This window comes from Pseudomonas sp. B40(2017) (assembly GCF_002112855.1).
In the GTDB taxonomy this organism is placed as follows: domain Bacteria; phylum Pseudomonadota; class Gammaproteobacteria; order Pseudomonadales; family Pseudomonadaceae; genus Aquipseudomonas; species Aquipseudomonas pharyngis.
Window position 1 is genome coordinate 1 of the sequence record NZ_NEIT01000004.1, and the last position, 57,671, is coordinate 57,671.

At 60.8% G+C, this 57,671-nt stretch carries 42 protein-coding genes (1 of these 42 running past the window's edge); 19 read left to right on the forward strand and 23 right to left on the reverse strand.

The window, feature by feature from the left end; all coding sequences use genetic code 11:
* Positions 1-219: 219 nt before the first annotated feature.
* The 3 genes from CAF76_RS10745 to CAF76_RS10755 form a co-directional block, all read right to left on the reverse strand.
* Positions 220-588: a DUF6124 family protein gene (locus CAF76_RS10745; RefSeq protein ID WP_085647222.1), complete on the reverse strand. Its 369-nt coding sequence runs from the start codon at positions 586-588 to the stop codon at positions 220-222.
* 409 nt (positions 589-997) lie between these two features.
* Positions 998-3,409 (reverse strand): glucose/quinate/shikimate family membrane-bound PQQ-dependent dehydrogenase, encoded by a 2,412-nt coding sequence (locus tag CAF76_RS10750; RefSeq protein ID WP_085647223.1) that lies wholly within the window; start codon positions 3,407-3,409, stop codon positions 998-1,000.
* A gap of 135 nt (positions 3,410-3,544) precedes the next feature.
* The gene (locus CAF76_RS10755; protein WP_085647224.1) at positions 3,545-4,906 is read right to left on the reverse strand and encodes a carbohydrate porin; all 1,362 of its coding nucleotides are present in this window, start codon (positions 4,904-4,906) and stop codon (positions 3,545-3,547) included.
* Positions 4,907-5,207: 301 nt separating this feature from the next.
* Here CAF76_RS10755 and CAF76_RS10760 point away from each other — a divergent pair, with 301 nt between their 5' ends.
* Positions 5,208-5,438 carry a VF530 family DNA-binding protein gene (locus tag CAF76_RS10760; protein WP_007956650.1) on the forward strand — a complete coding sequence of 77 codons (231 nt, stop codon included), beginning with the start codon at positions 5,208-5,210 and terminating at the stop codon, positions 5,436-5,438.
* 1 nt (position 5,439) lies between these two features.
* Positions 5,440-6,078, forward strand: coding sequence for a Pr6Pr family membrane protein (locus CAF76_RS10765; protein ID WP_085647225.1), 639 nt, complete (start codon positions 5,440-5,442; stop codon positions 6,076-6,078).
* Between the two features lie 118 nt (positions 6,079-6,196).
* Here CAF76_RS10765 and CAF76_RS10770 read toward each other — a convergent pair whose 3' ends face one another.
* Together CAF76_RS10770 and CAF76_RS10775 are read right to left on the reverse strand one after the other, a co-directional pair.
* Positions 6,197-6,982, reverse strand: a complete 786-nt coding sequence (locus tag CAF76_RS10770) for a siderophore-interacting protein (protein ID WP_064599209.1) — start codon at positions 6,980-6,982, stop codon at positions 6,197-6,199.
* Positions 6,979-7,554, reverse strand: a complete 576-nt coding sequence (locus CAF76_RS10775; RefSeq protein WP_085647226.1) for a PadR family transcriptional regulator — start codon at positions 7,552-7,554, stop codon at positions 6,979-6,981. The genes CAF76_RS10770 and CAF76_RS10775 overlap by 4 nt, the downstream gene beginning before the upstream one ends.
* Before the next feature lie 478 nt (positions 7,555-8,032).
* Here CAF76_RS10775 and CAF76_RS10780 point away from each other — a divergent pair, with 478 nt between their 5' ends.
* From CAF76_RS10780 to CAF76_RS10800, 5 genes are all read left to right on the forward strand, one after another.
* Positions 8,033-8,527, forward strand: coding sequence for a CS1 type fimbrial major subunit (locus tag CAF76_RS10780; protein WP_064599207.1), 495 nt, complete (start codon positions 8,033-8,035; stop codon positions 8,525-8,527).
* An 81-nt stretch (positions 8,528-8,608) separates the two neighbouring features.
* The gene (locus CAF76_RS10785) at positions 8,609-11,131 is read left to right on the forward strand and encodes a CS1-pili formation C-terminal domain-containing protein (protein WP_085647227.1); all 2,523 of its coding nucleotides are present in this window, start codon (positions 8,609-8,611) and stop codon (positions 11,129-11,131) included.
* 4 nt (positions 11,132-11,135) lie between these two features.
* Positions 11,136-12,350 (forward strand): hypothetical protein, encoded by a 1,215-nt coding sequence (locus CAF76_RS10790; RefSeq protein WP_085647228.1) that lies wholly within the window; start codon positions 11,136-11,138, stop codon positions 12,348-12,350.
* Positions 12,351-12,393: 43 nt separating this feature from the next.
* On the forward strand, positions 12,394-13,137 hold the full coding sequence (locus CAF76_RS10795) for a hypothetical protein (protein ID WP_064599201.1): 744 nt from the start codon (positions 12,394-12,396) through the stop codon (positions 13,135-13,137).
* A gap of 33 nt (positions 13,138-13,170) precedes the next feature.
* Entirely contained in the window at positions 13,171-13,671 is a 501-nt protein-coding gene (locus CAF76_RS10800) for a CS1 type fimbrial major subunit (protein ID WP_172829505.1), read from the forward strand.
* A 64-nt stretch (positions 13,672-13,735) separates the two neighbouring features.
* Here the strand turns inward: CAF76_RS10800 and CAF76_RS10805 are convergent, their stop codons facing one another.
* Positions 13,736-18,655 (reverse strand): NEL-type E3 ubiquitin ligase domain-containing protein, encoded by a 4,920-nt coding sequence (locus tag CAF76_RS10805; RefSeq protein ID WP_256579604.1) that lies wholly within the window; start codon positions 18,653-18,655, stop codon positions 13,736-13,738.
* A gap of 290 nt (positions 18,656-18,945) precedes the next feature.
* Entirely contained in the window at positions 18,946-22,077 is a 3,132-nt protein-coding gene (locus CAF76_RS10810; RefSeq protein WP_085610897.1) for a transglycosylase domain-containing protein, read from the reverse strand.
* A gap of 498 nt (positions 22,078-22,575) precedes the next feature.
* Between CAF76_RS10810 and CAF76_RS10815 the strand changes: the two genes are divergently transcribed.
* From CAF76_RS10815 to CAF76_RS10830, 4 genes are all read left to right on the forward strand, one after another.
* Entirely contained in the window at positions 22,576-23,997 is a 1,422-nt protein-coding gene (locus CAF76_RS10815; RefSeq protein WP_011335773.1) for an amino acid permease, read from the forward strand.
* A gap of 170 nt (positions 23,998-24,167) precedes the next feature.
* Positions 24,168-25,673: a glucosyltransferase domain-containing protein gene (locus CAF76_RS10820; RefSeq protein ID WP_085647230.1), complete on the forward strand. Its 1,506-nt coding sequence runs from the start codon at positions 24,168-24,170 to the stop codon at positions 25,671-25,673.
* A gap of 108 nt (positions 25,674-25,781) precedes the next feature.
* Entirely contained in the window at positions 25,782-26,156 is a 375-nt protein-coding gene (locus CAF76_RS10825) for a GtrA family protein (RefSeq protein WP_085647231.1), read from the forward strand.
* Entirely contained in the window at positions 26,153-27,721 is a 1,569-nt protein-coding gene (locus tag CAF76_RS10830; protein ID WP_143491848.1) for a glycosyltransferase family 39 protein, read from the forward strand. The genes CAF76_RS10825 and CAF76_RS10830 overlap by 4 nt, the downstream gene beginning before the upstream one ends.
* A gap of 4 nt (positions 27,722-27,725) precedes the next feature.
* Here CAF76_RS10830 and CAF76_RS10835 read toward each other — a convergent pair whose 3' ends face one another.
* Positions 27,726-29,345, reverse strand: coding sequence for an FMN-binding glutamate synthase family protein (locus CAF76_RS10835; protein ID WP_085647233.1), 1,620 nt, complete (start codon positions 29,343-29,345; stop codon positions 27,726-27,728).
* Positions 29,346-29,383: 38 nt separating this feature from the next.
* On the reverse strand, positions 29,384-30,184 hold the full coding sequence (locus CAF76_RS10840) for a LuxR C-terminal-related transcriptional regulator (protein ID WP_085647234.1): 801 nt from the start codon (positions 30,182-30,184) through the stop codon (positions 29,384-29,386).
* Between the two features lie 125 nt (positions 30,185-30,309).
* On the opposite strand from CAF76_RS10840, the gene CAF76_RS10845 reads away from it, so the two are divergent.
* Positions 30,310-31,131, forward strand: coding sequence for a carbon-nitrogen hydrolase family protein (locus CAF76_RS10845; RefSeq protein WP_085647235.1), 822 nt, complete (start codon positions 30,310-30,312; stop codon positions 31,129-31,131).
* 275 nt (positions 31,132-31,406) lie between these two features.
* Entirely contained in the window at positions 31,407-32,732 is a 1,326-nt protein-coding gene (locus CAF76_RS10850; protein WP_085647236.1) for an APC family permease, read from the forward strand.
* 7 nt (positions 32,733-32,739) lie between these two features.
* Here CAF76_RS10850 and CAF76_RS10855 read toward each other — a convergent pair whose 3' ends face one another.
* From CAF76_RS10855 to CAF76_RS10875, 5 genes are read right to left on the reverse strand one after another with little or no spacing between them, the layout of a single operon-like run.
* Positions 32,740-34,143, reverse strand: a complete 1,404-nt coding sequence (locus CAF76_RS10855; RefSeq protein WP_085647237.1) for an ATP-binding protein — start codon at positions 34,141-34,143, stop codon at positions 32,740-32,742.
* Positions 34,140-35,954 (reverse strand): DAHL domain-containing protein, encoded by a 1,815-nt coding sequence (locus tag CAF76_RS10860; protein ID WP_085610889.1) that lies wholly within the window; start codon positions 35,952-35,954, stop codon positions 34,140-34,142. Before CAF76_RS10860 ends, CAF76_RS10855 begins: the two co-directional genes overlap by 4 nt.
* A complete protein-coding gene (locus CAF76_RS10865; protein WP_085647238.1) occupies positions 35,951-36,898 on the reverse strand; it encodes a cytochrome-c peroxidase in 948 nt (315 codons plus the stop codon). Before CAF76_RS10865 ends, CAF76_RS10860 begins: the two co-directional genes overlap by 4 nt.
* Positions 36,895-38,769, reverse strand: a complete 1,875-nt coding sequence (locus CAF76_RS10870) for a bifunctional diguanylate cyclase/phosphodiesterase (RefSeq protein ID WP_085647239.1) — start codon at positions 38,767-38,769, stop codon at positions 36,895-36,897. The genes CAF76_RS10865 and CAF76_RS10870 overlap by 4 nt, the downstream gene beginning before the upstream one ends.
* Positions 38,766-41,039, reverse strand: a complete 2,274-nt coding sequence (locus CAF76_RS10875) for an EAL domain-containing protein (RefSeq protein ID WP_085647240.1) — start codon at positions 41,037-41,039, stop codon at positions 38,766-38,768. Before CAF76_RS10875 ends, CAF76_RS10870 begins: the two co-directional genes overlap by 4 nt.
* A gap of 256 nt (positions 41,040-41,295) precedes the next feature.
* Between CAF76_RS10875 and CAF76_RS10880 the strand changes: the two genes are divergently transcribed.
* Genes CAF76_RS10880 through CAF76_RS10895 form a run of 4 tightly spaced genes read left to right on the forward strand, consistent with a single transcriptional unit; the run spans position 41,296 to position 44,341 of the window.
* Positions 41,296-42,654 (forward strand): HD domain-containing phosphohydrolase, encoded by a 1,359-nt coding sequence (locus CAF76_RS10880; RefSeq protein WP_064599172.1) that lies wholly within the window; start codon positions 41,296-41,298, stop codon positions 42,652-42,654.
* Between the two features lie 57 nt (positions 42,655-42,711).
* Positions 42,712-43,146: an NUDIX domain-containing protein gene (locus CAF76_RS10885; protein WP_085647241.1), complete on the forward strand. Its 435-nt coding sequence runs from the start codon at positions 42,712-42,714 to the stop codon at positions 43,144-43,146.
* Positions 43,147-43,169: 23 nt separating this feature from the next.
* Positions 43,170-43,808, forward strand: a complete 639-nt coding sequence (locus CAF76_RS10890) for a LysE family translocator (RefSeq protein WP_085647242.1) — start codon at positions 43,170-43,172, stop codon at positions 43,806-43,808.
* A gap of 2 nt (positions 43,809-43,810) precedes the next feature.
* The gene (locus CAF76_RS10895) at positions 43,811-44,341 is read left to right on the forward strand and encodes a GNAT family N-acetyltransferase (RefSeq protein WP_085647243.1); all 531 of its coding nucleotides are present in this window, start codon (positions 43,811-43,813) and stop codon (positions 44,339-44,341) included.
* Here CAF76_RS10895 and metR read toward each other — a convergent pair.
* A complete protein-coding gene (gene metR, locus CAF76_RS10900) occupies positions 44,325-45,242 on the reverse strand; it encodes a transcriptional regulator MetR (protein ID WP_007953158.1) in 918 nt (305 codons plus the stop codon). The genes CAF76_RS10895 and metR overlap by 17 nt on opposite strands.
* A 111-nt stretch (positions 45,243-45,353) precedes the next feature.
* On the opposite strand from metR, the gene metE reads away from it, so the two are divergent.
* Together metE and CAF76_RS10910 are read left to right on the forward strand one after the other, a co-directional pair.
* The gene (gene metE / locus CAF76_RS10905; protein WP_085647244.1) at positions 45,354-47,666 is read left to right on the forward strand and encodes a 5-methyltetrahydropteroyltriglutamate--homocysteine S-methyltransferase; all 2,313 of its coding nucleotides are present in this window, start codon (positions 45,354-45,356) and stop codon (positions 47,664-47,666) included.
* A 130-nt stretch (positions 47,667-47,796) separates the two neighbouring features.
* Positions 47,797-48,831, forward strand: a complete 1,035-nt coding sequence (locus CAF76_RS10910) for an alpha/beta fold hydrolase (protein WP_085647245.1) — start codon at positions 47,797-47,799, stop codon at positions 48,829-48,831.
* Between the two features lies 1 nt (position 48,832).
* On the opposite strand, the gene CAF76_RS10915 is transcribed toward CAF76_RS10910, so the two are convergent.
* From CAF76_RS10915 to glpD, 8 genes are all read right to left on the reverse strand, one after another.
* Positions 48,833-49,162 (reverse strand): GlpM family protein, encoded by a 330-nt coding sequence (locus tag CAF76_RS10915; RefSeq protein WP_162831789.1) that lies wholly within the window; start codon positions 49,160-49,162, stop codon positions 48,833-48,835.
* Positions 49,163-49,182: 20 nt separating this feature from the next.
* Positions 49,183-50,511, reverse strand: coding sequence for a sigma-54 dependent transcriptional regulator (locus tag CAF76_RS10920; protein WP_085647246.1), 1,329 nt, complete (start codon positions 50,509-50,511; stop codon positions 49,183-49,185).
* Positions 50,508-52,421, reverse strand: a complete 1,914-nt coding sequence (locus tag CAF76_RS10925) for a sensor histidine kinase (RefSeq protein ID WP_085647247.1) — start codon at positions 52,419-52,421, stop codon at positions 50,508-50,510. Before CAF76_RS10925 ends, CAF76_RS10920 begins: the two co-directional genes overlap by 4 nt.
* A 176-nt stretch (positions 52,422-52,597) precedes the next feature.
* Complete coding sequence (locus CAF76_RS10930; protein ID WP_007953170.1) at positions 52,598-53,332, reverse strand: amino acid ABC transporter ATP-binding protein; 735 nt, start codon at positions 53,330-53,332, stop codon at positions 52,598-52,600.
* Entirely contained in the window at positions 53,329-54,000 is a 672-nt protein-coding gene (locus tag CAF76_RS10935) for an amino acid ABC transporter permease (RefSeq protein WP_007953172.1), read from the reverse strand. Before CAF76_RS10935 ends, CAF76_RS10930 begins: the two co-directional genes overlap by 4 nt.
* On the reverse strand, positions 54,000-54,746 hold the full coding sequence (locus CAF76_RS10940) for an amino acid ABC transporter permease (protein WP_007953174.1): 747 nt from the start codon (positions 54,744-54,746) through the stop codon (positions 54,000-54,002). Before CAF76_RS10940 ends, CAF76_RS10935 begins: the two co-directional genes overlap by 1 nt.
* Positions 54,747-54,940: 194 nt before the next feature.
* Positions 54,941-55,855, reverse strand: coding sequence for a glutamate/aspartate ABC transporter substrate-binding protein (locus tag CAF76_RS10945; protein WP_011335750.1), 915 nt, complete (start codon positions 55,853-55,855; stop codon positions 54,941-54,943).
* Between the two features lie 340 nt (positions 55,856-56,195).
* On the reverse strand, positions 56,196-57,671 hold the 3' portion of the coding sequence (gene glpD / locus CAF76_RS10950; protein WP_064599158.1) for a glycerol-3-phosphate dehydrogenase. Its footprint extends 63 nt past the window's final position; the window shows 1,476 of its 1,539 coding nt (coding positions 64-1,539); the start codon falls outside the window, past its right edge; its stop codon occupies positions 56,196-56,198.

A 57,671-nucleotide genomic window follows, 5' to 3' on the forward strand; every position in this document is an offset into this window, starting at 1 on the left:
GTGGTGAAGAGCAGGGGGGAGAAAAGAGAAGGTGGTGGTGCGAAGAGGAGGGAGTCGATTGGGGGCTTTAAAACCTGAGTGCGACTCGGTATCTCACGTCGGCGTACCTCTCCCAAACAACGCGGTCAGTCCCCTCTCCCTCCGGGAGAGGGCTAGGGTGAGGGCAGCGTCATGACTGACTCACCACAAGCCTGACTCCCGCAGAGACCTCATCAGCATTTATGCCGGATATCGACTGATCTCGACGTTATCCAGCACCCGATTCACCGCCAGTTCCGCCAGCATGATCACCTGCTGAATCCCGAGGATCCGATGTCGCTGCGGCGTATCGACAAAAGCCGCTACATCACTGGCCATGACGCTTGCTGTAGCCAGGGACTCACAGGCATGGGCCAACAGGCTTTCATCGTCCATGTCTGGCGATATCTGGAACATCTGGCTCGGTCGGCGACCGGGGCATTTTTTTGGAATGGGATTGAAATGGTGGTCGAGCGCGCGCTCGGCGGCTTCGTGTAGTTTCTTCGAATCGGCGGATTCGTAGGGTGAGGTGTCGTTGGTTTCGGGTGGATTTGGTGTTGGTTTTTTCATGATGGAACTCCAAGTGGCAATTTGAGCTACCACGAATCGCTGCGACGCGACGGAGGGTGGTAGCTGTGCGCGGGGTCGCAGACCGGTCCACCTGAAAACCCGGCATACCCGAAGGTATCTCGCGCACAGCCACCATAAGCAAACGAGAAATACCGAAGCACTCCAGTTTGGGGTGGCGATTATGCACCAAGTGAACTGCACGGACTGCGACGCCCGTTCGCTGAATGTTTCAGCGACCCCCAAAGCCTATCCACCCCATTTCCGAGCCACAACCGACGCGACATGTCAGAAACATCCCCTGCAAACACCCCGTCTGTAGGACATAAACACCCCGTTTAAAAAAACGCAGCCCACAAAAAAAGGCGACACCCCTCTCAGGGCATCGCCTTTCCTTTACCGCCGCTAAAGCTTATTCCGGCAGTTTGTACGCAATCACATAGTCACCCATCTTGGTGCCCAGCGAGCCGTGACCACCCACCACGAGCAGGACGTATTGCTTGCCGTCCTTGCCGGTGTAGGTCATCGGGGTCGCTTGGCCGCCGGCAGGCAGACGCGATTTCCACAGTTCTTTACCGGTGTTCACGTCGTAGGCGCGCAGGTACTGGTCGAGGGTGCCGCTGAGGAAGCCGACGCCGCCGGCGGTGACGATCGAGCCGCCCATGCTTGGCACGCCCAGGGTGAAGCCGATCGGGATTGGCGAGCTGTCGCGGCTGGTGCCGTTTTTGCGTTTCCAGACGACTTTGCCGGTGGTCAGGTCGATACCGGCGACGTAGCCCCAGGCCGGAGCCTGGCACGGTACGCCCAGTGGCGACATGAACGGGTGCATGATCACCGCGTATGGCGCGCCGGTGTTGGGTTGCACGCCAGCGGTTTCGCTCTCGCGTTTGCTGCCGGCGGCGACTTTCTCGCGTGGCACCATTTTCGAGACGAAGGCCATGTAGTTCGGGCTGGTGAACAGCATCTGGCGAACCGGGTCGACCGAGACGCCGCCCCAGTTGAACACGCCGACGTTACCCGGGTAGATCAGGCTGCCCTGTTCCGACGGAGGCGTGTATTGGCCTTCGTAGCGCAGTTCCTTGAACTGGATGCGGCACAGCATCTGATCGAACGGGCTGGCGCCCCACATGGCTTTTTCGGTCAGTTCCGGGGCCAGCAGGTTCAGGTCCGAACGGGCCTGGGTCGGGGCGGTGTGGTCGCCTTTCACGGCGCCTTGGGGAACCGGGATTTCCTTGATCGGGATGATCGGCGTGCCGTCGCGACGGTCGAGGACGTACAGGCTGCCCTGTTTGGTCGGAGCGATCAGCGCAGGTTTGATGCCGTCGGCGGTTTTCATGTCCAGCAGGGTTGGCTGGCTGCCGACGTCCATGTCCCACAGGTCATGGTGGGTGAACTGGTAGTTCCAGCGCACTTTACCGGTGGCCAGGTCCAGAGCCACGACGCCGGCGCTGAATTTCTCGGCGCCCGGGGTGCGGTCGGCGCCCCATTGGTCCGGGGTCTGGTTGCCCAATGGCAGGTAGACCATGCCGAGTTTTTCATCGACGCTGGCCAGCGACCACATGTTGGCCGAGTTGCGGCTGTAGGTTTCGCCTGGCGCCAAAGGCTCGGTGGCGTCTGGCTTGTCGCTGTCCCAGTTCCAGACGAGGCGACCGTCACGCACGTCGAACGCGCGGATCACGCCCGATGGCTCGTTGGTCGATTCGTTGTCGGTCACGTGGCCGCCCATGATCACCAGATCACGGGTGATCGCGGCAGGCGAGGTGGAGTAGTAGCCACCGGCGGTGAACGGGCCGATACCCTGGGTCAGGTCAACCACACCGTTGGTGCCGAAGCCTTCGCAGATCTTGCCGGTGTCGGCATTCAGTGCGATCAGGCGGGCATCGGCAGTCGGCAGGTACAGGCGACGCGGGCAGGCCTGGGCGACGGCTTTGCCGGCCTCGGAGATGACAGCGGAGGCTGCGTTTTCAGACTTGGCGTAAGCGGCTTCGTCGTAGTACGACACGCCACGGCAGGTCATGTGGGCGAAGCCCTTGAAGCCGACCGGGCTTTTGATCTGCGGGTCGAAGCGCCACAGTTCCTTGCCGGTGTCCGGGTCCAGCGCCAGCACTTTGCTGTGGGCGGTGCAGGCGTAGAGCATGCCGTTGGCTTTGAGCGGGGTGTTTTCGTTGGTCAACTCGACCGGGTCATCGGCGGTCGGCAGGTCGCCGGTCTGGATGCGCCAGGCTTCCTGCAGCTTGCCGACGTTGGCCGGGGTGATCTGCTTGAGTGGCGAGTAGCGGTCACCGAACTCGGTGCGGCCATAGGCCTGCCAGTCGCCATCAGGCATGGCTGGCGCGGTGCTGGTGGTGTCGGCGGTGTCGCGACCCAGTTCGCCAAAGATTTCGCCCGGGTGGGTGAAGAGGCTGACCAGGGCGGTGACGCCGGCCAGAATCACGGCCACGGTCAAACCGCCGGTGCCCATCGGCGCCGGGCCTGCGAGCAGCAGCGGGCGACGGAACCACGGCAGCAGCATCACGAAACCGAGGACAAACCACAGCGCCAGGCGCGGCACCAGTTGCCACCAGTCCAGACCGACTTCCCACAGCGCCCAGACGGTGCTGGCGAACAGCACGATGGCGTACAGGCCCAATGCTGCGCGACGGCGCATCAGCATCAGAATGCCGGTCAGCGTGATGCCGATACCGGCCAGCAGGTAATACAGCGAGCCGCCGAGCGTACTCAGCTTGATTCCCCCGGCCAGCATGGCCAGGCCCATCAGCAGAAGCAGAAGGCCGAGCAGGTTCGGCAGAAGACGGCTTCGACTCGAAGCACCTTCAGTGCTCATAGTGTGATTCTCCGTGACGTTTATGTAGTCCCGCGCTGTAGTCACTTTAGATGACGATTGGGCGCAGGCATGGTTCAGATAAAAACTTGTCTTGCTATCGAATTTCTTTCGCAGGACTGAGCCGCGTGCGCTGGATCAGAACGACGACTGGATCTTGATCCCGCCGATCAGCGCGTCGTCGACCTTGTCCACACCGCCCGGATGGCGGATGTATTGCAGGTTCGGGCGCACGGTCAGCCAGTTGGTGACGTGCACGCCGTAATAGAGTTCAGCGCTGTATTCGGTGTCCTGTGGTGGCAGGAAGGACGGATCGTCGTAGTCGTAGACAGCGCGGGCCTGGTTGGTCGCCTCGGCGTTCTTGCGGTAGGCCGGGTTGACGTGAACGCGGGCCAGGGCGAAACCGATGTCATCTTTTGCACGGGCGTCGAACAGGCCTTTGTAGACCACGCCGGCCTGGACGTAGTTGTCGATGGCGTTGGTCTTCTTGTCGTGCATCGTGCCGTTGGCGAACACGCTCAGACCACGGGAGTTGTCGCTGGCCACGCTGGTGATCTGTTGCTGCACGCCGAGCCACACGCCGTGTTTGCTCGAAGCGCTGCGATAGGCTTCGCCGCTCAGGGCAGCGGGCTGGCCGTTGCTGTCTTTATAGGCGTCGGTGGCCTTGGCGTTGCTGTAGTAGTAACCGGCGCGGTATTCGCCCGGCAGGCCGTTGAGCTTCGGCTTCCACACCAGTTCGATCGGCAGGATTGCGCCCTGGGTGCCGCTGCCACTGAGCTTGAAGCCGTTGCCGCGATCAAGGTTCGACGGGTTCTGCTCGTAGGCGCCGACTTGCGCGTACAGCTCTGGCGTCAGGTGATATTTGACGCGCAGCGCCCATTGACTGACCGGCCAGTTGTACCAGATGCCGCCGACCCAGTTGCCGACCTGCGAACCGCAGAACGCCAGGTTCTGGAAGTCGCACGGGAAGCTGTTGAAGTCTTCGCCTTCGCCGAAGCGGCCAACCTTGATGTCGAGCTTCTGGTCGAAGAATTTCTGCTGGTACCACATCTGCGTCAGGCGGGTGGTCTGGCCACGGCCCCAGACTTCCTGGGCCGAGGTGAAGCCGCCGACGCGCGGGTCGTTGATGCGGTCGTTGCTGATGTTGTTGCCGCTGCGTTTGGTCACGGTCAGCTGGAATTCAGCGTCGTTCCAGCCCAGCAGCTTTTGCAGGTCCAGGTGGGTGCCGAGGCCCCATTGGTCGCTGTAGCGCGCGGTGCGGTCGTGGTCGTAGCCGCCGTGCAGGTTGCTGCCCATTTCGCCGGTGTAGTCGAGCTTGAAGTCGATGCCTTTCGCCGAGAGTTCGCTGCGGGTGCCGTTCCAGTCACCAAGCATCCACGGTGATTCACTGTCGAAGGCCGGAGTGGCCTGGGTGCAGGTGGCGAGGCCAAGGGCGGTGCAGCCGCCGATCAGGCGCAGGGTGGAGATAGCGCTGTCTCGGGAGAACGGAAAATCGGGCATGAATAGGGTCTTTCTTGATCTTTTTGGGGGATAAGCTGGCCGCTACGATTTGACGCAGGCAGTGAAGCGGTTCAGCAGAAGGGCGGCAGGATAATGTCCTGTTACAAAAACACAAAGGGCTTTTGCAGACATGAACCCTTTCGGATTCGGTAACAGTGCGGCAATACAGCGCATTGCGGGCGTTGGCGCAGACCTGCGATCTTCTTCGGTTGGCCTACATTTAACCCAAGGCCTTCCACCCGCCCATGCCCTCGGCTAAGGTGCGCGGCTTCTGTATTTTCACTTCGCCCAAAGGCCCGGCATGAACGACCACAATCCCGATCCGCTGCACGGCGTGACCCTCGAACAGATTCTCAATGCACTGGTGACCCACTACGAATGGTCGGGCCTGGCCGAGCGCATCGACATCCGTTGCTTCAAGAGCGATCCGACCATCAAGTCGAGCCTGACCTTTTTGCGCAAGACACCTTGGGCGCGGGAGAAAGTCGAGCGGCTGTACGTGAAACTGATGCGCACCAAGCGTCCGCTCTGAGATGAACGCCGTATGGCGGCGACGCCTGATCACTTCGGCTGCGGTGCTGGGCTGGGCCGGGCTGGGGATTCAGCTGTACCTGATTTTCTTCGCGCGCCTGAGCGTCGGCGCCAGTCTGCTGGGCGGGCTGGTCAGTTTCTTCAGCTACTTCACCGTGATCACCAACACCCTGGTGGCGGTGGTGCTGACCTGTGCGGTGACGGATCGCGAATCCACCGCGCGGCGCTGGTTTCTGCAACCCTGGGTCAGCAGCGGGATTACCGTCAGCATTGCAGTGGTGGGCCTGGCCTACAGCATTCTGCTGCGACATCTGTGGCACCCGCAGGGCTGGCAGTTTATCGCTGACGAATTGCTCCACGACGTGATGCCGCTGCTGTTCCTGGCTTATTGGTGGTTGTGCGTGCCGAAGGGCAGCTTGCGTCTGAAGCACCTGCCGCTGTGGCTGATTTATCCGCTGGTGTACTTCGCCTATGCGCTGTTGCGCGGGCATTTGCTGGGGGCTTACGCGTATCCGTTCATCGACGTGGCGCTGTTGGGTTATCCACAGGTGTTCATCAATGCCGGGGGGATTCTGCTGGGGTTTGTGCTGATTGCGTTGCTGGTGATTGGCATCGACCGCTGGCAATCCGCACGAAGTTAAGACCAATGTGGGAGCGAGCCTGCTCGCGAATGCGGAGTGTCAGCCAACATCAATGTGACTGACGAATTGCTTTCGTCGGAACGCCGCCCGGAGCAGGCTCGCTCCCACAGTGGGGATATCACTCTTCTTCGGAGCCTTCTGCGCGCCAGTAACCGACCGCTTTGACGAACTTCTCGTCGAGTCCGTGCTCATCAAGCAGCACCCGGCGGATCTGCCGCGAAACCTTGGTCTCGGTCGCCACCCACGCATACAGATTGCCCTTGGGCACCTGCAATTGTTTGACGGTGGTCAGCAGATTGTCTTTGCCGCCCTCGCGCAAAACCCAGATCACGTTGACCTGCGCCGCGCTTTCCAGCGTTTGCTGCTCCTTGCCGTTTTCCACTTCGATGACCACCAGCGCCTTGCGATTGGCCGCCAGCCCTTCGAGGCGGCGGGCGATGGCGGGCAGGGCGGTTTCGTCGCCGATCAGCAGGTAGCTGTCGAAGATGTCCGGCACGATCATCGAGCCACGCGGGCCGCCGATGTGCAGGAATTGCCCGGGCTTGGCCTGTTCCGCCCAGGTCGAGGCAGGGCCGTCGCCATGCAGGACAAAATCGATGTCCAGCTCTAGCTTGTCGAGGTCGTAGCGGCGCGGGGTGTAGTCGCGCATTTCCGGCATCGGCACGTCGCTCTTGCCGGCGCCGAGCACCAGGGTTTCCAGCGCGGCGGCCTGTTCGGCGTTCTGCGGGAACAGCAGTTTGACGTGATCGTCGGTACCGAGGCTGATGAAGCCGGCCAGTTCCGGCCCGCCGAGGGTGATGCGGCGCATGCGCGGAGTCAGGTCGACGACGCGCAACACTTCCAGGCGGCGACGTTTGATTTCGTGCATCACACGATGGATGCCTTGGGTCTGTACTTCAGTCATTCGACTTTCTCCGGGGCAGATTGAACGGCGGGGCCGTCGACGATGGCTTTGGCGGTGTCATTGAGCAGGTCGCGCACCCGCAGGATTTCTTCCGGGCTCCAGCGTCCGTGGTGCATCTGCAGGGCATGGCGCAGGTTATGCACCGCTTCGTGGATTTCCGGCGGGCGATCATGGCCGCGCAGCGAGCGCTTGCTGACGTCGATGCGCATGCGCACGCCGTCCAGGGCCACCGCCTGTTCGCTCAGGGACTGGCGACCGGCATCGGTCACGGCGTAGCGTTTTTTCCCGCCCTCGGCATCGCCGCTGATCATTTCGCTTTCTTCAAGAAAGGTCAGGGTCGGGTAGATCACGCCGGGGCTGGGGCTGTAGGCGCCGTCGAACATGGTTTCGATCTGGCGGATCAGGTCGTAGCCATGGCAGGGCTGTTCGGCGATCAGCGCCAGCAACAGCAGTTTCAGATCGCCGGGGGCAAACACCCGTGGGCCGCGACCGCCGCGCTCGCGGCCGTGGCGTTTTTCGAAGCCGTCACGGCTGTCGCCATGCTCGCGGTGGGGGGAATGATGGTCTCTCATTTCAGTCTTCTCTCGTCGTATTTAGATACAACTTAAGATATATCTTTTCGTGCGAGCAAGGATTTTCTGACCCGAAGACGACGCCAGCGACGAACGGTGCGTGGCAGTGAGTCTGGAAACCTCATCGATACGACCATAACTAAAAAGTTAAAGTCATCACTCTATTAATCGTTGAGCTTATGTTCTAATTTGCACTCGGCCCCCCATTCTTCTTGCTGAAATTGCTGTATGGTTTTTCAGAGAAAAGTGTCGGTAGTCTATAACTTACAGTCATTGTTTTATATTTGAAGATTTTGTTCTTTTTTCTTTCCAGTTGCAGGGGTGATTAACTACGCGTTCGTGGGAAGTTGCCTGCTTACATTCAATGGCGAACAGTCGATCATGCCCCGGCGTTGAAACTTCAAAGCCACACCGTCGATATCGGCCGGCGTTGTTTGAACTTTCAATGCTCAATCTTATAAAGACAGGGTAATGAACGATGTTCAAGAAAATCGCACTCGCTGCTCCACTGGCTGTTCTGGCACTGGGTTCTTCCATGGCGTTTGCTGCCGGCGAAGCCCGTCACTCCATCAGCCTGATCGCTCACGTTCCAACCAATGGTTTCTATGTGGTTCCGGTCGATCCGGATCTGGTCAACAAGGACCAGGACATGAGCTTCAGCCCGATCACCGGCAGCATGAAACCGGTCAACGGCTTCTTCGACACTCGTAACAACAACGGCTCGGTGCATGGTTACCTGGAAGGCGTGCCGAAGCTGGTGGGCGGCTCGAGCATCATCGATCTGGAGGTCAAGTTCAACAACGTCGTGCTCACCCAGACACCGCAACTGGTGGTCGGTGAAACCGAATCCAATGTGAACTATCGCGCACCGATCAGCATCACCGCCAAAGGCTCCACTTTCACCCCGGGTGATTATACCGGCGCGGTCACCATGATGTTCGATGCCGTGGATCCGGTACTCGGCTCGCTCTAACGTCTGGAAGTAACAAAATCCGGCTGACGGAAGTTTCTGTCAGTCGGACTTCTTGTCTGTTTGCAATCAGAGTAACTGTTCATGTTCCCGATGACGCCCATCGCGGCTGCACTTGCGTTGCTGTTTTGTGCCGCAGCCATGGCGGCTCCTGCCGCCTCTGGTACGACACCGCGAAGTTTATTGGCGCAGGCCAAAGGTTTGCCGGCGGATTTTGAAGAGCACTTTTTTGATGTTCCGCTGGCGGTACGGGTCGAACTCGACCAACAGCCTCTGGGCGAGGCCATGGTGGTGCTGTCCCGTGACGATCGCCTGACGCTGCTGGAATTCACCGACACCAGCGACAGCCGTTTCAGCGCCTTCGAGCGGGACGTCTGGGCCGACTATCTCAAGCCCGGCGTCGCGCTGGGTGCCTGTAGCGGACGATGCCCCGAGCAGATGCTTGCGCTGCACTACAACCTGGAAAGCTCGCTGGTGTCGATCGTGACGGCCAATGCCGAACGTGACACCGAGGCCAAGCGTTTCCATGAGCAACCCGAGGGGGGCAGCAGCGGCCTGATCGTGCGTAACCAGCTCAACCTCAATGGTGGCCAGGATCAGGATCTGGGCGGGCGCTTCGGCCTGGCGGCCAGCGGCAGCCTGGGCAACTGGACCCAGACATTCAACATGCAGCTGGCCCGCCTCGGCGGCCCGGACGACAAGCTTTATCACGCCGTCCATGAGCTGCACACCCAGCGCGAACTGCAGGGCAGTTTCCTGCGTCTGGGGTATTTCACGCCGGCCTCCGAAGGCCTGATGCGCCAGCCTCGTTCCTTCGGTGCCAGCCCCGACACCACGGTCGGGGTGATGTATGGCAGCTCCGACAGTCTGGCGATCAATTCGCCTCAGCCCAGCGTGTACCCGATTTACGTCACGGCCAACCGTCAGGCGTCGGTAGAGATCCTGCGTGACGGTTTGTTGATCAACACCCAGTCGGTGCCCGCGGGCCTGCAGACCCTCGACACGCGTCCCTTGCCGGGCGGTATCTATGACGTGGAGGTGCGGTTGATCGAGGACGGCCAGATCACCTCGACCACCCAGGAGTTGGTCTACAAGCCGAACAACTGGCGCAATCTCGATGACCGCTGGCGCTACAACCTGTTTGCCGGTGAGGAAAGCAAACTGCTGAGCAACTGGGACAACCAGGTCACCGGCGATCCCACGGCCGGGGCTTCGATCAACTATCTGCTGCATCCGCGCATGATTCTCGGCCTGTCGGCACGCCAGATACGCGACACCTTGCAGTACGGCACGTCCATCGACTGGACGCTGGCCAACAGCGTCAGCCTGTTCGCCAACATCTATGAAACCCAGGACCATGGCACCGGCCTCGACCTGCAAGGGCTGTACAACTACGGCGCCGGCAGTCTGGTGGTCAGCCATAACCGCAGCTGGCTCGACACCACCGATCTCTACGAAACCCTGCCGGATGGCACACGGATTCGCCAGCGCAATGTGTTCGTCGGGCAGACCAGCAACTCATCGCTGGCACTCAACCATCGACTCGACAGCCGCAATTCGCTCAACGCCCGGGTTTCCCACAGCGATGGCAACACCGAAGGCATCGGCGTGGATCTTGGCTGGACCCAGCGCACGACGCTGTTGGGCAGCGACGCCAACTGGCGTCTGTCGCTGTTTGACCGACCGGGCACTTTCAGCAGCGGCGACGAGCGTAATCGCGGGGTCGATCTGAGTATCAATCTGGCTCTGGGGCCGCCCGGGCAACAGATCACCGGCAGCATCGGCTCGCGTACCGCCCGTGAAGGCGGGCGTGACAACAATGCGTCCCTGGGCTGGCGCAAGGACTTCAAGGATCACGTACTGCAGAACGTGTCGGTCACCGCGCTGAGCGACACCTATGGCGTGGGCCTGTCGAGCCTGGCGAGTTTCCACACGGATGTCGTTTATGGCGACGGATTCGTGCAGCGTTCCTCCTACAACGGCAACTTTACCGGTGGCCTGAACCTCGACAGCACGCTGGTCATGGGCGCCGACCAGATGATCCTGACCAGTCAGAGCGAAACCCGCGGCGCGGGGATGATCGTCGACGTCGAGTCGGATATCGATGGCATCGCCCTGCGCGCCGACGATTACAGCGGCGGCAGTGCGGCGTTGAAACCGGGGCGCAATTTCATCCCGATCACCGCGTACCAGAACAGTTCGGTGAGCTTTGACTTCCAGGGCAATCACGCCCCGGCCGCGACCATTGAGCCGGCACGAACCCGTTACCACATGAACAAGGGCGGGGTGGAGTACCGCAAGGTCCGGGTGATGAGAACCCTGACTGTGCTGGGTCGGTTGGTCGATGCCCAGGGCCGGCCGCTCAAGGGCCATCACGTGATCAACCACGCGAGCCGGGGGGTGACGGAAGTCGATGGCTTCTTCTCGATGGAAATGAACGCCGGGGCGCCAACCCTGGAAGTGCGTCAGGGCAACCAGTTGCTGTGTCAGTTCCGCCTCGATGCGAACAGCCATCGCAGTGAAAACAACGTGTTGATGATCGGTGATCTGCGGTGCACCCCGGACACCCTGGCCGATGTCACTTCTACCGAGCAGAAGGCGGGTTGAAACCATGAAAAAAACGACGTGTTGGCTGGGGTTGCTGGCGGCGCTGAGCGCCTCGCCGGCAGGGGCGGTGAATCAGGAAATCCGTGCCTTGTTCCAGCCTGATCCTGCGCATCCGAACAAAAATGTATTCATCAACCAGACGCCCAACAGCGGTTATTGCGCGGTATGGCCGGATCAATGCGTCGACAACCAGATGTTCAGTATCGAGTTGCCGATTCGTTTCACTTCCAGTCGCTTCATGACAGCCGGTTTTCCGCTTTCACTGAAGGTGCCAGCCAACTGGAGGCAATTGACAGTCACCAACCGGGACACCCAGGAAACCGAAACCGTTGAAGTGCGGGTCATCGGCATCGGCTCCGATTTTGTGCTGAGCGATACGGCCGCCAATCTGGTCGGAGTATCGGACATCCTCGAAGGTCATCAAAAACTCTGGACCACCAGCAGTTGGGTTTACGCGCCGGCGCCCTGTCAGTACAGCGGCGTGGGTTCCTACACGCCTTCGACGTATCGGTTTTTCTGGAAAACGCCGGTGGAAGCAAGCTGTACCAAGGTAACGGCTTTCCTGATTCCGGGGATGGCTTTCAGAACGATGGATTTCGCTTACGAACTGCGCACGCCCAATCCGCTGGGCATGTCGTCGGGGCTCTATACCGGCTCGTTGTCCTACACCCTTGGTCCCGGTGGTGATTTCGATCTCGGCATGCAGATGTACCCGGACGACAGCAACCTGACTCTGGATTTCGTACTGGATGTACAACACACCCTGAAGGTCGATCTGCCACCGGGAGGCAACAAGGTCACCCTTGAACCGGCCGGGGGCTGGCAGAGCTGGCTCGACAGCGGCCGCAAGCCGACCAAAATCTTCCGCGATCAGCCTTATTTCCTCTCGGCGTCGTCACGCTTCAAGGTCCGGATGACGTGCGACTCGCTGGGTGGTGAGGAGTGCAATTTGCGCAGTCCGACAGGCCGATCCACCAAAGCGACCGTCAAGCTCAGTGTGCCGGGGGGAATCGTCGGCCCGGGTGGTGGCGATGGCTGGTCGGGCACGCTGCCCCACAACTTGTGGATAGGCCCTTTCCAGCCCACCCACTATGTGGATCGCAAGCCCGGCAACCTGCATTTTTCGATTTCTCAGCGGGACATCGAGTTTCTATTGCAACCCGGCGTCAACGACACACTCACGGGGCGCATCACCATTATCTGGGACTCGGAAGTCTGACCCTCCGGATCAACCCCTTACATCTTTCAAAAGGTTGAAGACGATGACACGCCTGTTTCTGCTTTCACTGCTCGGCCTGCTTGGCGGACCCGCACTGGCCGGGCCGCAGATCAATGTCGGCACGGTGTACGACTATCTGGATGGCGACAAGAGCACCTACCTCAAACGTGTATTCAACAGCGGCGACAGCACGGCCTTCGTCAAGGTCAACGTGCTGGAAATCGTCTATGACGATCAGGGCAAGCCGCAGGAAGTCCCGATCGAGACGGCCACCGACGGCGCGTCGCGCAATGGCCTCATGGCCAGCCCGGCGCGGTTGATCGTGCCGATCAAAGGCATGCAGGGCACACGCCTGCTGTACATGGGCGAGCGGGATCGCGAGCGCTATTTCCGGGTGCGTTTCGTGCCGGTGGTGCCTGAAAAGGAGGATGAATTCGTGGTGAGCGAGCAGGAGCGTGACGCGTACAAGGAGGGGTTGTCGGCCGGGGTCAACCTGATGACCGGTTTCGGCACGATCTTTTTCGTACGGCCCAGGGACGCCCGGTTCGAGACCGTCGTCAATGAAACGGGCGATCGCTATGAACTGCGCAACAGCGGCAACACCGTGGTCATCGTCGATGAGTTCAAGAGCTGTTCCCTGAGTAACGAAACCGACTGCGGCGCGACCACCAAGCACCATATCCTGGCCGGCAAGACGTTTGCCTTCGACAAGGAGAAGGGCCGCGAGTACCGCTTCAAGTTGATCGAAGGCGACAGCAAAAAAGACTTGAAGGTGACGAGCCGCTGACGGCGGTTTCCATTGACGCGCCAGGTAAAGAACATGAACAAGCAATGTGCCGTCCTTGCATTGATGGCAATCACCGCACTGACCAGTCACCTGACATGGGGGGCCCGCGAGGAACACGTTTTCGAGGTGTCCCTGACGATTCCAAGTCGGCCGTTCTATATCGTGCCCGCCGAACCGGACTGGATCCACCGGGTCCAGCGCCTGGTCTGGAATCCCGGCAGCGAGACGCTGAGCACGCTGAGCAAGCACTTCGATGTGCGGCATGACTCCAGCGCTATAGAGGCACGTCTGGACAGCCCTGCGCATCTGTCGAACGGCAGGTCGAGCGAGGACATCTGGCTGAAGGTCACTTTCAATGGCGTAGTGCTCGGGCCTGAAGTGCCTTCCCGACTCGTGCTGTCACAGGAGGAGGCGGCGGTGGGCAAGCGAGTGCTGCTGGAGATAGAACCGTTGAAACCGACCGGAGGATTCCGGCCGGGGGATTACAGCGGCACCGTGATGCTGCTGTTCAATGCCAGGGCACCGGGAGCGTGATCCCGGGCCTGGCATGGCGTTGCGAAGGGTGTTGCGCGCTTGCCTCACGTACACCGGTCGAAGATCAGATCCCGGCCCGGGCCATGGCTTCGCGGGTCAGGCGTCTGCTCAGTCCCTTTTCCTCGTAACCGATGTCGCGTTGCAGGCTCTCGTAGACGGCATCGGTCAATGGCTCCTCCGTCAGGACCTGGTCCAGCGGGATGGACAGTTTGTCCGCCAGTCTCACCAGGCTTTTCAACAGGGTCTGCTGCTCGCTTTGGCTGGGTGCCTGTTGCCATTCCCGGCGCAATGACAACAGTTCCAGTCGGTCATGAAACAGCGCGGTGTTGCGGGCGAAATCGCTCGGGTAAGTCTGGCGCAGATAACGGTCCCAGAACGGTTGCTCGATCATTTGATTGACCAGCCCGTCGCCGACTTCGGCTGCAATGATCTTCCCGTAGGCTTTGTCGATCGCCTCGTCAGTGACGCCTGCCACCGGGCGAAACCTCATGGCCTCGGACTGCCAGGGCAGATCCAGACGCCTGGCCAGCCCGGTTTCATACGCCAGATGCACCTCGACCTGATCGGGGTTGCTGTCCGGCCCACGTGCCTTGATATCGGCACGGGCAATTTCACCCACTTGCTCAAGGCGCGCCGACCCTTTGGCCAGCGTCACCAGTCGGGCTTCGGTTTCGGCGAGGGTAGTGGAGAAGCTCAAGGCTTCCGTGGCCAGCACTTTTACCCCCATGTTGTTGAACAGTTGGGCGCCGGCGTCCTCACAGCCCTCCGGTTCGGTGGACATGAGCAACAGTTCTTCGCGCAGCATCGGGTCGAGCGTCATGGCGTCCACCATGCGCCATACGCGGTCGGTCAGTTGTGCGCGAGCGCGTCCCCCCTGGCGGTAGTCGGCGGAACGGGTCAGGTCCTGGATGACCGTGAAAAAACCTTCGGAATCCGGCTCGTTAATCAGTTCATGCCAATCCTCTGCGCGGTGGATACCGATGCCGGGTGATTCGCTGTACAGCGATGCATCTTCGTCGGGCGTCCATTTCTCCAGCAGATCTGCGGCAGGCGACCTATACCTGACGGCTGGCATCAACCCCACGGACTCTCGGTATTGTTCGTAAGTCATGCGAAGGTCGGGCGGCAGTTTTTCCCGGTCGACCCGGGTACGGGCGATGAGAAGGGCCTTGTCCGAGCCTGGGGCGACGTCGGGTATGGAACGCAGCCGGTTTCTGCGCAGATCGAGGAAAAACCCTTTCGGTCGGGCAAGGCTGAACACCCCCGGCGGCCAGGCCTTGAGATCGGTATTGGACAGGTTCAGGACCTTGAGCCAGGGCATGCGCTGCACGGGCGGCGGGTCGCCCAGTGGATTGTTGTCCAGTCGCAGGATTTCCAGGCGTTCGAGTCTCTGCATCTGCTCGATGGCGGACGGCGTCAGCTCGATCATGTTGTCACTGAGTCGCAGGGTTCTGAGCTGCGTCATATTGCCGATGTTGTCGGGCAGGCTTCGCAAGCCACAGTTCCTGGCACTGAGTTGCTGCAGATTGGGAAAGTTCTTGAGCAGACCCCCTGACCCGGACGAGAACTGTTGGGCATCGAGGCTCAGCGTCGTGATTTGCTCAAGATACGGTTTGAGTTCCGGCAAGGGTGGCCACCAGCGTTCGAGATTGTGCGGCAGTAGCTGTGAGGACAGGTCCAGGGTGTAACCGTCCTCCAGACGGGTGCCGCGTTCGCCGAACACCTCGCCAATCCTGTCGAAGCAATCCACCAGACGCTCCATGATCAGCCGACCGCCCTTGCGCTCGAACTCCCAGTAGGCGTCGGGCAGGCGGCCGGCGTCGTCCGGCTCGAATCCGCTCAGATAGCGTTGGCGCCAGTTCTCCAGGGTGTTCCTCAGGTTTGTCCGCTCAAGCTTCAGCCGTTCGATTTCCTGGTGGGGATCGCCCTTGGCCTGCAACGAACGGGTGAAGGCAGCCACCTCGCCCCGGTCAAAGTGCGGATAGAGTTCCTGCACCTTGGTTTCGACGGTTTTCTCGGTGAACGGCCAGCGTACCTTGGACAGCCCTTTGCCCTGCACCAGCAGCTCGGTCTGCCGGGGCACGAACGCCCGCAGGGGTGGCCGGGCAAGCAGTGTCCGGCGCTCGGCGGGTGTATGCGCCTTGGCCATCACCCATTGCCTGAACATTTCCCCTTGCCCCGGGCGATAGCCCAGTGCGTTGCGTTTTGTCACCGGCAGGGCTGACAGGACGGCTTCATAGAGACTGTCGGCTCCGTGGAGCAGCCTGTTCTCGCCATCGTGCACCTCATAGCGACCATGCTCGTCCCTGACCAGGATTCGCACGCTGGTCGCGTCTTCGGCCCCGGCACGGCAACGCAGCGGTCCTTCAGTGGTGCCGTCGCGTACTTCGATGCGCAAGTCGGCGAAAGCGTCGACATGCAGTCGCAGGGCATTGAGGGCCAGGCGCTCGGTATCGGGCACCAGTAATGCCGGTTCGTAGAGGCCTTCGACGGCACGGGCCGCCCGCGCTTCGAAGGCACTTTCACGGGCCAGGTTCTTCAGGCGCAGGGGAATGCGCTGCTGTTCGGACATGAGCTGTCGTTCCGCAGGCGTCGCTTGCTTCAGCAGGGGCTGAGCGACCGCCGATGGCAGTTGCGGGAGTCGGCGCTGCAGCAGATTCACCTGCGGATTGCCGGAGCGGTTCCTGAGTCGGTACTCGTAATCGAAAATCTCGGGGGTTCGCGCCTCGACGGCTTGCGCCATCCGATTGCGCAGCGCCTGGACCTGCAAGTCCTGGGGGTAATGTCTGCCCAGCACGGCGGTCATGTCGGATTCACTCAGAAAACCGGGCAGACGCTCCGGCAGCCGGCCAGCCATCAGGTCGGCAAGACTGATGTCCAGCATCTTGTCGGAGGGCGCTGCGGCGTTGCCGTACTGGCGGTGGCTGCCGGTCAGGTCGGCTTGCTCGAAGACTCTCAGCCCTTTATCCGCCGGCCATCCCGGCAGGTTCGCCGCGATGGTTTCAAACCAGTAGGAGTCGGCGGGCAAGGGTTGCCCGTGACGCACGAGCTGGCTCGCACCGCGGGTTCGATCCCAGGTATCGAAACGGGCGACGGTGTCGGCCAGCAGCGGTGGCGGAGCGGCGTTGTCGACATGCATCCGGCGTAATGAGTCATCCGGCGTGCCGCTGATGCGGCGCAGTGTTTCCAGCTCGGCGGGCGTGTAGTCATCGACGGAATGCCCGATCCGTCGCATCAGGGTTGATCCTTCCCAGTCCTGGGGCCGTTCGCCTTCGTGGACCCAGGCACCCAGGCCGTTGTGGCGCAATTGGGGAGCGTAGGCTTGTGAGCGCGTCGGGTGCAGGATTCGATATTGGTCGCTGGAGATGTCGTACAGCACCTGGTAATGCTTGCCCTCCAGGGGCAGGACGGTTTTGCCCGCGACCTGGTGCAGACCGAGGGTGTCGGGTTTCGATGTCGGGTTCGGTGCCAGTGTCGGTTGCTCATAGGGTGTGAGATCCGGGTGCCAGAGGCGGGTCTTGCCGTCGAACGAGCGCACGGGCCTCATCCCTTCGATCAGCGGTGACAGCTTCAGGCGAAAGGTGTTGCCGATCGTCACGCCGGCGCCGAATGCCGCCAGTTGCAGGACGTCGGTCACCACCCCCAGCACATGTTCGCCCACTTCGGCGAAATGCCCCTCGGCCAGGTCCACCATGCCTTCGACCGCTTCGTTCGTAAGCTGGTACGCGGTATAGGCGAGCATGAGTTCGCCCAGAAACGGTACGAAAGGTGTCATCACCAGCAGCGCTGCATTGAAGATATCCGAAGCGATTTTCTTGAAGTTTTCCCACCAGGCCCAGCGCGCCTGACTGTCCGCGTCGGCAGTGGGCACCGCGATGCCCCGGGCGTCATTGAGAATCTTGTTCAGTCGTTGCTGGTAAAGGTGAGTCCACAGCGGCTGGTTGATCGGCGGGGCGCTGAACTGCAACTGGGGATTGCTCACCGGAGTTTCGCGCCAGGACGGCCGCGGATCGCCCGGCTCCCTCGGGTACCACTTGACGTACGTGAGACGTTGCTCGAGGTCGGCGAAAAAATGTCCACGTTGTTCGTGATCGACAAACTGACTGAAGAACTGGCGGTAGCTCATGCCGGTCGATGGCAGGACGTTGTTGTCGCGCAGTTGCCGGCTCAGTTCGTTCATGAAATCCGGGATGGACGGGTATTCCTTGAGCGGGTGCTCGGGGTCGTGAGGCACATAGGCGATCATTTTCTGTGAGCGCTGCGGTGTATCGGGATCGGGCCTGATGATCAGGATCCCGGTGAGCGTGAGGTCCATCATGCCCAGATCGCAGAGCTGCATGGATTGCTGATCGAGCTTCAATTGCTGCCGACCTTCGAGCAGTTCGCGGACCAGTGCGTGCCCCTGACGGCTGATGTCGTTTTTCGCCAGCGCGATGTGCGCGGCAGCCTTGAGCGCCGATTGCTGGCTGCGCTGGACCTGGAGTTTCAGATAGGCAACAGAGACCGGGTCCCGCTCGAGCAGGAACGTTTCGAGGTGGGCCTTGTACTGCGCGCCGATGTCCAGTTCGCGGCACAGCGCCTGAAACTGGCTGACACTGATCCGGCTATTGATCGGTGATACATCGAACAGGTCGCGCGCAGGATCGGTCTTGACGACGAAAGCCGAGTCTTTTGCGAATGTTTCGTCATAGGCGAAGTTATGAAGGGCCGCATCGAGGAGTGACACGGTTCTTGCGGTATATCCTTTTGAAACTTGAATCACCCACCAACTGCTTTCCTTGGGGACATACAGTCGCAAACAGGTGTTTTCGACGTCGACATTGATTTTGTATTGCTCAAACAACTTTGCCCGCAACAATGGCTCGGCGAATGCACGAATGTCCTGCAAACGCCACAGTATCCGGTCAACCTTGTTCTGCGTGCTCCAGGCCTTCTTGTTGGCGCTGTCCAGGCGTTCGGCATGGTTGGCCGGCAAATCGGTCATCCACATATGACGATGCAGCGGAACATGTCGCAATGCATTGTTTCGATGCCAGCGCATATCAAGATAAACAGCGTCGATCCGCGATTTTATCAATTCGTAATGTTGCCCTTTGTATTCATTTATTGCAGTCATTGGTGAAGCCTTGAATAAGTCGTGAGTTTTCAGACTAACGTTCAAGACTCGGAATGATTAGTTCAAAAGCCTGTTTGGGAATGCTGGGGTTTATCGCGGATCCATTGAATATTGATATGTATAAAACATATAAATAACACCCCGGCTTTGAATCCGTTTCAAGTGCCCGTACTCAGTGCCGCCACCGCTGTGTTTGCAGGGGGCAGGCACTGCGAGTCGCTGCCCGGTTGCAGGTACGGCATCAGGATCGGTGCCATGCCCTTGAGCACTTGCACCGGCAGGGCCGAGGTGAATTTGAAGTTCTCGGCCGAGCGCCCCGGCACGAACGCTGTGAGCGTGCCGAAATGGTGGTCGCCGATGTAGAACACGAAGGTCGCCGTGCGGTTGATCGATTTCGAACTGAGAATCCGTCCTCCGGAGCCAATCGCTTCGATCCGGTTGTCGCCTGTGCCGGTCTTGCCGCCCATGGTCAGCGGTGTTCCATCGGCCAGTTTGAAACTGCCGGAAACACGTTTGGCGGTTCCCGAGTCCACCACTTGCGACAGCGCTTCACGCATCGCCGTGGCGACTTCGGACGGCATCACCCGTTTGCCCACATGAGGATCATTGACCAGTTTCGTTTCGTAAGGCGTGCCAGCGGCAAAGTGCAGGCTGTCGATGCGCAGGGTCGGCATGCGCACACCGTCGTTGAGGATGGTGCCGATCAGTTCGGCCAATGCGGCGGGGCGATCCCCGGAGCTGCCGATGGCGGTGGCCAGCGACGGCACCAGATGATCGAACGGGTAGCCGACTTTCTGCCAGCGCTGATGAATGTCGAGGAACGCTTCGATCTCCAGCATGGTGCGGATGCGGCTGTCACGTGCGCCCTTGTGCCGGCTTTTGAACAGCCAGCTGTAGACTTCCTGGCGCTCGAACTGGCTGGCCTTGACGATGTCCTTGAAGGTCGCATCGGGGTGGTTGAGCAGGTAGCCGATCATCCACAGGTCCAGCGGGTGAACCTTGGCGATGAAGCCCTGATCCGGCAGGTCGTAGGTGCCGGGGCCGTAGGCCAGATAGAGCCGCTCCAGGCGTTCGTCGGTGAGTTTCTCGGTAATTTTTACGCCCTTGAGGTGCGAGCGCACAAAGGTGTTGAAGTCCTCCTGGCTGGCGTTGGGCAGCAGGTAACGGTGCACGGCGGCCATGCGGATCGGGGTCGGGCGCATGCTGTCGAGGAAGGTATCGAGCCGGGCCTGGGTGTCCTTGTTGCGGTACTTCTTCCAGAACTTGAGCAGGAACGAGGTGCCCTCGCGATCGGCGAACGAGGCGAGGTATTCCTGACGTCTTGGGTCGCGGTCGTCCTTGAGCAGCTCGGCGCTGTTGTTGGGGCCTGAGTAGGTGGTGTAGCGCACCAGATCGCGCATCAGGCGAATGAACGGCAGGTTGATCGATTCGCGCAGGGCATCGCGCAGGGTCGGCAGGCGGCCGTTGTCTTCCTTGCGAAAGTTATGAAACGTGTGCAGCCCGCCACCGGTAAAAAAAGCTTCGCCGGGACTGGCCGAGTATTTGCGATCAAGGGCTGCGCCGAGCAATTTCGACAGATCGCGATCCTTGTTCTGGATCAGGTAATCGACCACCCACCGGCTCAGGCGATCCTGTTCAGGGACCTCGACTTTCTTCAGCTCCGGCACGCTCATGGCGGCGTATTTGTCATGCAGCTCGGCGATGATTTGCAGGTAGGTGGTCAGCACCCGCATTTTCGCCGTGGAGCCCAGCTCCAGTTTGCTGCCTTCGTTGATGTCGAACGGCTGATCGGTGCTGTCGGTCTGCACCCGCACACGTGAACCGTCCGGGGTCAGCTCGAACAGGGTGAAGCTGTAACGCACCTGAGTAGTGCTGGTGGGCGTCAGCAGGCGTTCGCCCATCAGGCCGACTTCGGTCGCATAGGCCGGGTCAGCCAGTCGTTTCAGATAGGCGGTGGCCTGGGTTTGCAGCTCGCCTTGCAGGGTGCTGGTGGCGGAGAGGTCGAGGCGGTCAAGGTCGTACAGCGGACGGTTGAGCATCGACGCCAACCGGCTGCGGGCGACACTGATGCCCTTGTTGGTCTCGATCGGCTGGATGGTCGGCTGGGTCTGCCAGTCGCGATAGCTGATGGTGCTTGCCAGTGCCGCATCGGCCAGGGCGGCGTCGATCACACCGTTCTGTTTGAGCAGGCGCAGGTGGCTGTTGGTCAGTTCGACCAGTTCCTCGCGGCCCTTGGTCAGGTAATGCGAAGGACGGCGCTGAGCGATCATCAGCGAGAGCATTTCGCGCAGGGCCAGGCCCTTGTCCGCCATGGACTGCGGATCGGTCGCCGAGCTGGAGAGTTTGCGGTTGGCCTCGTTGAAATCGGCGCCGTACCAGACCCGCAGGCCCTCGGCCATGCCGTGCACTTCGCCATGTCCCGGCACCGCCGACAGCGGCACGCTGTTGAGGTAATCGCGAATGATGTTCTGCCGCGCCGGCAAGGTGTCCGGGCCGCCCTGATAGGCGCGCACGCTGGCGGAAATCATCTGGCGAATCTTCTCCGCGCCGGACACCGTCAGGCCGTCAGGCGAGTGGCGGTATTTCTCAAGCTGGGTGGCCAAAGTACTGCCGCCGGCCGACTGCCCTGGCAAGTGCAGCAACTTGGCGACCTGCGACCACGCGGCCATGCCGAAGCGCGGCCAGTCCACCGCCGGGTTGGCCAGCGGTTGCTTTGGATCGAGCAGAAAACGGTTTTCGATGAACAGCAGGCTGTTGACCACCACCGGTGGAATCGAATCGAAACTCGCGTAAAGCTGCTGCGGATAGTTGTACTGATACAACGGCGCGGCGCGGCAATCGGTGATCGACAGCCCGGCCTGGATCTTTTCGGAATAGGGCACGAACAGGCCCTTGTCGGTGTAGTTGAGCAGGGCCGGGGAGAAGCGCGTCTGCTCGGTGATCACGTAGTTGCGCTTGAGCAGCCGTGGCAGGAATTCGTCCAGCGAGCTGTAGCCCAGGCGCAGGTCGAACGGCCCGTTGCCCGGATAGCGGATCGCTTCGCTGGGCCCCGGTTGCAATTCGTACTTGAGTTTGGCGGCGTACTGGCTGACCTCGCGGGACTGAAAGCGCGAGGTGCGCATTTCCTTCATCGCGGCCAGGCCCACGACAATCGCGATGATCACCACCAGGAGCCAGAAAGCCTTCCACCCGTGCCGGTTGCGGCGGGGTTTTTCAGGTAAAGGCGCTTCATCCACACGTTCAGTCGGAACCACTTTTTCACTCGAATCGGTTTGCCACAAAGCGCCCATAGTCGATTGATCCATTCACGCAGATTGATCGGACTTGTCTGAAGCTTAGTCGGTGGTTGGCGCGGGTGAAAAAATTGTGAAGGAGTGACCCTGAACAAATCTGCACATCCGGCTGCAACTCTCCGGCAAGTGATCGCAGGCCTGAAAAGTCCGGAACAGAGAGGTCCTGAGGCAGCTGCGACTTTGGTCGCGGCATGACGTTGCACCATTGCTGTGCAATACTCGGCGCCCATTTGCGCCGTGAATAATCCTCGAAATGCAGGATGGTTTATCTCGTAAACCTGTTAATAGACGAGGTTTACGTCTGAATCAGATGCCTTATAGAGTGAAAAAACCTGTCGCAAGCTTTTTATACTGCACGCCCCGCTGATCCCGCAGGTTGCTTCTGCGGGACGGTCCTGCCCACGAAGCAGGGCCGGTTTTACCCAGGCGCAGGCTTATCGGCCGACGCTTGAACACTCGGTGGTCACATCCAATAACAAGACGAGGAACTCCCCCATGCCAGTCGGCAATCACCCGCCCCATGGCGAAACCGCTCAAGGCGGTCCGCTCAAACGCGAACTTGGTGAACGGCATATTCGCCTGATGGCGCTCGGCGCCTGTATCGGTGTCGGTCTGTTTCTCGGTTCGGCCAAGGCCATCGAAATGGCCGGCCCGGCGATCATGCTCTCGTACATCATCGGCGGTCTGGCGATCCTGGTGATCATGCGCGCCCTCGGCGAAATGGCCGTGCACAACCCGGTTGCCGGCTCTTTCAGTCGCTATGCACAGGATTACCTCGGCCCGCTGGCGGGCTTTCTCACCGGCTGGAACTACTGGTTCCTGTGGCTGGTAACCTGCGTCGCCGAAATCACCGCGGTGGCGGTATACATGGGCATCTGGTTCCCCGATGTCCCGCGCTGGATCTGGGCGCTGGCGGCGCTGGTCAGCATGGGCTCGATCAACCTGATCGCGGTGAAGGCCTTCGGTGAATTCGAGTTCTGGTTCGCCCTGATCAAGATCGTCACCATCATCGCCATGGTGCTCGGCGGCATCGGCATCATCGCCTTCGGTTTCGGCAACGACGGTGTGGCGCTGGGAATTTCCAACCTGTGGGCCCACGGCGGCTTCATGCCCAACGGCGTGACGGGCGTGCTGATGTCCCTGCAGATGGTGATGTTCGCCTACCTCGGTGTGGAAATGATCGGCCTGACCGCCGGTGAAGCGAAGAACCCGCAGAAGACCATCCCGAATGCAATCGGCTCGGTGTTCTGGCGGATCCTGCTGTTCTACGTCGGCGCGCTGTTCGTGATCCTGTCGATCTACCCGTGGAATGAAATCGGCACCCAGGGCAGTCCGTTCGTGATGACCTTCGAGCGTCTGGGCATCAAGACCGCCGCCGGCATCATCAACTTCGTGGTGATTACCGCTGCACTGTCGTCGTGCAACGGCGGCATTTTCAGCACCGGGCGCATGCTCTACAGCCTGGCGCAGAACGGCCAGGCGCCGGCCGGATTCGCTCGCACCTCGAGCAACGGCGTACCGCGTCGGGCGTTGCTGCTGTCGATCTTCGCCTTGCTGCTGGGCGTGCTGCTCAACTATCTGGTGCCGGAAAAAGTCTTCGTCTGGGTGACCTCGATTGCCACCTTCGGCGCGATCTGGACCTGGGTGATGATCCTGCTGGCCCAGCTCAAATTCCGCAAAGGCCTGAGCGCCAGCGAACGTGCGGGCCTGAAGTACAAGATGTGGCTGTTCCCGGTCAGCTCGTATCTGGCGCTGGCGTTCCTGGTGCTGGTGGTCGGCTTGATGGCGTACTTCCCGGATACTCGTGTGGCGCTGTATGTAGGCCCGGCGTTCCTGGTGCTGCTGACCGTGTTGTTCTACGTGTTCAAGCTGCAACCGAAGGATTCGGTACAGGGCGCGATGCGTTCGGCTTCGTAATTCGTTGTCGCTGAAACCTGAAAGCCCCGGTCGAAAGTCCGGGGCTTTTTCATGGGGGTGAGTTGATGCCGCTGGTCTGAAATCAGCGCAAAAAACGACCTCTGATTCAGAGTCATGTTCGAAGGTTTATCTACGTTGTTTCCCGCGCAGCCGTGAACAGAGGCGCAGGTATGAGGATCAGCGATTTTCTCGTACGAGAACTTGGCCGCCGTCAGGTCGTACTGTTCTTCCTGCTCGCCACGCTGCTGTACATCCTGCCGCTGATCCTCGCCGATTTCCCCTACATCGACGACAACTGGCGCACCCTCGCTGCCGGCAACGCCTGGGCGGGGCAGGGGCGGTTGTTCATGGATTGGCTGTATCAGGCGCTGAGCTTCACCGGCGCTGCGCCGAATATTTTTCCACTGCCGCTGTTGCTCGCCACCGTAGCGATGTCGTTCGCTCTGACCCGGCTGACCTTCCACTATTTTCCCGAACCGACGCTGGCCTGTTGTCTGGTGCCGTTGCCGCTCTGGTACAACCCGTTCCTGTTGCAGAACCTGTCCTATCAATACGACGGCGCCGGCATGGCCCTGAGCCTGGTCGCGGTGATTTATGCAATCACCTTTTGCGGCGCTTCACGCATTCAGCGATGGCTGGTGCCATCGGTGTTGCTGGCGCTGGCGATCGGGTTCTATCAGATCAGCCTGAATGTGTTTCTCGGGTTGTGCTGCCTGGAATTGCTCAGGAATGTTCACCGGCGAGTGCCGTGGGATGAACTCTGGCACCGGTCGGGCTGGCGGCTGGCGCAACTGCTGCTGGCAGTGTCGATCTACAGCGTCACGGCCTATCCATTCACTGACGCCGGACGCACGCAATTGCTGAATCCGAGCGCTGACCCGTTGCTGCAGATCGGCGTCAATATCGGTCGGGTGATGGAGAAGGTTGCGCTGCTGTTTCACGGCGGCTACACGGTGGTTTGTATTGTGTTGGTGCTGTGCGCCGTCTTCGGCGCCGTGCAGTTGGGGCGCCAAGTGCGCGAGCGCGAAATGCCGCGCGCCAAGGGTTTGCTCCTGAGCTTCAGTTGCCTGCTGGCATGGTCGCTGATTGTGCTGCTGGTGCCGGGCTTTACCCTGCTGTTTCGCGACTTCAACGAAGGCGCGCGCACCTTGATGGGGTTCGGCGTATTGCTGATGTCGCTGTTCTATCTGGCCCATCTGGGGTTGGCACCGTTACATCAGCGATTACCCCTGATGCTGGCGATTCCGCTTCTGGCCACGCTGTCGCTGTCCTTCGCTTATGGCCGGGTGCTGACGATGGAAAAAACCTTCGCCAGCAGTGCGCTCTACAGCCTCAGCCACGACATCTCGTCCCATCGAGAACTGCGCGAAGCCAAACGGATTTATCTCTCGGTGACGTACTCCGACCGCTGGCTCGCGGGGGCGGAAGGGACGTTCAAACAACTGCCGGTGCTGCGTTACTTGCTGAACATCGACTACTTCATGCTCGCCGAAACCCTGCCATCGGCGGGCATCACCAATGTGGTTGCAGAACGCGAACGACGCAACGCGACCCACGCCGGTCTGATGGGCTATCCACCCTTGGTGGACAGCCTTTATTACCGCCTCTACCTGATCGGCGACTACGGCTTCATCGTCATGAAAGAGCCGCCCCACGGGCGGTTATTGCAATGGTGACCGTTGGTCAGAAACCAGCGCCTACCTGTAATTTCTGACAGTAGACCGCACCCGTACCTTGCCCTAGCGTGAAAGCTCCGCCCGTTGCAGTGACAGCAAGGATTCACGATGAGGATCTTGTGGAAAGGATTTCCCGCCCAAACGGCAATCGGCCTCGCCGCAACGCTGGTCCATTGGCAGGTTTTTTTCGTACTGACCAGTGCGGTTCAGCTAGACCAGGCGGCCAGCAACTTCGCCGCGTTTTGCGTCGCCGCATCCTTCGCGTTTTACATGAACGCGCTCTACACGTTCGAGACCGGAACGTCGGTGCTGGCGTACCTGATGTTTATCGGAGTAATGGGGGCGTTGAGCTATGGCACAGGCGTGATCGCCGATGCATGGAGTCTGCCGGGACTGGTGACGGTGTCGGTGTTTTCACTGCTGGATCTGTTGCTGGGGTACTGCTTTTTCCGGTTTGTATTGTTTCGTGGGCGTCAGGCATGAAAAGCCTTGCGAGTGTTGCCGCCTCCGCCGGGTTCACTTCCTTGAGGATCGACAGACTGGCCCTTCTGGCGGTTGTATCCCTCGCCCTGTTCGTCCGGTTCTACGCCATTGATGTGCCGAGTATCTGGTATGACGAGGCCTACAGTCTGTTACTGGCCCGAGAAACACCGACACGCATCTGGGCATTGACGGCGCTGGATGTGCATCCGCCGCTTTATTACGTCCTGCTGCATTACTGGGTGCTGCTGTGGGGCGAAGGAGCGCTGCCGGCCCGTGCGCTGAGTGCACTGGCGGATGTCGGGACGTTGCTGCTGAGTATCAAGTTGATGAGCCTGATTGCCACACGCCGGGCGGTGTGGATGGCTGCATTGCTGTTGGCTTTATCGCCGGTTTCAGTTCGTTACAGTCAGGAAGTGCGGATGTATACCTTGCTGGGGTTCTGGTTGATGGGCGCTACGGTGGCGTTGGTGTGTTGGGCCAGGAGGCCGGAGCAAACCAGGTTCGCGGCTTTGTATGTGTTGTTGATGACTACAGCGTTTTATACCCACTACTTCGCGGGTTTGTGCATGTTGGTGCATTGGCTGTTTTGGTGGCAAAGCGGAGTGCAGCGCTACGCAACGAGAATGGCGGGAGAGCAATGGTTAGTCGCGAATGTCGCCATCGTTTTTCTATATTTGCCCTGGATACCTCACCTCTTGTCGCAGCTTGCGCTCACCGAGGGCTTGGGATGGATCGAGCCTGTGACCTTACAGGGGGCAATGACATTAGTCTGGCAGTTCACCGTAATGGGGGACGGCATCTCCCAACCGAGTCTATGGCACCTGATGCCCCTTGCTCTGGTGGTGTTGTGTGCCGCGACAGCCATTATCAATAACGAGGGTGAGCGACGATACAGTGTTCTGTTGGTGGGCTATTTCTTTATCCCGCTGGTTGCTGTTTACCTGATCTCTTTGTTTCTACCGTTGCTTGTACCCCGATATCTGGTTTTTACCGCGCCAGCTCTGCCGATGATTGCGGCGCTCGCTTTGGACATCTGGTGGCCGCGTCGTTTTATGTTGGCGAGTGCGGCATTGCCGCTTTTCGTCTTTGCGCAATTGCATGGGCTGAGTACGGTGTATTGGCAAACAGATGGGTTGAATGGAACCGAGAGACGCAGAGACACCCAGTTTTCTCAGTTGATGGCGCAATTGAATCAAAAAGCTCGCCCGGGAGACGAAATCGTAGTAACCAACGCTTTTTGGTACCCGACATTTGCTTATTTCAACGTCACCGGCATCGCTCCCAGGTTTGAGATCTCATCGATGGATGGCTTCTTGAAACTCACCCGTCGCAACGCCTTGAGCCTGATTCAGGATCCAGTAATGAATACCTATCTCGACGGCGTAACGATTCTGGATTGTCATAGCCAAAGGATCTGGTGGATCACAGACGCCGATTTACATGCTGACAGGCCGCTTTTCGCCAAGGGATGCACGCCCTCTATCACGATCCACGGCGCTCCCATTTCGGCTTATTTGTTTGCCCCGGATTCTGTGCCGGCATCCATGGACGCCGACATGCAATAAGCACTCAGGCAGCCACCCCATCCTGCGGCTCAAAACTGTCCGCCCGCGCCATCTGCCACATCCGCGAATAGAACTCGCCGTTCACTTCCCCGGTGAGCAATTCCCCTGGCTTCAGGAACACGTGCAACTGTGAGAACAGTTTGATTTCGGTCGCTGACATGCGCCGCACCAGATGCTTGGCCGACAGTTGCGAAGGATGATCGAGGCCGGCGGCGGCGAGCATTTCCGCCAGTGCCTTGAGTGTATTGCGGTGGAAGTTGTAGACCCGCTGAGCCTTGTCCGGCACTACCAGCGCGCGCTGGCGCAGGGTGTCCTGGGTGGCGACGCCGGTCGGGCACTTGTTGGTGTGGCAGCTTTGCGACTGGATGCAGCCGATGGCGAACATGAAGCCGCGCGCCGAGTTGGCCCAGTCGGCACCGATGGCCAGCACGCTGGCGATGTCGAAGGCGCTGACGATCTTGCCGCTGGCGCCGAGTTTGATCTTGTCCCGCAGATTCAGGCCGACCAGCGTGTTGTGTACGAACAGCAGACCTTCGCGCATCGGTACGCCGATGTGGTCGGTGAACTCCACCGGTGCGGCGCCGGTCCCGCCTTCCTTGCCGTCGACCACGATGAAGTCCGGCAGTATGCCGGTTTCCAGCATGGCCTTGGCGATGCCCATGAACTCCCACGGATGACCGAGGCAGAACTTGAAGCCCACCGGTTTGCCGCCGGACAGTTCACGCAGTTGCTGGATGAAATGCATCATTTCGATCGGCGTGGAGAACGCGCTGTGGCGCGACGGCGAAATGCAGTCTTCGCCCATCAGGATGCCGCGGGTGTCGGCGATTTCCTGGGTCACTTTGTGCTTGGGCAGAATCCCGCCGTGACCGGGTTTGGCGCCCTGGCTCATCTTGATTTCGATCATCCGCACTTGCGGGGTCTGCGCCTGGGCGGCGAAGCGTTCCGGGTCGAAGCGGCCGTCGCTGGTGCGGCAGCCGAAATAGCCGCTGCCCAGTTCCCAGGTCAGGTCACCGCCGTGTTCGCGGTGATAGGGGCTGATGCTGCCTTCGCCGGTGTCGTGGGCGAAGTTGCCGAGTTTCGCACCCTGGTTCAGCGCACGGATCGCGTTGGCGCTGAGGGAGCCGAAACTCATGGCCGAGATGTTGAACACCGACGCCGAGTACGGCTGGGTGCACTGCGGGCCACCGACGGTGACGCGGAAACTGCTCGGGTCGCTCAACGGCGCCGGACGCATCGAGTGGCCGATGAATTCGAAGCCGGACTGATAGACGTCGATCAGGGTGCCGAACGGCTTGTCGGCGGTTTCATTCTTGGCCCGCGAGTACACCAGCGAACGCTGGGCGCGGGAGAAGGGCAGGGCGTCGCTGTCGGATTCCAGCAGGTACTGGCGGATCTCCGGGCGGATGCCTTCGACCAGATAACGGATGTTGCCCAGGATCGGATAGTTGCGGCGCACCGCGTGTGGGCTTTGCAGCAGGTCGAACAGACCGATCAGGCTCAATACGCCGGTGACGGCGGTGATCGGCCACAGCCAGTCGTGTTCGAGAAAGGGCAGGCTGGCGAGGGTGAACATCACGCAGACGGCAAAGAAGGCGTAGCGGCTCAGGAGTGACAGGCTCATACGGTTTCCTTGGTTCGGACGGTTTTTTTTTGCAGCAGTCAGGCGTTCTGCGCCTGCAGAAAGATCGAAAACAGCTCCGACTGGGATTTGATCCCCAGCTTGCTGTACATGTGTTTCTTATGGACTTTCACGGTTTCAACAGAGATTTCCAGCTTACGGGCGATTTCTTTACTGGAGCAACCGCTGAGCATCAGGCGCCCGACGTCCAGTTCCCGGGCGGTCAGTTGCGCGCCCTTGAGCTGCTGCACCGACGCTTCGAGCTGCACCCGCCAGTCCGGTTGCGCAGGCGCCGGAGCCAATGCCACGGTTTCGTTGATTTCATAGGGCAGGCGCTGGCGCAACAGGCCGAGCACCCACGGCTGGATCAATGACAACAGGGCAATCTGCTCGCCGGTGAAGCGCTGCTGTCTGCCCAGCGACAGGCACAACGTACGGTCGCCCTCGAGCTGGCAATTGAACTGGATTTCGTCGGCCACCACATTCAGACGAAAGTATCGCTGGTAATACTCGGTCAGTTCGAAGTGCTCCGGCGCGACCTCCGACAGGCGATACAACCCGGTGCGCGACTGCTCGCGGCAGGCGATGTAGAACGGGTCGAGCAGGTACAGACCGCGCAGGTAATCCTGAAACAGCTGATCGGGACTGCCGTCGGCACCGGGGCATTCGGCGAACACCTGCGGGTGGCGGTCGGCGCTGAACAGCAGCGCCACCCAGCTATCGAACGGCACGTACTGGTCGAGCAGGCGCACCAGTTGCGCCCAGAAATTCGGCTTGTCGAGGGCGTCGATCAACTGTCCGACGGCGCGGTGCCAGGTGATGTCGTCAAACGAAAGAGTCATGCCTCTACCCCTATCGGGTTACCCCGGCCGCGTAATTCCCTGGCCGGTCGAATGCGAAGCATACTGGCCCACAGACAGCCGCCGGGCAATCTTTCGGCACCCGGCGCCCATAACAAGGACTGCCCATGAAAGTCGAACTCGCCCAACTGGCGGGCCGTGACAAAGACACGGCGTACAACCTCGAACGCGCCCTCGCGGCGATTGCTGCATGCCCGGCCGACACGCAATTGATCGTGTTCCCCGAGACCCACCTGATGGGGTTCCCGACCGCCGCCACCGTGGCGCAGATCGCCGAGCCGGTAGACGGCCCGACCGTCAGCGCCGTGCAGGCTGCCGCCCGCGAACGCAACCTCGCCGTGGTGATCGGCATGGCCGAGAACGACAACGGCCGCTTCTACAACACCACGCTGCTGATCACCCCTGAAGGCATCGACCTGAAATACCGCAAGACCCATCTCTGGGCCTCGGATCGCGGTGTGTTCGAGGCAGGCGACCGTTACGCCACCTGCCTGTGGAACGGTGTGCGGGTCGGTCTGCTGATCTGCTACGACATCGAGTTCCCGGAATCGGCCCGGGCCCTGGCGCAACTGGGCGCGGAGTTGTTGATCGTGACCAACGGCAACATGGACCCGTACGGCCCGACCCACCGCACCGCGATCATGGCTAGGGCCCAGGAAAACCAGGCGTTTGCGCTGATGGTCAATCGGGTGGAAGCCGGGGATGACGGGTTGATGTTTGCCGGCGGCAGTGCGCTGGTGGATCCGCTGGGCACGCTGCTGTTCGAGGCCGGGCGTGAGGAGGGGCGGTTCAGTGTCGAGCTGGATTTCGCTCAGCTGGAGCTGGCGCGCAAGGATTATCGGTATCTGGATGATCAGCGGTTGAGGTTGCCGGGGGAGGTGGTGGAGCGGGATGGCGGTGTTCGGGAGCTTTTGATTCCTGCCCGTTGAACTGCTGCCCTCACCCTAACCCTCTCCCGGAGGGAGAGGGGACTGACCGAGTTGTTCATTCGAAGTACATCGACCTGAGGGATCGAGTCGAACTCAGGATCTGAAAAGCATGGAGATCTGCTCCCTCTCCCCCTTGGGGAGAGGGCTGGGGTGAGGGGTGGATTTTGACGTTGACGCACCTTTAAGCCTTACCAAAAAACAACAACGCAACGCCCGAAACATTCGCCGAACTCGGCCTCTGCCATAAATCCAATAAAATCCGGAGTAAGTCGCCCATGGCTCGTTTGCAACGCACCCTTTCGCTAGGGTCGGTGGTGCTGTTCGGCATCGCCTACATGACGCCGATCATTGTTCTCGGCACGTTCGGCATCCTCGCCCAGTCCACCGCCGGCATGGTGCCCGCCGCGTATCTGGCGGCGCTGGTGGCGATGTTCTTCACCGCCATGAGCTACGGGCGCATGGCCGCCGCATTCCCGGTGGCCGGCTCGGCCTACAGCTATGTGCGCAAGGCCATCAGCCCGAAACTCGGCTTCATCGCCGGTTGGGCGGTGCTGCTCGATTATCTGTTTCTGCCGATGGCGATCTGGCTGATCGGCGCCGCGTATCTGGCTTCGGCCTTCCCGTCGATCCCGCAGTGGGTCTGGGTTCTGGCGTTCATCGGCATCACCAGCGCGATCAACATCATCGGCCTGAAACTGGCCAACGGCATCAACGCCTTGCTGATGCTGGTGCAATTCCTGGTGCTGATCGCCTTCGTCGCGCTGTGCGTGCATTACGTCGGTGGTGATGCCAGCGCGCCGCTGTGGTCGATCAAACCGTTCTTCAACGGCGACATGCAGATGCCGCTGATCATGAGCGGCGCCGCGATTGCCTGCTACTCGTTCCTCGGCTTCGATGCAGTCAGCACGCTCACCGAAGAAACCCGCGATCCGCGCCGCACCATCCCTCGGGCAATCATGTTGATCACCCTCATCGGCGGGCTGATCTTCGTCGGTGTCTCTTATTTTGTGCAGATCGCCCATCCGTCGTTCCAGTTCGACAGCGTCGACTCGGCGGCCTACGAAATTGCGCGCAACATCGGCGGCGATCTGTTCGTGTCGATCTTCCTGATTGGTCTGATCGTCGGTCAGTTCGCATCGGGCCTGTCGGCGCAGGCCAGCGGTTCGCGACTGTTGTTTGCGATGGGCCGTGACGGCGTGTTGCCGAAGTCGTTTTTCGGCACCTTGCACGAGCGCTTCGGTACGCCGGTCAACAGCATCCTGCTGTGTGCGGTGGTGGCTTTGCTGGCGCTGAAACTCGACGTGACCACCTCGACCTCGTTCATCAACTTCGGCGCGTTCCTGGCGTTCAGTCTGGTCAATCTTTCGGTGATTTTTCACTACTGGATCGGCGGCGAGAAAAAAGGCCTGCGCGAACTGGTTCTGTTCCTGGTCTTCCCGTTCATCGGTCTGCTGGCGGACTTGTGGCTGATGGTCAGCCTCGATCACCTGGCGGTGTATCTGGGCCTGAGTTGGCTGGCGATTGGTGTGCTGTATCTGGCGGTGCTGACCGGTGGCTTCCGTCGCCAACCACCGGAGATGGACTTTCAGGAAGCGGCCTGATCAGGCATCAGGCCGCCGGCCGGGTTTGGCGCAACGGCAGTTGCACGCGGAACGTCGTACCGAATCCCGGTTTGCTGCTGACGGAAATGTCACCGCCGTGTTTTTTTACAATGCCATACGACAGGGACAGGCCCAGGCCCGTCCCCTGGCCGACCGGTTTGGTGGTGAAGAACGGGTCGAAGATTTTTTGCAGGGTCTCGGGTGCAATGCCCGAGCCGGTGTCGGCCACTTCGATGATCGCTGTTTCACCCTGCACGCCAGTGCGCAGAGTGATGGTGCCGCGCTCCGGGCCCATTGCCTGCGCCGCGTTGACCACCAGGTTCATGATGACCTGATTGATTTGCGAGGGCAGGCATTCGATGTCCGGCAGCTCCTGATATTCCTTGATCACATCGGCCTTGTACTTGAGCTCGCTGGCGACAATGTTCAGGGTCGATTCGATGCCCTGTTGCAGATTGGCCCACTGCCATTCCTGATGGCTGTCGACCCGGGAGAAATCCTTCAGGTCCCTGACGATCTGGCCGACCCGAGCGATGCCTTCCTTGGATTCCCTGATCAGCACCGGAATGTCTTCGAGCAGAAAATCCAGTTCGAGGTCCTCGCGCAATTGCTGCAACTGCCCAGCCAGTTCGGCGGGCAGAGTTTGCCCAGCGGTGTGATAGGCGCCGAGCATGGCCAGCAGTTGCTGGAAATAGCCGTCGAGCGTGCCGAGGTTGGAGGAAATGAAACCGATCGGATTGTTGATTTCATGGGCGACGCCAGCGGCCAGTTGCCCCAGCGAAGCGAGCTTCTCCGATTGCACCAACTGGCCTTCCAGCTGTTTGCGTTCGTCGATTTCCCGCTGCAAGGCTTCGCTGGCCTGCTTGAACTGGGCGGTACGCTGATCCACCAGATGTTCCAGGTGATGCATTTGCAGCGACGCGCGCTCGGTCATCTGCCATTTGGTCAGAAGGGTATTGGCCATCTGCTGGACTTCGATGTTGTCGAAGGGTTTTTTCAGAATCAGCAGCCGGTCATGGGCGTGCAGACGATCCAGCAATTCGTCCCAGGAATAGTCGGAATAGGCGGTACAGACCACCACCTGCAATTGCGGATCCTGCTGCCACAGCGCTTCGATGGTTTGCGCCCCATCCCAGCCGTCGGGCATGCGCATGTCGACGAACGCCAGGGCGTAGGGACATTGTTCCTGCAAGGCCAGGTTGAGTTTGGCCAGGCCTTCTTCCCCTCCGTAGGCCGAGTCCAGTTCGAAAACCGCTCGCCGGGGTCTGGCGGTTTCGCCGAACAGCGCGGCTTCCATTTCGTCCATCTCTGCCGACTGCGCTGAAGCCGGGGCGAGGATCTTGCGAAAGTCTTCGTGGATCGACGGCATGTCATCGATCAGCAGAATGCGGCGGTTCGACAATTCGCTCATGCGTTCTCCGTTACCGCGATCAGCGGAATCTGCAAGGTGAACAGGGCGCCCTGGCCAGGTCCGTCGCTGTGGGCCGTGAGGTGGCCGTTCATCTCGATGGCCGCCAGGGCGCAACTGTGCAGGCCGAAGCCGTGGCCCTCTTTGCGGGTGGTGAAACCGTGGGCAAAGATCCGCGTCATGTTTTCCGGGGCGATACCTTCGCCATCGTCCTTGACGCTGATTTCCAGATAGTTCCCGTCGACGATTTTTACGCCCAGGGTGATGGTACGCGGGCGGTTGCTGAGGTCGGACATCGCGTATTTGGCGTTGCTGATCAGGTTGATCAGGATCAGCAGCAAACGGTGTTTGTCACCCATCACCTGCGGCACTTCGGCGTAGTCCTTGACCACTGTGACGTGGTGCCGGGTCAGGGCTCCGGCGTTCATGCGCAGGGCGTCTTCGAGCAGTTCGCTGATGTACAGCGGCTCGGTCAGGCTGCTGGCCCCGGCATAGGATTGCTGGGTGGCGACGATGTCCTTGATGTGATCGACACTTTTGTTCATCTGGTTCAGTTCGTCGACCATTTCCTGCTGTTCCTGGGCGATGGCAACGACCAGTTGATTGAGATAACCGGGCAGCAATTTGCCCTTGGGGTCTTCGCTGAGGAACTGGCCGAGGTCGTCGGGGTGTTCGTTGATCAGCTGCATGGCCTTGCCCAGCCCCAGGGTCTTGCTGTTGCGTAACTTGCGCGCGATCAGGTCGGAGGAAATGTTCACGCTGTTGAGCACGTTGCCGACGTTGTGCAGCACGTTGGTCGCGATCTCGGCCATGCCGGCCTGGCGTGCGGCGTCGAGCAGTTCGCTCTGGGCGTTCTTGAGCTCCCGGGTGCGCTCGTCGACCCGTTGCTCCAGCACATCGTTGGCGGTTTGCAGGGCTGCGTTGACCCGGTTGATCTCGGCGAAACTGCGGATCAGACGGATGGCCAGCCACAGCAGCGACAGCATCAGCAGGACCGAGAACAGCAGCAGATAGAAGTGATATTTCCTGTCGATTTTTTCGACCCGCTGCTGATCCCGGTTGAGCATGTTGGTGATGTTGTCCAGGCGCTCGGCCACCGGAACCGCCTCAATCTCCTCGAGCAAGCGGTTGACGATCGGCTGCTCGCGCAGGATCAGGCTGATGTGATTGCTCAGGATCCTGATCGGGGCTTGAAAGTCCTGGGGCAGGCGTTGCGCGTTCACCGCCAGTTTGTTCAGGCCCAGGACGATATCGGCGGCCTTGTCGTCGGAGGTGACCTGAGAGAACTCCAGTGCGCTGAGCAGCAGGTCATAGGTATCGGTGGCGATGTTCTGCACCTGAATCTTGTCGAGATCGGACAGGCCGGCCAGTTGTGCCTGAATGTCATCTTCGGCGGTCGGCAGGAACGCCAGAGAGTTGCGCAGCAAGGCGTTGTGCGACTTGAACTGCTCCACCAGCCGGGTCTTTTCCTGCATCGCCTTGAGAAAACTCTCGTGGGCTTCGTCCCATTGTGTCGAGTCGTTGCGCCCGTGGCCGGACTCCATGGTGTCGAAGCGTTCCCACAGGCGGTTCATCTCGCTCATCGGCGAGACCAGCGGGTCGTAATTGTGGGAGATCGCCACCCGCGCCTTGAGGATTTCGTTTTCCCACAGCGAGTCCTGCTGCTTGATCTGGCGGATCAGGTCCCGGGACTCGGTGTAGGCCGTCGTCTGCTCGGTGCTGGACTTGAGGTAGAGAAACACCAGGATCGAGGCCAGCAGCACGGCGACGAGCCCGATCAACATCAGGCTGACACGGCGTGAAACCTTCATCATGGCTGGCCCTCCGGATGGCCGGTCAGGGTCTTGAGAAACAGGATGATCAGGGTCTTGTCTTCTTCGCTCGGCATGCGCCCCAACTGATACTGGAACATCACGTCCACGGCCCGTTCGAGGGTGGGCGCCGAGCCGTCATGGAAGTACGGTGCGGTCAGCGCGACATTACGCAGGCTCGGCACCTTGAACACGGCGCGGTCGGCTTCGTCGCCGGTCACGTTGAAACGGCCCTGGTCGGCCACCGTCGGGTTACCGCGATCGGCGATGTAGTCGCCGAACACGCCAAATTTCTGGAACATGTTGCCGCCAATGTTGACGCCCTGATGGCAGGCAATGCAGCCGTACTCCTTGAAACGCTGATAGCCGTATTTTTCTTCGAGGGTCAGGATATCGGTATTGCCCAGCAGGTACTGATCGAAACGGGAGTCGGGGGTCAGCAGCGTGCGCTCATAGGTGGCCAGCGCATTCTGGATATTGGCCCGGCTCACGGCATCGGGGTAGGCGGCACGAAAGCTCTGACCATAGGCTGCGTCGTCAGCGATCCGTTGCACGACGGTGTTCCAGTCGCTGCCCATTTCGTGGGGGCTGGTGATCACGACGTTGCTTTGTTCTTCCAGGGTTTCGACGCGGCCATCCCAGAACTGGCGGAAATTGAGGCTGGCGTTGAATACGGTTGGTGTGTTGACCGCCACCGGTTGCCCATCGAAGCCGTTGGAGAAGGCGCGGGTGTCGGCGCCGCTTTTATCCAGTTGATGGCAGCTGGCGCAGGACAGCGTGTTATTGATCGACAATCGCGGGTCATGGAACAACTGGCGCCCGAGCTCGACCCGCCTGGCATCCAGGTGCGGCTTTGGCGGCAAGGGTTTCAGCGGCTCGTCCAGCGGTGCGGCGATGGCATTTGCGCACAGACCGAGCAGTAGAACCAACGACCCCGGGCGATTCATGAAACACCCCACGTGCCAGGTTGAGCAGACTCCAGCAAACGGGCGAAGGCCTCTGCCGGCAAGGCCTTGCTGAAATAGAAGCCCTGGCCTTCCTCGCAGTGATGAGCTTTTAGAAATGCCAACTGATGCGCGGTTTCCACACCTTCGGCAATGACGTTGAGGTTCAGGCTCTTGCCCAGGCTGATGATCGCGCCGACCAGGGCGGCATCACCGCTGTCATGGCTCAGGCCGCGAATGAACGATTGATCGATTTTCAGCACATCGATGGGAAAACGGCGCAGATAGCTCAAGCTGGAATAACCGGTGCCGAAGTCATCGATGGCCAGCCAAACCCCCAGCGCCTTCAGCCTGCCCAGCGCGTTCATCGTTGCGTCGACGTTCTGCATCAGCACACCTTCGGTGATCTCCAGTTCCAGCAGACGGGGATCGAGCCCGGTCTGTGCCAGTACCTGCTCGATGCCCTCGACGAAATGGCGCTGACGAAAGTCGATGGCCGAGGTGTTGACCGACATGCGAATCGGCGGCAACCCCGCTTGTTGCCAGTCGCGGGTCTGCCGGCAGGCCTCGGCCAGCACCCATTTGCTCAGCGGCACGATCAGGCCGCTGTCTTCGGCCACCGGGATGAACTCCGAGGGATAGACCCAGCCATGCCCCGGTTTCTGCCAGCGCACCAGTGCCTCGGCACCGACTACTCGGCCGCTGGCCAGCTCGATTTTCGGTTGGTAATGCAGGACGAATTCCTGGCGTTGCAGGGCCTGGCGAATGCCCGACTCGATGCTTTGCTGTTCCCGGGCGCGCTGGTTCATGGCTTCGATGAAGAAGCCGATTTCGTTCGGTCCGTTTTCCTTGGCGCTGCGCATGGCCGTTTCAGCTTTCTTGATCAGCTCGATGGCCTCGAGCCCGTCATCGGGGTAGAGGCTGATGCCCAGACTGGCCGTGACGCTCACGTCATGCCCGACGATTGTCTGTGGTGTGCGGATAGCGCTCAGTAGTTTCTCGGCGATGCTGCGCGACTGCTGCGGGTGATTGATGTCGCTGAGCATCACCACGAATTCGTCGGAGCCATAACGAAAAACCGAATCCGATTCGCGCACGCAGGCGAGCAATTGCTGGCCGACCCGTTTGAGCATCTCGTCGCCCGCTGGGTGGCCCAGGGCATTGTTGATGCGCTTGAAGCGATCCAGCCCGAGAAACATCACCACCAGTTGTTTGTCATGGCGGCGGCAAGCGGCCAGCGATTGAGTCAAACGGTCACCGAGCAAGGTGCTGTTGGGCAGGCCGGTGAGACTGTCGTATTGCAGCAGGTGCGACACCTTGAGCAACTCATGCACCCGCGCTTCGATGGTCTGCTCGAGACTGAGCATCTTCAGCGCCGCGTCCTGGGCCAACTGCCATTTCCAGGTCAGGGCATTGGCCATCTGGCGGATTTCCAGGGTGTCGAACGGCTTTTTCAGGATCAGCAACTGATCGCCGAATTCCAGTCGTTCGGCCATGGCCTCCCAGCTGTAGTCGGAATAGGCGGTGCACAAGGCGATTTGCAGATTCGGATCGACCGCCCACAGTTTTTCGATGGTTTCCAGGCCGTCCCAACCGGGCGGCATGCGCATGTCGGTGAACGCGAGGGCATAAGGCCGGCCTTCTTCCACCGCATGCTGCACCAGTTTCAGCGCTTCCTGCCCCTGATAGGCGGAGTCGAGCTGGAACGTCAGGTGCGATGATTGCCGGGTGCCGAACAGCGTTTGCTCGAGCGTATCCAGGTCTGCTGCACCGCTGGTGTCCGGGTTCAGTATCTTGCGAAAGTCATCATGGATCGCCGGGGTATCGTCGACGATCAATATGCGCCGGTTGGTCTGGGGAAAAGGTGTTTTCATCCCTCATCCTCCCTGGGCAGCGGGGCAGTCGCGTTTCCGTCCTTCAGCAGGCGGGCTGCTTGCTCGGGGCTGACAGCTTCCCTGAAGCAAAGGCCTTGCACGTTTTTCAGCGGGGCCGAAGAGGTGAGGGCGTCATCCCGATCTGTGGGCTGGACGCCTTCGGCGCTGATGTCGATCGCCAGATCCCGGGCGAAATTGACGATCGCTCGCAGGGTATTGGCGCTGCCTTCATCCTGGGCTGCACTGTCGATCAGGGATTGGGCGAGTTTGAGGTGATTGACCCGGTAGGTTTTCAGGTAATCGAACGATGAGTACTCGGTGCCGAAATCGTCGATGGCGATCTTTACCCCAAGCTCACTGAGGCGCGGCAGCACATCGTTGTGGGTCCATTTGGTCTGGGCCAGGGTCGCTTCGGTGACATCGAAACGCAGATCCCACGGTGCCAGTTCCCAGCGGGCGGTGGTGCGCAGCACGTCATAGATGAGTTCCGGGCCGCTCTTGAGTTGCGCCAGGGAAATCCTGATCGCCATCACTGGAGGCGCCACTCCCTCGTTTTGCCACTGGCGCATCTGCCAGCAGGCGTGATCCAGTATCCAGCGACCGAGCGGGATGATTGCACCGGTCTTTTCCGCTGCCGGTACGAAGGCCGACGCTGGCAGCAGACCAAGCCGGGGATGTTGCCATTTGACCTGCGCGGTCATGCCGAGAATCTTGCCGCTGTGCATGTCCACTTCCGGCGTGTAGTCGAGCTTCAGTCCTCCCTGAGTCAGGGCGGTCATCAATTCCTCGGCCAGGGCCATGCGCTCGGCGACTTCGCGAGTGATTTGCTCGGAATGGAACTGGTACTGATTACGGCCCGTTTCCTTGGCGCGGTACAGCGCCATGTCGGCGCCGGCCAGCAGACTGTCGGCATCCAGACTGTTGGCGCGGTACAGGCAGATGCCGATACTGACGGAAATGCGCAAGGCATTGCCTGCCAGTTGGTAGGGCTCCAGAAGCGCATCGCGGATCTTGGTCGCGATGGCAGCAGACTGGGTCGGGTCGCTGACGTCCAGTTGCAGGATCGCGAACTCGTCTCCGCCCAGACGTGCGACCACGTCGTTTTCCCGCACATTCGATTTGATCCGTTGCGCCACTGCCTGCAACAACAGATCGCCGACCGGATGGCCGAGGGTGTCGTTGATCCGCTTGAAGTGATCCAGATCCAGGTAAAACACCGCAAAAGGTGCCGCTCCCCGACGCGCGGCGGCGAAGGCCTGATGCAGACGCTCGATCAGCGTGGCGCGATTGGCCAGTCCGGTGAGTCCGTCGGTGCGGGCCAGCAGGTTCATCTTTTCTTCGGCCAGCCGGCGTTCGGTGATGTCAAGAATGATCCCCTCGACTTCCAGCAGGCGGCCGTCGTGATCGCGCACCGGGATGTAGCGGTTTTCCACCCAGCGCCAGTCGCCCGCGCCGGTACGCAGGCGAAACTCGATGGAGGCGCCTTCGGCATGCCGATCGAGCACCCGGCCCATGGCGGTATCGACACTGAGCTGATCGTCCGGGTGAATCAGCGTCTGCGCCCAGTTGGCCGAACCCACCAGATCAGCCGCGACATGGCCGTAGCGGGTGATGTTGTGGGAGATGTACATCAGCGGAAACGACGGTTCACCGCGCAACCGGTAGAGGATGGTCGGACTGTTCTGCACGATGATGTTGGCGTCGGACAGTTCCCGGGTACGCTCCTGAACTGCCTGCTCCAGCAGGTTCATCTTCATGGCGGCGTCTTCGGTCATTTGCCACTTGACCGTCAGGGCGCTGGCCATCTGCCGGATTTCGATCGCGTCGAAGGGTTTTTTCAGGATCAGCAGGCGATCGGTCAGGGCCAGCCGCCGGTCGATGTCTTCCCACGAGTAATCGGAGTAGGCGGTGCACAGGGCCACCTGCAGCTTGGGATCGACCTGCCACAGCCGCTCGATGGTTTCCAGGCCATCCCAGCCCGGCGGCATGCGCATGTCGATGAAGGCCATGGCGTACGGGCGCCCGGCGGCGAGTGCGGCTTCGACTTTGTCCAGCGCTTCGCGGCCCTGATAGGCCGAGTCCAGTTCGAAACGGTCTTTCGGTGCGACGGGGGCGGAGGACGCATCGCCGAACAGCAGGCTTTCCGTTTCATCCAGGCTGTCGGCTTCAGCCGTGGCCGGTTTGAGGATCTTGGCGAAATCGTCATGGATCGACGCGGTATCGTCGACGATGAGCACGCGGCGGTTGGTGTGTCCGGGTTGCGCACTCACGACGCAATACCCGTGTGTTCACGCACATTCGTCATCGGGAGCATCCCTTTCCCCTCATCAAATGCCTGCGCGCAGGCCGATGGTGTCGTCCAGCGACTTGAGCATAGTTGCAGGGGCGCAACTTCGCCTGTCGCGGTGTAACAGAGGATTTACACGGCCCCGGCGAAAATCATCTAGCCTGTGATTCAAGCGCGGGTAAGCAGGGGAGGTCTGCCGGCGCGTCAGTCATGTCCAACGTTTTTCACGAGGCTTCGCCATGGAAGAGCCGTCCGCCCCGATTTCGCCGCCCCGGCCCAAAGTGCTGCTGGTCGATGACGAGGAACCGATCCTCAACAGCCTGCGCCGTCTGCTGCGCGGCCAGCCTTATGACGTCTTGCTGGCCACCAGCGGTGCCCAGGCGCTGGAAATACTCGAGCAGCAACCGGTGAATCTGGTGATGAGCGACGCGCGCATGCCCAACATGGATGGGGCCACGCTGCTGGCTCTTGTTCATGAGCGGTATCCGGCGACTGCGCGGATCATGCTCACCGGCTACGCCGATCCTTCGGCGATCATCAAGGCCATCAACGAAGGGCAGATCCACCGTTACATCAGCAAACCCTGGAACGACGAGGAAATGCTGCTGACCTTGCGTCAGGCCCTCGAGCATCAGCATCTGGCACGCGAACGCGAACGTCTGGAAAAACTGACGCGAGTGCAAAACGAACAATTGAAATTGCTCAACAGCACCCTGGAAAAACACGTCGCCGCCCGTACCGCCGAACTGCAGCAGACCGCCGACATGCTCGACCTCGCCTACGAGGAGCTCAAGCGCAGTTTCCTGACAGGCACCGAAATGTTCTCGTTGCTGGCCAACCTGCGCCTGCCGCCGGCGAAGCAGACCAATCGGCAGATCATCGAGCTGGTACGCGGCTACTGCAAGATGCACCGTCTGGACGAAGCCGCCAGCCGCGACCTGACCATGGCCGCCGCGCTCTACAATATCGGCAAGCTGAGCTGGACCGACAGCATGATGACCACGCCGTCGGACCTGCTGCACAGCACCGAGCGCGACCGCTATCGGGCTTATCCGAAACAGAGCGAATCGCTGTTGATGACCCTGGACCCGATGAAGGATGCCGCGCGGCTGATCCTGCACCATCAGGAGCACTGGGACGGCAGCGGGTTTCCCGACCGGCTCAAGGGCGAGGCCATTCCCTTGGGCTCGCGGCTGTTGAAACTGGCGGTGGATTTCGTCGAATTGCAGCGCGGGTTGATTCTCGAACGGCAGATGAACAGCGATGAAGCCTTGCTGTACCTGCGCCAGTACGCCGGCAAACTCTACGATCCCGAGCTGATCGAGGATTTCATCAAGGTCTGCGCAATGGTCAGCGACATCACCCTGGCCGATCCGGACGTCAAGGTTATGGGCACCCGGGAGCTGGCGGCGGGGATGATCCTGGCGCGCAACCTCAATGCCGACAACGGCATGTTGCTGCTCAACGCCGGCAAAGTGCTGAGCGCTCCGCTGGTTGAAAAACTGATCAGTTTCGAGGCCATGGAGGGCGGCAAATACAAGGTATTCGTGAAGGTGCCGCAAGAGCCTGAGACGACGCTCGCGGCCCAGGGTGGATGACGCTGGCGCGGCCGGCATGGGATCCTTGCGGCTTTTCTCAAGGCCGGTGGCTGACCCATGACTTCTGTATCCGCAGTTTCCCCCCGCATCATCCGTATCGCCGCCGCGCTGCTGATCGGTCCCGACGGCCAGACCCTGCTGGTGCGCAAGCGCAATACCACGGCGTTCATGCAGCCGGGCGGCAAGATCGAAGCCCATGAACTGCCGGTGCATGCGCTGGCCCGTGAGCTGGAGGAAGAACTGGGACTGGTGATCGATCCGGCGCAGGCGAGCTTTCTCGGCCAGTTCTCGGCACCCGCCGCCAACGAGCCGGGATTCGTCGTGCAGGCCGAGATCTTTCAGCTGACCATCGACGCCAGGGTGTCTCCGGCCGCCGAGATCGAAGAGGTGATCTGGATCGACCCGGCCACCGACGGCGATGTGGTTCTCGCCCCATTGACACGTGACCTGATCCTGCCGTTTTATCGAGCCTCGCTGACCGCGATCGCCTGATCATTCGTGCAAAGGACTTCGTCATGATCCCGCTTCAAGACCTGTTGATTTTCGCCGCCGCCGCCCTGCTGATGGTACTGACGCCGGGGCCGAACATGATCTACCTGATCTCGCGGTCGATCTGCCAGGGACGTCGCGCCGGGGTGACCTCGCTGCTCGGCGTGGTGGCGGGATTCTTCGTGCACCTGTTCGCGGCGGCCGCCGGTTTGACCGCGGTGTTTCTCGCCGTGCCGATGGCCTATGAAGTGTTGAAGTGGGCCGGCGCGCTGTACCTGTTGTGGCTGGCCTGGCAGGCGGTGAAGCCCGGCGCCCGCTCGCCGTTCGAGGCGCAACAGTTGCCGGCGGATTCTTCGCGCAAACTGGTCACCATGGGCTTTCTCACCAGTGCCTTGAACCCGAAAATCGCGGTGTTTTACCTCTCGGTATTCCCGCAGTTCATCACCCCCGAGCACGGCTCGGTGTTCACCCAGAGCATCATCCTCGGCCTGACCCAGATCAGCGTCAGTTTCAGCGTCAACCTGTTGATCGCGCTGTTCGCGGCGGGCATCGCGTCGTGGTTCGTCAATAACCCGACCTGGCTGGCGACGCAGCGTTATTTCATGGGGTTTGTGCTGAGCGGTCTGGCCGTGCGGCTGATGCTTGAACAGCGCAAGGCCGCCTGAACATGTGGATCGAACGGCTGGACGCCAGTCATGCGCTGGCCTATCGCGAATTGATGCTGGAGGCGTATGACCGGCATCCGCAGGCGTTTACCTCCAGTGTGCGCGAGCGCGCAGTGATGCCGCTGAGCTGGTGGGAATCACGCCTGACCAGCAAGCTCGACGCAGTGTTTGGCGCGTTTGAAGAGGGCCGCCTGGTGGGGATCGTCGGCCTGGCGTTCGAGCCTCGGGAGAAGGCCCGGCACAAGGCAACGGTGTTCGGCATGTATGTGTCGGCCGAGTTTCGTCAGCGCGGGCTGGGGCTGAAATTGATGGAGGCGGTGCTGGGGGAAGCGCAGCAGCATCCGGCGCTGAAAGTCATTCAATTGACCGTCACCGCCGGCAATGACGCAGCGTTTCATCTGTACCAGCGCTGCGGCTTCGTCCAGTTCGGCCTCGAGCCGATGGCGGTGCGGGTCGGCGAGGACTACTTCGACAAGATCCACATGTGGTCCCAGCCTTTCGTGCCAACCGCCAGTCTCAACGAACCGCGCTGACCCCATCCAGGGTCGAGAACGAGGTGTCCTTGGCCGTCAGCAGGAAGTCGCGCATGTACGGCGCGTCGAGCATGTCGGCGCGGATCGCCGCGTACAGCGTCGCAAACAGACCTTTCTCGCCCAGCCGCTTGCCCTTCACGTAACCGCGCGAGCTGTATTCATGCAGCGCCCAGTGCGGCATGCCGCACACGCCACGGCCGCTGGCCACCAGCTGCATCATCATCACCGTCAGTTCCGAGGTGCGCACCTGCGCCGGCTCGATGTCGGCCGGTTCGAGGAAGCGGGTGAAGATATCGAGGCGGTCACGTTCCACCGGATAAGTGATCAGGGTTTCGGTCAGCAGGTCTTCGGGAACGATGTACGGTTTGCTTGCCAGTGCGTGCTGGTTGGCGACCGCCAACATCGCCTCGTAGGTGAACAGCGGCACGTAGGTGATGCCGGCGATTTCCAGCGGATCGGACGTCACCACCAGATCCAGATCACCCCGGGCCAGCGCCGGCAGCGGTGCGAAGGAGAAACCCGAAGCGAGGTCGAGTTCGACTTCCGGCCAGGCATCGCGGAACTGGTCGATGGTCGGCATCAGCCACTGGAAGCAGCTGTGGCATTCGATGGCCATGTGCAGTCGCCCGGCGGTGCCACCTGCCAGACGCCCGATATCACGTTCGGCGGCGCGCAGCAGCGGCAGGGTCGCGTCGGCCAGTTGCAGCAGGCGCAGGCCGGCGCTGGTGAAGCGCACCGGTTTGGTCTTGCGCACGAACAACGGCATGCCCATGCGCTCTTCCAGCTCCTTGAACTGGTGGGACAGCGCCGACTGGGTCAGGTGCAGGCGGTCGGCCGCATCGACCAGGCTGTCAGCTTCGCGCAGGGCATGCAGGGTTTTCAGGTGACGGATCTCAAGCACCGCAGGCTCCATGAGGAAAATTTGTGATCAACACGAAAAGGTTGAGTTTGTCTCATGTTGCTCTGGCTGTCGACAATGGCGCCATCTTTTACGCAATGGAGAACACTCGACATGGCCGTGGCACACACCCTGGGTTTCCCGCGCATCGGCGCCGACCGCGAACTAAAAAAAGCCCTCGAAGCCTACTGGAAAGGCGATCTCGATCAGGCCGCTCTGAATCAGGTCGGCCGCGAGCTGCGCGCCAGGCACTGGCAATTGCAGAAGGACGCCGGCATCGACCTGCTGCCGGTCGGCGACTTCGCCTGGTACGACCAGGTGCTGACCCACTCGCTGACCTTCGGTGTGATCCCCGAGCGCTTCGACGGTGTGCGTGACGAACGGGGTCTGCCGACCCTCGACACCTTGTTTGCCATGGCCCGTGGCGCCACGTCTTCCTGCTGCGGCGGCGAGCACGGCAAGACTCAATACGCCCAAGAGTTGACCAAGTGGTTCGACACCAACTACCACTACCTGGTCCCGGAATTCAACGCTGACCAGCCATTCAAGCTGAGCTGGGAACAGCTGTTCGATGAAGTCGAAGAAGCCAAAGCCCTCGGTCACCACGTCAAACCGGTGATCATCGGCCCGCTGACTTATCTGTGGCTGGGCAAGGCGAAAGGCAACGATTTCGACAAGCTCGATCTGCTTGAGCGCCTGCTGCCGGTGTACAACGAAATCCTCGGCCGCCTCGCCACCCAGGGCGTGGAGTGGGTGCAGATCGACGAGCCGATCCTCACCCTCGATCTGCCGCAAGCCTGGAAAAGCGCCTTCGAACGCGCCTATCACATCCTTCAGTATTCGCCGCTGAAGAAACTGGTGGCGACCTATTTCAGTGGTTTGCAAGACAACCTCGGTTTGGCCGTCGGCCTGCCGGTGCAAGGTCTGCACATCGACGCTGTGCGGGCACCGGATCAGCTCGGTCAGGTGCTCGATCGTCTGCCGACCTACAAGATTCTCTCGGTCGGCCTGGTCAACGGGCGCAACGTCTGGCGCTGCGAACTGGAGCAGGCGCTGGCGCAACTGCAACCGGCGCAGGAGCGCTTTGGCGACAACCTGTGGGTCAGCAGTTCCTGCTCGTTACTGCACAGCCCGGTGGATGTCGAGCGTGAAGACAAGCTCGATCCGGAACTGAAAAGCTGGCTGGCATTCGCCGTGCAGAAGTGCAGCGAAATCTCGGTGTTGCGTGATGCGCTGAACGACCCGCAAGCGCCGAACGTGCAAAACGCACTGGCCGCAAGCCGCGCGATTCAAGAGAGCCGCGCCCGCTCGCCGCGTATTCACAAGGCCGACGTGCAAGCGCGGATCGAGGCGATCAATGCCAGCGACAGCCAGCGGCATTCGCCGTTCGCCAAACGCATCGCCGCGCAACAGGCGCGTCTGAAATTGCCGATGTTCCCGACCACCACCATCGGTTCGTTCCCGCAGACCGGCTCGATTCGCCTGGCCCGTCAGGCATTCAAGCAGGGCAAGCTGTCGGCCAACGACTACCACGATGCCATGCGCAGCGAAATCCGCCACGCGGTGCAGGTGCAGGAACGTCTGGGCCTGGATGTACTGGTGCACGGTGAAGCCGAGCGCAACGACATGGTCGAGTACTTCGCCGAACAGCTCGACGGTTATCTGTTCACCCGTTTCGGCTGGGTCCAGAGCTACGGTTCCCGCTGCGTGAAACCGGCGGTGATTTATGGCGACCTCAGCCGTCCGAACGCCATGACCGTTGACTGGATCAGCTACGCCCAGAGCCTGACGGACAAGGTGATGAAAGGCATGCTGACCGGTCCCGTGACCATGCTGATGTGGTCGTTCCCCCGCGAAGACGTGTCGCGCAAAGTCCAGGCGCAACAACTGGCGCTGGCCCTGCGTGACGAAGTAGTGGATCTGGAAAACGCCGGAATCAGGATCGTGCAGATCGACGAAGCGGCGTTCCGCGAAGGCCTGCCGCTGCGCCGTGAACAATGGCGGGAATACCTCGACTGGGCGGTGCAAGCGTTCCGCCTGACCGCCTCGGGCGTGAAGGATGAAACCCAGATCCACACCCACATGTGCTACAGCGAATTCAACGACGTGATCAAGGCGATCGCCGACATGGACGCCGATGTGATCACCATCGAAACCTCGCGTTCGGACATGGAGTTGCTCGAGGCCTTCGAAGCGTTCGAATACCCGAACGACATCGGCCCGGGCGTCTACGACATCCACTCGCCGCGCGTGCCGGACACCGCCGAGATGGTGAAACTGATGAGCAAAGCCGTGAAGCGCATCCCGGCGCAGCGGCTATGGGTCAACCCCGATTGCGGCCTGAAGACTCGCGCCTGGCCGGAGACCGAAGCCGCATTGGTCAACATGGTCGCGGCGGCTCGGCAGTTGCGCAGTCAGTTGGCGTAACGGCAACACCGAATGAAGCGTGTCGACCGCTCGGCACTCTTCATCAAACTGTCATCGAACTGTGGCAGCGCGCTTGAACAAACTTCATCAGACTCGCGCTCTACTGGGGTTCTGCGTTTCGGTGTTTTTCATGTTCAAGGGATTTTTTGCAATCGCGGCGTTGTTGGCCGCGGTTTTTTGCGTTCCGGCGTCCTACGCGGCGTCGCGTTGCGACGTCAATGTAGCGACCGAACGAGTCGATCTGGAGCAGGTAAGCCTGGCGTACCAGAGCATCGGTCGTGCGTCGGATCCGGCGCTGTTACTGGTGATGGGCCTGGGCGGGCAGTTGATCCACTGGCCGGATGAGGTGGTGGTCGCGCTGTGTCAGCAAGGCTTTCGGGTGATCCGTTATGACAACCGCGATGTCGGTCTGTCGACCTGGCGCCAGGCGCCGGCCGACGCCAACCTGACCTTTGAAGTGCTGCGCTACAAACTCGGCCTGCCGGTGGCGGCGCCTTACAGCCTGACCGACATGGCCGACGATGCGCTGGGCCTGATGGACGCCTTGCACGTCGAGCAATTCCACGTGCTCGGCGCGAGCATGGGCGGGATGATCGCCCAGCACCTAGCGGCGATGGCGCCGCAACGGGTCGAAAGTCTGACGCTGATCATGACCAGCTCCGGTGCCGAAGGGCTGCCGGCGCCGAGCGCGGCGCTGGTGCAGTTGTTGTCACGGCGCGGCGCGCCCAATCGCCAGATTGCGCTGGAGCAACAGGCCGATCTGCTGGCCGCACTGGGCAGCCCTTCGGTCAGCGATGACCGGCAGGCCTTGCTGCATCAGGCGGCGCTGTCCTATGACCGGGCGTTCAATCCCGAAGGCGTGAAGCGCCAGATCATGGCGATCCTTGCCGAGCCGAGCCGGGTGGCGTTGCTCAACCAGTTGCGGGTGCCGACGCTGGTGGTGCATGGCACGGCGGATCCGTTGCTGCCGGTGATGCACGGCGTGCACCTGGCGGCGCACATTCGCGGCAGTCAGCTGCGGCTGATTCCGGGGCTGGCGCACCGCTTTCAGGAAGCGTTCAAGGAACCGTTGCTGGCGGCGGTGTTACCGTATTTGCGCGAGCATCGCGAAGACACGTCGCACTGGGCGCAGATCGAACCGGTGGCGGAACACAACCTGCTCTGACTCAGGCGTGCAGCCGCACCCACACCGACACCAGCACCGTCGCCGCCATCAGCCACGCCACCGCCGCCACCGCCAGTGAAGCTTCGAGACGCATGCGGTCGACCATCACGTACAGCGTCGCCAGATACACGAAGTACGGAATGATCGACCACATGCCGAAGACGATGGTGGTCTTCAGGTCGTCTATCGAACGGCCCTTGCCGACGATGTAGTGGGCGATCAGGGCGAAGGTCGGGAACAGCGGCACCAGCCCTGCGATGTAGTAGTTTTTGGTCTTGGCCAGCATGGCGAGGATCACCACCACGGCCGCGCCGAGCATTGCCTTGAAAATCAGATCCACTTCGTTCTCGCTTAATGGCTCAGGCCGTATTTCTTCACTTTGTCGAACAGCGTGGTCTTGGCCATTCCCAGTTCCAGGCTGGCCTGGGTCAGGTTGCCGCCGCTGCGTTGCAGGGCGTCGCTGAGCAGGTTGCGCTCGAACGCTTCCACTGCTTCGGCGAATGCCAGACCCTGTCCCGCGCTACCCGCGCCGGTTTTCTTGAACGCCGGCAAACCGAGGGCAAAACGCTCGGCGACGTTGCGCAGTTCCCGTACGTTGCCCGGCCAGTCGTGGCTCATCAGGTTCGACAGGGTCTGGTTGTCCAGCTCCGGCAGCGCCCGGTCGAAACGCAGGGCCGATTGCTGGGTGAAGTGTTCGAACAGTTGCAGGATGTCTTCGCGGCGCTCGCGCAGGGGCGGCAGTTCCAGCGTTACCACGTTGAGGCGGTAGTACAAGTCGCTGCGAAATTCCCCGGCCTTGCTTGATTCGTCGAGGTCGGACTTGGTGGCCGCAATCACCCGGCAATCCACCGCCACGCTCTGGTTCGAGCCGAGGCGTTCGAGGGTGCGTTCCTGCAACACCCGCAGCAGTTTGATCTGCAACGGCAGCGGCATGCTTTCCACTTCATCGAGGAACAGCGTGCCGCCGTCGGCGTGTTCGATCTTGCCGATCCGCCGTTTGCCGGCGCCGGTGAAGGCGTTGGCTTCGTGGCCGAAAATTTCGCTTTCGAACAGGTTTTCCGGCAGCCCGCCACAGTTCAGCGCAACGAACTGTTTGCTGTGACGGCGGCTGAAATCATGCAGGCAACGGGCGACCAGTTCCTTGCCGGTACCGGTTTCGCCTTCGATCAGCACATTAGCCGAGGTGTCGGCGACGTTGGCGATCAGTTCGCGCAGGTTCTGCATGGCCGGCGAACGCCCGATGATCCGTCCTTCCAGTGAATCACGTTCGGCCAGTTGCCGACGCAGGGACGAGACTTCGCGATTCAGGCTGCGTTGCTCCAGGGCACGGCGGGCCACATCGACCAGACGCTCGGGGGAGAACGGTTTTTCCATGAAGTCGTAGGCGCCTTTCTGCATCGCGCCGACCGCCATGGAAATATCGCCGTGGCCGGTGATCAGCACCACCGGCAGGCTGCGGTCGCGTTGCTTGAGCCGGGTCAGCAGCTCCAGGCCGTCGATGCCCGGCAGGCGAATGTCGCTGATGACGATCCCGGCGAAATTGTCACCGACCTGCTCCAGCGCTTCTTCGGCACTGCCGACGCCGATGCAGGGAATGTCTTCCAGCGTCAGCGCCTGCTGGCAGCCGAGCAGGACATGGGGGTCGTCTTCGACGATCAATACACTGAGGTCGTTGTTCATATTGGCTCGGCAGGAGTAGGGCTTACCAACGGTAAACTGAGGACGAAAGTGGTACCACCGCTGGCCGGGTGTTCGACGCCCAGATGCCCGCCGGTGGCGGCCGCCAGACTGGCCGACAGGGTCAAGCCGAGGCCCAGACCCTGTTCGCCGGGCTTGGTGGTGAAGAACGGTTCGAACAGATGCTTGCGCGCTTCCGCGTCGATGCCGTGGCCGTTGTCGCGCACGCGCAGGCGATATTTGCCGTTGAATTCTTCGCCCTCCAGCCACAGTTCCGGCAGCGGTTGCGCCTGCATGGCGTCGAGGGCGTTGCCGATCAGGTTGACCAGAATCTGCTCCAGACGCGTCTGGTCGATCTGCACCTGCACATCGTCGAACTGGCGATGCAGTTGCAGCGAGGCACTTTCGACGCGAGCACCGAGTACTTGCAGCGCGGCATCCACCGCTTTGCCGAGGCTGGCGCGGCCTTTGTCGTCGCCGCGTCGGGCGAAGGAGCGCAGGCTGGCGGTGATCCGGCCCATGCGGTCGATCAGGTCGTTGATGGTCTTGAGGTTGGTGCTGGCGACATCGAGCTGGCCGCGCTCAAGGAAGCGAATGGTGTTGCCCGACAGCGTGCGCATCGCCGCCAGCGGCTGGTTCAGTTCGTGGGCGATGCTGGTGGACATCTGGCCGATGGCCGCGAGTTTGCCGGCCTGCACCAGTTCGTCCTGGGCGCGGCGCAAAGTTTCTTCGGCCTGACGCCGTTCGCGGATCTGGCTCTTGAGCCGGTCGTTGCTGGCGCGCAGGTCGGCGGTGCGTTCGGTAATCCGACGCTCCAGTTGATTGTTGGCTTCCTGCAAGGCTTCGCGAGCGGCGAGGCGGGTGGCGATGACCTTGCGCCGTTCGTTCCAGGCGATCAGCAGGAACGCCACCAGGGCAAACGCCACGGCCACCAGAATCCCCTGATTGATTGCCTCGCGCCGCAGATCCTGCAACGGCGTGAGCAGGGTGAAATTCCACGGGGTATCGCTCAACGGTCGGGTTTGCGCCAGGTAGCTGATGCTTTCTTCATCGCCATCCTGTTGGCTCGGCACTTCGCTGTTGGCCGGGAAGGTGAGTTTTTCCACGCCTTCGGACAGGGTTTCCCGGGCCAGCGGTTGCAGTTCGTTCAGCGGGAACCAGTAGTACTGCAGGCTGCGGGCGAGTTTTTCCTTGGTCTCGTCGCTCAGCGGTATGACCGATTTGAGGCGCCGGGCCGGATCGCTGGACAGAATGATGATGCCGTTTTCATCACTGACGAATGCTTCGAGGCGCGCCCGCTGCCAGCGTTCTTCCATGGCTTCCAGGCGCACCTTGACCACCGCGACGCCGATGATCTTGCCGTGTTCTTCGAGGCCGTGGGCCAGGTAATAACCGGGCTCGCCGTTGGTGCTGCCGATCCCGTAGAAACGTCCGGGCTGGCCGCGGATGGCGTTCTGAAAGTAGGCGCGGAACGACAGGTCTTCACCGAGGTAGCTGTCGACGTCACGCCAGTTGCTGGTGGCCATGACCCGGCCGGTGGTGTCCATGACGTAGATGGCCCGACTGCGGCTGCGCCGGTTCAGGCCTTCAAGGTAATCGTTGACCGTTTGCCGGTGTTCCGGGGTCGGGTCGTCCAGCAGCTGCGAAACGCTCGATTCGAGCTCCAGCAGGCTGGGCAGGTAGGTGTATTTGCTGATCTCGCTTTCGACCGCGCGGGCGTGCAGTTCCAGCTGGCGCTGGCCGTTTTCGCCGAGGCTGCGGATGCCGAAATGTTCGCTGGTCCAGAAGCCGATGTAACCCAGTCCGATCATCAGAGCGATGACCAGCGGCGGCAGGAACAGGTGGCGGATCAGACGGGGTTTCACGGCAAGTGATGGCGGCGTGGCGCGATAGAGAGTGGGGTCGCATTTCATCACAGTTGCCTTGGGTCAACCACAACACTTGCTTGAGGGCTATCGCCGGCCCCTTGTGGGAGCGAGCCTGCTCGCGATGGCGGACTGACATTCAACATCAATGTTGACTGTAATGGCCTCATCGCGAGCAGGCTCGCTCCCACAAGGGATTGGAGTTGCTTCGGCGAAGGTATTGCTTAGTGCTGCAGGATTTTCTCGAGGAAATGCTGCGCGCGTTCGGAGCGTTGGCTGATGTCGCCAAAGAACTCTTCTTTCTTGCAGTCTTCGATGATCTTGCCGGCGTCCATGAAGATCACGCGGTCGGCCACTTTGCGTGCGAAGCCCATTTCGTGGGTCACGCACATCATGGTCATGCCTTCGTGGGCCAGCTGCACCATCACGTCGAGCACTTCGTTGACCATTTCCGGGTCCAGCGCCGAGGTCGGTTCGTCGAACAGCATGACGATCGGGTCCATCGCCAGCGCACGGGCAATCGCCACGCGCTGTTGCTGACCACCGGACAGTTGCCCCGGATGCTTGTGGGCGTGAGCCGACAGGCCGACGCGCTCGAGCAGTTGCAGTCCTTTCTTGGTCGCCTCTTCCTTGCTGCGGCCCAGCACCTTGATCTGCGCGATGGTCAGGTTTTCGGTGATGGTCAGGTGCGGAAACAGTTCGAAATGCTGGAACACCATACCGACGCGCGAACGCAGCTTCGGCAGGTTGGTCTTCGGATCGGCAATCGATGTGCCGTCGACCACGATGTCGCCTTTCTGGAACGGCTCCAGTGCGTTGACGCACTTGATCAGGGTCGACTTGCCCGAACCGGACGGGCCGCAGACCACGATCACTTCACCCTTTTTGACCTCGGTGCTGCAATCGGTCAGCACCTGGAAGTCCCCATACCACTTGTTGATGTTCTTGATAGAGATCATACGGCGAACCTTTTTTGCAGACGCTTGACCAGCACCGAGGCGGCAAAGCTGATGGTGAAGTACACGAGACCTGCGAAGATCAGGAACTCATTCGAGCGGCCAATGATGTCGCCACTGGCGCGCGAGGCGTTGAGGAAGTCCACCAGGCCCACGGTGTAGACCAGCGAGGTGTCCTGGAACAGGATGATGCTCTGCTGCAGCAGCAGCGGGGTCATCTTGCGGAACGCCTGAGGCAGGATGATCAGGCGCATCATCTGGCCGTAGGTCATGCCCAGTGCCTGCGCCGCGCCCATCTGGCCTTTCGGGATCGACTGCACGCCGGCCCGGACGATTTCGCAGAAGTACGCCGCTTCGAACATCATGAACGCCACGATGCACGAGGTGAACGCGCCGATCGGGGTGTCTTCGCCGGTGATCCAGCGCAGCACGAACGGCACTGCCAGATAGAACCAGGTGATCACCAGCAGCAGCGGGATCGAACGGAAATAGTTGACGTACGCACCGGCGATGCTCGACAGCAGTTTGCTGTGGGACAGGCGCATCAGCGCGAGGATGGTGCCGAGGATGATCCCGCCGACCACGCCCAGCGCCATCAGCTTGAGGGTCATCAGCATGCCGTTCCACAGGCCGGGAATGGCCGGAACGATGCCACTGAAATCGAATTCCATTATTTACCCCCCACGGAGATCAGGCCGGGCACGGCGACTTTCTTCTCGACCATGCGCATCAGCAGCATCAGGCTCATGTTGAGGGTGAAGTAGATCAGGGTCGCCAGGGTGAAGGCTTCAAACAGGTTGGCCGAGAATTCGGCGGTCTGTTTGGTTTGCGCCAGCAGCTCCATCAGACCGATCAGGGACGCCACGGAGGAGTTCTTGAACACGTTCAAAAATTCCGAGGTAAGCGGCGGAATGATGATCCGGTAGGCCTGGGGCAGCAGCACGTTCCAGTAGATCTGCGGCAGCTTGAAACCCATGGCGCGGGCGGCGGATTCCTGGCCCCGTGGCAGTGCCTGGATACCGGTGCGAACCTGTTCGCAGACCCGGGCGGCGGTGAACAGGCCCAGGCACACGACAACGCTCAGGTAGGCCGAGGTGGTCGGGTTCAGGTCCTGCTTGTACCACTCCTGCAGATCCGGCGGCAGCAGATCGGGCACCAGGAAGTACCAGATGAACAGCTGAACCAGCAGCGGCACGTTACGGAACAGTTCGACGTAGCAGGTCGCGATGCCCGACACGATGCGGTTCGGCACGGTGCGCATGATGCCCAGCAGCGAGCCGAGCAGCAGGGCGATGATCCAGGCGACGATGGCGATGGCGATGGTCCAGCCCAGACCGGAAATGAACCAGTCGAGATAGGTCTCGCTGCCCACGCCGGTGGACTTGAAGAACACGCCCCAGTCCCAGTTGTAATTCATTAGGGTCTCCCCTCGATTCGATCGATGTACAAGTGCCCGCCTGGGGAAGCTCCGTTCCCGCCCTGATTGTGAAAATCAGGCACACGCGATCGGCTCGACAGCCACCGGTTCGAGTGTTTCCAATAAGTGCCAGCAGGGAGTGACCATCCCCTGAAAAGGCAGGCGCCTCCTCAGGGGATAAGGTTAGTCAGAAATCAGGATTTCTTGTCGTCAGCCGCTTTGTCGGTCGGATTGGCGATCAGGGCCTTGAGCTCGTCGCTCATCGGGAAGTTCAGGTTCAGGCCTTTTGGCGGAATCGGCTGCATGAACCATTTTTCGTAGATCTTGTTGATCTCACCCGAGGCGTAGGTCGCCTTGATTGCGTCGTCGACAGCCTTTTTGAACGGCTCGTCGCCCTTGCGCATCATGCAGCCATAGATTTCGTACGACTGTGGCGTGCCGGTCACGGCCCAGTCGGAGGCTTTCTTGGCCTTGGCGGCTTCGCCGGCCAGCAGGGCGTCGTCCATCATGAACGCAACGGCACGACCCGATTCCAGCATCTGGAAGGATTCACCGTGGTCCTTGGCGGAGATCACGTTCATGCCCATCTGCTTGTCAGCGTTCATCGCCTTGAGGATGCGCTCGGAAGTGGTGCCGGCGGTGGTCACGACGTTCTTGCCTTTCAGATCGTCGAAATCCTTGTACTTGGAGTCAGCCTTGGACAGCAGACGGGTACCGATTTCGAAGATGCCGACGGAGAAGTCGACCTGTTGCTGACGCTCGACGTTGTTGGTGGTGGAGCCGCACTCGACGTCCACGGTGCCGTTCTGCACCAGCGGGATACGGGTTTGCGAGGTGACGAGGTTGTATTTGACCTGCAGGTTTGGCAGGTCGAGGTCTTTCTTGATCGCTTCGACGATGGCCAGCTGGATATCGTGGGAGTAGCCGACCGGCTTGCCGGAAGCGTCAGCGATGTAGGAGAAAGGGATGGAAGCGTCACGGTGGCCCAGGGTGATGACGCCGGACTCTTTGATCTTCTTAAGGGTGCCGGTGAGTTCGGCAGCGAAAACTGGTGTGCTGATCAGAGCGGCAGCAATGGCTGCGCCCAGGATATGGGGAACGATGCGCATCAAATTTTCCTCGACATTGTTTTTTTTATGGAGCCGGTTGAGCGGGCCCTTTTGAGCTTCGAATGCCTGACGGCTCCTGTTGTGTTGGCGCAACAGGCATTCGTCGAAGGAGTGTAGAGCATGAGTCGTGCCAGACCAGTCGATACAGGTTAATTCATTGATTTATAACGTTATTAAAGTTTTGTGATGGTGTTTTTCCGTGGATCTGATCCGGTTAACCGAATTGACCGTCAGGTCGCGTTCGGAAAACCGAACGTCCTCAGCGCATCCTTTCTCAGCCTGAATGCAAAAAGCCCCTGAATCTTTCGATTCAGGGGCTTTTTGTTCAACGACGAGCGGGTCAGGCCGCTTCGATCTTGCTGCGGTTCTGCTCGACCTTGTTCAGGTACGCCGCCAGTCGCTCTTGCTCCGCCGCCGTGGTGAACAGGCCCAGTTTGCTGCGACGCCAAAGAATGTCATGTGCGGTGGTGGCCCATTCTTCGGTGCACAGGTAGTCGACTTCACGGGTGTAAAGCCCGCCGCCGATGTGTTCGCCCATGTCGGCCAGAGTGTCGACGCCTTCAAGCATGCGCCAGGTGCGGCTGCCGTAGGTAGTGGCCCAGCGACGGGCAATTTCGGTCGGTACCCAGTCGAACTTGTCGCGGATCTGCGCGCTCAGGGCCTGTGGCGTGGTCATGTCTTCGCCGCCGGGCAGGGTAGCGGTGGCGGTCCAGCTCGGGCGCATTTGGGTGAAGAACGGCATCAACTGCGCCATCGCCGACTCGGCGAGCTTGCGGTAGGTGGTCAGCTTGCCGCCGAACACCGACAGCAGCGGCGCTTCTTCGGTACTGCCGGACAGCGCCAGGGTGTAGTCGCGGGTCACGGCCGAAGGGTTGTCGGATTCGTCGTTGCACAGCGGACGCACGCCCGAGTAGGTGTGCAGGATGTCGTCACGGCTGATCTGCTTCTTGAAGTGGGCGTTGACCACTTTGAGCAGGTAATCGGTTTCGCCGTCGGTGATCGCCACTTTGGCCGGATCGCCGGTGTACTCGCGGTCGGTGGTGCCGATCAGGGTCAGATTGTTCAGGTACGGAATGGTGAAAACGATGCGCTGATCTTCGTTTTGCAGGATGTGCGCGTGATCGCCTTCGTACAGTTTCGGCACGATGATGTGGCTGCCCTGGATCAGGCGGATGCCGTACGGCGATTCCATCTTCAGGTCGTCACGGATGAACTTCGCGACCCACGGGCCAGCGGCATTCACCAATGCCTTGGCGGTGATCGAAAACAGGCTGCCGTCGGCGCGTTCCAGGTTCAGGTGCCACAGGCCCTTGGCGCGGCGGGCGCTGACGCAGCGGGTCTGGGTGTGAATGTGCGCGCCTTTTTCACGGGCGGCCATGGCGTTGAGAACCACGAGGCGGGCGTCGTCGACCCAGCAGTCGGAGTATTCGAAGCCTTTGCTGATTTCGCTTTTCAGTGCGCTGTCGGCGCCGAACTTCAGGCTTTTCGAGCCCGCCAGTTTTTCGCGCTTGCCGAGGTGGTCATAAAGGAACAGGCCCGCGCGGATCATCCACGCCGGACGCAGGTGCGGGCGGTGCGGCAGCACGAAACGCATTGGCTTGACGATGTGCGGGGCCTTGGCCAGCAGCACCTCACGTTCGGCCAGGGCTTCGCGCACCAGACGGAATTCGTAATGTTCGAGGTAGCGCAGGCCACCGTGGATCAGCTTGCTGCTGGCCGATGAGGTGTGGCTGGCCAGGTCGTCCTTTTCGCAAAGGAACACCGAAAGACCGCGACCGGCGGCATCCGCTGCGATCCCCACGCCATTGATCCCGCC

Bases quoted from the DNA above. Each gene is read 5' to 3' on its own strand.
- CAF76_RS10930 (WP_007953170.1), bottom strand. From the start codon at position 53,332: ATGATCTCTATCAAGAACATCAACAAGTGGTATGGGGACTTCCAGGTG.
- CAF76_RS10885 (WP_085647241.1), top strand. From the start codon at position 42,712: ATGACTTCTGTATCCGCAGTTTCCCCCCGCATCATCCGTATCGCCGCC.
- CAF76_RS10820 (WP_085647230.1), top strand. From the start codon at position 24,168: ATGAGGATCAGCGATTTTCTCGTACGAGAACTTGGCCGCCGTCAGGTC.
- CAF76_RS10945 (WP_011335750.1), bottom strand. From the start codon at position 55,855: ATGCGCATCGTTCCCCATATCCTGGGCGCAGCCATTGCTGCCGCTCTG.
- CAF76_RS10850 (WP_085647236.1), top strand. From the start codon at position 31,407: ATGGCTCGTTTGCAACGCACCCTTTCGCTAGGGTCGGTGGTGCTGTTC.
- CAF76_RS10825 (WP_085647231.1), top strand. From the start codon at position 25,782: ATGAGGATCTTGTGGAAAGGATTTCCCGCCCAAACGGCAATCGGCCTC.
- CAF76_RS10745 (WP_085647222.1), bottom strand. From the start codon at position 588: ATGAAAAAACCAACACCAAATCCACCCGAAACCAACGACACCTCACCC.
- CAF76_RS10845 (WP_085647235.1), top strand. From the start codon at position 30,310: ATGAAAGTCGAACTCGCCCAACTGGCGGGCCGTGACAAAGACACGGCG.
- CAF76_RS10925 (WP_085647247.1), bottom strand. From the start codon at position 52,421: ATGAAATGCGACCCCACTCTCTATCGCGCCACGCCGCCATCACTTGCC.
- CAF76_RS10865 (WP_085647238.1), bottom strand. From the start codon at position 36,898: ATGAATCGCCCGGGGTCGTTGGTTCTACTGCTCGGTCTGTGCGCAAAT.
- CAF76_RS10775 (WP_085647226.1), bottom strand. From the start codon at position 7,554: ATGAGAGACCATCATTCCCCCCACCGCGAGCATGGCGACAGCCGTGAC.
- CAF76_RS10940 (WP_007953174.1), bottom strand. From the start codon at position 54,746: ATGAATTACAACTGGGACTGGGGCGTGTTCTTCAAGTCCACCGGCGTG.
- CAF76_RS10835 (WP_085647233.1), bottom strand. From the start codon at position 29,345: ATGAGCCTGTCACTCCTGAGCCGCTACGCCTTCTTTGCCGTCTGCGTG.
- CAF76_RS10860 (WP_085610889.1), bottom strand. From the start codon at position 35,954: ATGATGAAGGTTTCACGCCGTGTCAGCCTGATGTTGATCGGGCTCGTC.
- CAF76_RS10880 (WP_064599172.1), top strand. From the start codon at position 41,296: ATGGAAGAGCCGTCCGCCCCGATTTCGCCGCCCCGGCCCAAAGTGCTG.
- CAF76_RS10830 (WP_143491848.1), top strand. From the start codon at position 26,153: ATGAAAAGCCTTGCGAGTGTTGCCGCCTCCGCCGGGTTCACTTCCTTG.
- CAF76_RS10795 (WP_064599201.1), top strand. From the start codon at position 12,394: ATGACACGCCTGTTTCTGCTTTCACTGCTCGGCCTGCTTGGCGGACCC.
- metE (WP_085647244.1), top strand. From the start codon at position 45,354: ATGGCCGTGGCACACACCCTGGGTTTCCCGCGCATCGGCGCCGACCGC.
- CAF76_RS10790 (WP_085647228.1), top strand. From the start codon at position 11,136: ATGAAAAAAACGACGTGTTGGCTGGGGTTGCTGGCGGCGCTGAGCGCC.
- CAF76_RS10870 (WP_085647239.1), bottom strand. From the start codon at position 38,769: ATGAAAACACCTTTTCCCCAGACCAACCGGCGCATATTGATCGTCGAC.
- CAF76_RS10935 (WP_007953172.1), bottom strand. From the start codon at position 54,000: ATGGAATTCGATTTCAGTGGCATCGTTCCGGCCATTCCCGGCCTGTGG.
- CAF76_RS10750 (WP_085647223.1), bottom strand. From the start codon at position 3,409: ATGAGCACTGAAGGTGCTTCGAGTCGAAGCCGTCTTCTGCCGAACCTG.
- CAF76_RS10815 (WP_011335773.1), top strand. From the start codon at position 22,576: ATGCCAGTCGGCAATCACCCGCCCCATGGCGAAACCGCTCAAGGCGGT.
- CAF76_RS10755 (WP_085647224.1), bottom strand. From the start codon at position 4,906: ATGCCCGATTTTCCGTTCTCCCGAGACAGCGCTATCTCCACCCTGCGC.
- CAF76_RS10770 (WP_064599209.1), bottom strand. From the start codon at position 6,982: ATGACTGAAGTACAGACCCAAGGCATCCATCGTGTGATGCACGAAATC.
- CAF76_RS10895 (WP_085647243.1), top strand. From the start codon at position 43,811: ATGTGGATCGAACGGCTGGACGCCAGTCATGCGCTGGCCTATCGCGAA.
- CAF76_RS10805 (WP_256579604.1), bottom strand. From the start codon at position 18,655: ATGACCGATTTGCCGGCCAACCATGCCGAACGCCTGGACAGCGCCAAC.
- CAF76_RS10855 (WP_085647237.1), bottom strand. From the start codon at position 34,143: ATGAGCGAATTGTCGAACCGCCGCATTCTGCTGATCGATGACATGCCG.
- CAF76_RS10765 (WP_085647225.1), top strand. From the start codon at position 5,440: ATGAACGCCGTATGGCGGCGACGCCTGATCACTTCGGCTGCGGTGCTG.
- CAF76_RS10800 (WP_172829505.1), top strand. From the start codon at position 13,171: ATGAACAAGCAATGTGCCGTCCTTGCATTGATGGCAATCACCGCACTG.
- CAF76_RS10785 (WP_085647227.1), top strand. From the start codon at position 8,609: ATGTTCCCGATGACGCCCATCGCGGCTGCACTTGCGTTGCTGTTTTGT.
- CAF76_RS10840 (WP_085647234.1), bottom strand. From the start codon at position 30,184: ATGACTCTTTCGTTTGACGACATCACCTGGCACCGCGCCGTCGGACAG.
- CAF76_RS10780 (WP_064599207.1), top strand. From the start codon at position 8,033: ATGTTCAAGAAAATCGCACTCGCTGCTCCACTGGCTGTTCTGGCACTG.
- CAF76_RS10920 (WP_085647246.1), bottom strand. From the start codon at position 50,511: ATGAACAACGACCTCAGTGTATTGATCGTCGAAGACGACCCCCATGTC.
- CAF76_RS10810 (WP_085610897.1), bottom strand. From the start codon at position 22,077: ATGGGCGCTTTGTGGCAAACCGATTCGAGTGAAAAAGTGGTTCCGACT.
- CAF76_RS10890 (WP_085647242.1), top strand. From the start codon at position 43,170: ATGATCCCGCTTCAAGACCTGTTGATTTTCGCCGCCGCCGCCCTGCTG.
- CAF76_RS10760 (WP_007956650.1), top strand. From the start codon at position 5,208: ATGAACGACCACAATCCCGATCCGCTGCACGGCGTGACCCTCGAACAG.
- CAF76_RS10910 (WP_085647245.1), top strand. From the start codon at position 47,797: ATGTTCAAGGGATTTTTTGCAATCGCGGCGTTGTTGGCCGCGGTTTTT.